Origin of the sequence: Actinomadura sp. NAK00032 (assembly GCF_013364275.1) — a bacterium.
Classification (GTDB): Bacteria; Actinomycetota; Actinomycetes; order Streptosporangiales; family Streptosporangiaceae; genus Spirillospora.
Genome location: NZ_CP054932.1, coordinates 2431460 through 2487997, shown reverse-complemented (window position 1 = coordinate 2487997; position 56538 = coordinate 2431460). Strand labels below are relative to the sequence as shown.

The 56538-nt window shown below is 73.8% G+C and carries 53 protein-coding genes (2 of these 53 only partly in view); 20 read left to right on the top strand and 33 right to left on the bottom strand.

Annotated features, from left to right (window positions below; all coding sequences use genetic code 11):
• Window positions 1-316, bottom strand: the 5' portion of a protein-coding gene (locus HUT06_RS11640) for a LacI family DNA-binding transcriptional regulator (protein WP_176195737.1). 692 nt of this gene lie to the left of the window's left edge; the window shows 316 of its 1008 coding nt (coding positions 1-316); the start codon lies at window positions 314-316; the stop codon falls past the left edge of the window.
• Between the two features lie 155 nt (window positions 317-471).
• Between HUT06_RS11640 and HUT06_RS11635 the strand changes: the two genes are divergently transcribed.
• Window positions 472-1008: a cysteine dioxygenase family protein gene (locus HUT06_RS11635; protein ID WP_176195736.1), complete on the top strand. Its 537-nt coding sequence runs from the start codon at window positions 472-474 to the stop codon at window positions 1006-1008.
• Between the two features lie 167 nt (window positions 1009-1175).
• Here the strand turns inward: HUT06_RS11635 and HUT06_RS11630 are convergent, their stop codons facing one another.
• Window positions 1176-2219 (bottom strand): hypothetical protein, encoded by a 1044-nt coding sequence (locus HUT06_RS11630; protein ID WP_176195735.1) that lies wholly within the window; start codon window positions 2217-2219, stop codon window positions 1176-1178.
• A 46-nt stretch (window positions 2220-2265) separates the two neighbouring features.
• Window positions 2266-3441, bottom strand: coding sequence for an acyltransferase (locus HUT06_RS11625; protein WP_176195734.1), 1176 nt, complete (start codon window positions 3439-3441; stop codon window positions 2266-2268).
• Window positions 3442-3606: 165 nt separating this feature from the next.
• On the opposite strand from HUT06_RS11625, the gene HUT06_RS11620 reads away from it, so the two are divergent.
• Window positions 3607-4380 (top strand): SGNH/GDSL hydrolase family protein, encoded by a 774-nt coding sequence (locus HUT06_RS11620; RefSeq protein WP_176195733.1) that lies wholly within the window; start codon window positions 3607-3609, stop codon window positions 4378-4380.
• A 46-nt stretch (window positions 4381-4426) separates the two neighbouring features.
• Here the strand turns inward: HUT06_RS11620 and egtD are convergent, their stop codons facing one another.
• Genes egtD through egtA form a run of 4 tightly spaced genes read right to left on the bottom strand, consistent with a single transcriptional unit; the run spans window position 4427 to window position 8791 of the window.
• Window positions 4427-5380, bottom strand: a complete 954-nt coding sequence (egtD, locus tag HUT06_RS11615; protein ID WP_176201301.1) for an L-histidine N(alpha)-methyltransferase — start codon at window positions 5378-5380, stop codon at window positions 4427-4429.
• Window positions 5381-5420: 40 nt separating this feature from the next.
• On the bottom strand, window positions 5421-6167 hold the full coding sequence (egtC, locus tag HUT06_RS11610; RefSeq protein ID WP_176195732.1) for an ergothioneine biosynthesis protein EgtC: 747 nt from the start codon (window positions 6165-6167) through the stop codon (window positions 5421-5423).
• A complete protein-coding gene (egtB, locus tag HUT06_RS11605; protein WP_176201300.1) occupies window positions 6168-7550 on the bottom strand; it encodes an ergothioneine biosynthesis protein EgtB in 1383 nt (460 codons plus the stop codon).
• A complete protein-coding gene (gene egtA / locus HUT06_RS11600; protein ID WP_176195731.1) occupies window positions 7547-8791 on the bottom strand; it encodes an ergothioneine biosynthesis glutamate--cysteine ligase EgtA in 1245 nt (414 codons plus the stop codon). The genes egtB and egtA overlap by 4 nt, the downstream gene beginning before the upstream one ends.
• A 264-nt stretch (window positions 8792-9055) precedes the next feature.
• On the opposite strand from egtA, the gene HUT06_RS11595 reads away from it, so the two are divergent.
• Window positions 9056-10324: an RNA polymerase sigma factor gene (locus HUT06_RS11595; RefSeq protein ID WP_176195730.1), complete on the top strand. Its 1269-nt coding sequence runs from the start codon at window positions 9056-9058 to the stop codon at window positions 10322-10324.
• Window positions 10325-10330: 6 nt separating this feature from the next.
• On the opposite strand, the gene HUT06_RS11590 is transcribed toward HUT06_RS11595, so the two are convergent.
• Window positions 10331-10990, bottom strand: coding sequence for a rhomboid-like protein (locus HUT06_RS11590; protein ID WP_368407027.1), 660 nt, complete (start codon window positions 10988-10990; stop codon window positions 10331-10333).
• Between the two features lie 26 nt (window positions 10991-11016).
• A complete protein-coding gene (locus HUT06_RS11585) occupies window positions 11017-12636 on the bottom strand; it encodes an MFS transporter (protein ID WP_176195728.1) in 1620 nt (539 codons plus the stop codon).
• Window positions 12637-12789: 153 nt separating this feature from the next.
• Here HUT06_RS11585 and HUT06_RS11580 point away from each other — a divergent pair, with 153 nt between their 5' ends.
• Together HUT06_RS11580 and HUT06_RS11575 are read left to right on the top strand one after the other, a co-directional pair.
• Window positions 12790-13476 (top strand): TetR family transcriptional regulator, encoded by a 687-nt coding sequence (locus tag HUT06_RS11580; protein WP_176195727.1) that lies wholly within the window; start codon window positions 12790-12792, stop codon window positions 13474-13476.
• A gap of 125 nt (window positions 13477-13601) precedes the next feature.
• Window positions 13602-15119, top strand: coding sequence for a glutamate decarboxylase (locus tag HUT06_RS11575; RefSeq protein WP_176195726.1), 1518 nt, complete (start codon window positions 13602-13604; stop codon window positions 15117-15119).
• A gap of 15 nt (window positions 15120-15134) precedes the next feature.
• Here the strand turns inward: HUT06_RS11575 and HUT06_RS11570 are convergent, their stop codons facing one another.
• The 3 genes from HUT06_RS11570 to HUT06_RS11560 are packed head-to-tail and all read right to left on the bottom strand — an operon-like array spanning window position 15135 to window position 19040.
• Window positions 15135-16307, bottom strand: coding sequence for an acyl-CoA dehydrogenase family protein (locus HUT06_RS11570; protein WP_176195725.1), 1173 nt, complete (start codon window positions 16305-16307; stop codon window positions 15135-15137).
• On the bottom strand, window positions 16308-17414 hold the full coding sequence (locus HUT06_RS11565; protein ID WP_176195724.1) for an acyl-CoA dehydrogenase family protein: 1107 nt from the start codon (window positions 17412-17414) through the stop codon (window positions 16308-16310). It abuts the gene before it with no gap.
• Window positions 17415-19040, bottom strand: coding sequence for an AMP-binding protein (locus tag HUT06_RS11560; RefSeq protein ID WP_254715122.1), 1626 nt, complete (start codon window positions 19038-19040; stop codon window positions 17415-17417).
• 238 nt (window positions 19041-19278) lie between these two features.
• Here HUT06_RS11560 and HUT06_RS11555 point away from each other — a divergent pair, with 238 nt between their 5' ends.
• Window positions 19279-19905, top strand: a complete 627-nt coding sequence (locus HUT06_RS11555) for a TetR family transcriptional regulator (RefSeq protein ID WP_254715121.1) — start codon at window positions 19279-19281, stop codon at window positions 19903-19905.
• Between the two features lie 85 nt (window positions 19906-19990).
• A complete protein-coding gene (locus tag HUT06_RS11550; RefSeq protein WP_176195722.1) occupies window positions 19991-20227 on the top strand; it encodes a DUF397 domain-containing protein in 237 nt (78 codons plus the stop codon).
• A gap of 71 nt (window positions 20228-20298) precedes the next feature.
• Here the strand turns inward: HUT06_RS11550 and HUT06_RS11545 are convergent, their stop codons facing one another.
• The 10 genes from HUT06_RS11545 to uraD all read right to left on the bottom strand — a co-directional run bounded on the left by HUT06_RS11545 (window position 20299) and on the right by uraD (window position 30802).
• The gene (locus HUT06_RS11545; RefSeq protein ID WP_176195721.1) at window positions 20299-21639 is read right to left on the bottom strand and encodes an alpha/beta hydrolase; all 1341 of its coding nucleotides are present in this window, start codon (window positions 21637-21639) and stop codon (window positions 20299-20301) included.
• Between the two features lie 146 nt (window positions 21640-21785).
• Window positions 21786-22772 (bottom strand): allantoicase, encoded by a 987-nt coding sequence (alc, locus tag HUT06_RS11540; protein ID WP_176195720.1) that lies wholly within the window; start codon window positions 22770-22772, stop codon window positions 21786-21788.
• Window positions 22769-24061, bottom strand: a complete 1293-nt coding sequence (allB, locus tag HUT06_RS11535; RefSeq protein ID WP_176195719.1) for an allantoinase AllB — start codon at window positions 24059-24061, stop codon at window positions 22769-22771. Before allB ends, alc begins: the two co-directional genes overlap by 4 nt.
• A 58-nt stretch (window positions 24062-24119) precedes the next feature.
• Window positions 24120-26450, bottom strand: a complete 2331-nt coding sequence (gene pucD, locus HUT06_RS11530) for a xanthine dehydrogenase subunit D (protein WP_176195718.1) — start codon at window positions 26448-26450, stop codon at window positions 24120-24122.
• The gene (locus HUT06_RS11525) at window positions 26451-27794 is read right to left on the bottom strand and encodes an 8-oxoguanine deaminase (RefSeq protein WP_176195717.1); all 1344 of its coding nucleotides are present in this window, start codon (window positions 27792-27794) and stop codon (window positions 26451-26453) included.
• On the bottom strand, window positions 27791-28273 hold the full coding sequence (locus tag HUT06_RS11520) for a (2Fe-2S)-binding protein (RefSeq protein WP_176195716.1): 483 nt from the start codon (window positions 28271-28273) through the stop codon (window positions 27791-27793). Before HUT06_RS11520 ends, HUT06_RS11525 begins: the two co-directional genes overlap by 4 nt.
• Complete coding sequence (locus tag HUT06_RS11515) at window positions 28273-29151, bottom strand: xanthine dehydrogenase family protein subunit M (RefSeq protein WP_176195715.1); 879 nt, start codon at window positions 29149-29151, stop codon at window positions 28273-28275. The genes HUT06_RS11520 and HUT06_RS11515 overlap by 1 nt, the downstream gene beginning before the upstream one ends.
• Before the next feature lie 14 nt (window positions 29152-29165).
• Window positions 29166-30029, bottom strand: coding sequence for a factor-independent urate hydroxylase (pucL, locus tag HUT06_RS11510; protein WP_176195714.1), 864 nt, complete (start codon window positions 30027-30029; stop codon window positions 29166-29168).
• A complete protein-coding gene (gene uraH / locus HUT06_RS11505) occupies window positions 30030-30341 on the bottom strand; it encodes a hydroxyisourate hydrolase (RefSeq protein WP_176195713.1) in 312 nt (103 codons plus the stop codon). It abuts the gene before it with no gap.
• Complete coding sequence (gene uraD / locus HUT06_RS11500; RefSeq protein ID WP_254715120.1) at window positions 30338-30802, bottom strand: 2-oxo-4-hydroxy-4-carboxy-5-ureidoimidazoline decarboxylase; 465 nt, start codon at window positions 30800-30802, stop codon at window positions 30338-30340. The genes uraH and uraD overlap by 4 nt, the downstream gene beginning before the upstream one ends.
• 96 nt (window positions 30803-30898) lie before the next feature.
• On the opposite strand from uraD, the gene HUT06_RS11495 reads away from it, so the two are divergent.
• Window positions 30899-32329: a PucR family transcriptional regulator ligand-binding domain-containing protein gene (locus HUT06_RS11495; RefSeq protein WP_176195711.1), complete on the top strand. Its 1431-nt coding sequence runs from the start codon at window positions 30899-30901 to the stop codon at window positions 32327-32329.
• 16 nt (window positions 32330-32345) lie between these two features.
• Here the strand turns inward: HUT06_RS11495 and HUT06_RS11490 are convergent, their stop codons facing one another.
• The 7 genes from HUT06_RS11490 to HUT06_RS11460 are packed head-to-tail and all read right to left on the bottom strand — an operon-like array spanning window position 32346 to window position 39418.
• Complete coding sequence (locus tag HUT06_RS11490; RefSeq protein ID WP_176195710.1) at window positions 32346-33206, bottom strand: alpha/beta fold hydrolase; 861 nt, start codon at window positions 33204-33206, stop codon at window positions 32346-32348.
• A 58-nt stretch (window positions 33207-33264) separates the two neighbouring features.
• On the bottom strand, window positions 33265-33993 hold the full coding sequence (locus HUT06_RS11485; protein WP_176195709.1) for a Clp protease N-terminal domain-containing protein: 729 nt from the start codon (window positions 33991-33993) through the stop codon (window positions 33265-33267).
• 50 nt (window positions 33994-34043) lie between these two features.
• Window positions 34044-34970, bottom strand: coding sequence for an NAD(P)-dependent oxidoreductase (locus HUT06_RS11480; protein ID WP_176195708.1), 927 nt, complete (start codon window positions 34968-34970; stop codon window positions 34044-34046).
• A complete protein-coding gene (locus HUT06_RS11475) occupies window positions 34967-36478 on the bottom strand; it encodes a class I adenylate-forming enzyme family protein (protein ID WP_176195707.1) in 1512 nt (503 codons plus the stop codon). Before HUT06_RS11475 ends, HUT06_RS11480 begins: the two co-directional genes overlap by 4 nt.
• A complete protein-coding gene (locus HUT06_RS11470; protein ID WP_176195706.1) occupies window positions 36475-37629 on the bottom strand; it encodes a cytochrome P450 in 1155 nt (384 codons plus the stop codon). Before HUT06_RS11470 ends, HUT06_RS11475 begins: the two co-directional genes overlap by 4 nt.
• A 32-nt stretch (window positions 37630-37661) precedes the next feature.
• On the bottom strand, window positions 37662-38414 hold the full coding sequence (locus HUT06_RS11465) for a glycosyltransferase family 2 protein (protein WP_176195705.1): 753 nt from the start codon (window positions 38412-38414) through the stop codon (window positions 37662-37664).
• 2 nt (window positions 38415-38416) lie between these two features.
• On the bottom strand, window positions 38417-39418 hold the full coding sequence (locus tag HUT06_RS11460) for a 3-oxoacyl-ACP synthase III family protein (RefSeq protein ID WP_176195704.1): 1002 nt from the start codon (window positions 39416-39418) through the stop codon (window positions 38417-38419).
• 189 nt (window positions 39419-39607) lie between these two features.
• Between HUT06_RS11460 and HUT06_RS11455 the strand changes: the two genes are divergently transcribed.
• Window positions 39608-40804 carry a cytochrome P450 gene (locus HUT06_RS11455; protein ID WP_176195703.1) on the top strand — a complete coding sequence of 399 codons (1197 nt, stop codon included), beginning with the start codon at window positions 39608-39610 and terminating at the stop codon, window positions 40802-40804.
• 15 nt (window positions 40805-40819) lie between these two features.
• Here HUT06_RS11455 and HUT06_RS11450 read toward each other — a convergent pair whose 3' ends face one another.
• Window positions 40820-41212 carry a hypothetical protein gene (locus HUT06_RS11450; protein ID WP_176195702.1) on the bottom strand — a complete coding sequence of 131 codons (393 nt, stop codon included), beginning with the start codon at window positions 41210-41212 and terminating at the stop codon, window positions 40820-40822.
• 330 nt (window positions 41213-41542) lie between these two features.
• On the opposite strand from HUT06_RS11450, the gene HUT06_RS11445 reads away from it, so the two are divergent.
• The 3 genes from HUT06_RS11445 (at window position 41543) to HUT06_RS11435 (ending at window position 45132) form a co-directional block, all read left to right on the top strand.
• Entirely contained in the window at window positions 41543-42787 is a 1245-nt protein-coding gene (locus HUT06_RS11445) for a cytochrome P450 (RefSeq protein WP_176195701.1), read from the top strand.
• A 114-nt stretch (window positions 42788-42901) separates the two neighbouring features.
• Window positions 42902-44059 (top strand): steroid 3-ketoacyl-CoA thiolase, encoded by a 1158-nt coding sequence (locus HUT06_RS11440; protein ID WP_176195700.1) that lies wholly within the window; start codon window positions 42902-42904, stop codon window positions 44057-44059.
• 41 nt (window positions 44060-44100) lie between these two features.
• Window positions 44101-45132, top strand: coding sequence for an MBL fold metallo-hydrolase (locus tag HUT06_RS11435; protein WP_176195699.1), 1032 nt, complete (start codon window positions 44101-44103; stop codon window positions 45130-45132).
• 7 nt (window positions 45133-45139) lie between these two features.
• Here the strand turns inward: HUT06_RS11435 and HUT06_RS11430 are convergent, their stop codons facing one another.
• Window positions 45140-46294 (bottom strand): erythromycin esterase family protein, encoded by a 1155-nt coding sequence (locus HUT06_RS11430; protein WP_176195698.1) that lies wholly within the window; start codon window positions 46292-46294, stop codon window positions 45140-45142.
• Between the two features lie 84 nt (window positions 46295-46378).
• The gene (locus tag HUT06_RS11425) at window positions 46379-48025 is read right to left on the bottom strand and encodes an ABC-F family ATP-binding cassette domain-containing protein (RefSeq protein ID WP_176195697.1); all 1647 of its coding nucleotides are present in this window, start codon (window positions 48023-48025) and stop codon (window positions 46379-46381) included.
• 348 nt (window positions 48026-48373) lie between these two features.
• Here HUT06_RS11425 and HUT06_RS11420 point away from each other — a divergent pair, with 348 nt between their 5' ends.
• From HUT06_RS11420 to HUT06_RS11400, 5 genes are read left to right on the top strand one after another with little or no spacing between them, the layout of a single operon-like run.
• A complete protein-coding gene (locus HUT06_RS11420; protein ID WP_176195696.1) occupies window positions 48374-49645 on the top strand; it encodes a cytochrome P450 in 1272 nt (423 codons plus the stop codon).
• A 30-nt stretch (window positions 49646-49675) separates the two neighbouring features.
• Entirely contained in the window at window positions 49676-50935 is a 1260-nt protein-coding gene (locus HUT06_RS11415) for a cytochrome P450 (protein WP_176195695.1), read from the top strand.
• Window positions 50936-50963: 28 nt separating this feature from the next.
• Window positions 50964-52259, top strand: coding sequence for a glycosyltransferase family 4 protein (locus HUT06_RS11410; protein WP_176195694.1), 1296 nt, complete (start codon window positions 50964-50966; stop codon window positions 52257-52259).
• Window positions 52260-52300: 41 nt separating this feature from the next.
• Complete coding sequence (locus tag HUT06_RS11405; RefSeq protein WP_176201299.1) at window positions 52301-53062, top strand: class I SAM-dependent methyltransferase; 762 nt, start codon at window positions 52301-52303, stop codon at window positions 53060-53062.
• Window positions 53052-54167 (top strand): prenyltransferase, encoded by a 1116-nt coding sequence (locus tag HUT06_RS11400; protein ID WP_176195693.1) that lies wholly within the window; start codon window positions 53052-53054, stop codon window positions 54165-54167. Before HUT06_RS11405 ends, HUT06_RS11400 begins: the two co-directional genes overlap by 11 nt.
• Before the next feature lie 43 nt (window positions 54168-54210).
• Here HUT06_RS11400 and HUT06_RS11395 read toward each other — a convergent pair whose 3' ends face one another.
• Window positions 54211-54924, bottom strand: a complete 714-nt coding sequence (locus tag HUT06_RS11395) for a class I SAM-dependent methyltransferase (protein ID WP_254715119.1) — start codon at window positions 54922-54924, stop codon at window positions 54211-54213.
• 161 nt (window positions 54925-55085) lie between these two features.
• On the opposite strand from HUT06_RS11395, the gene HUT06_RS11390 reads away from it, so the two are divergent.
• From HUT06_RS11390 to HUT06_RS11380, 3 genes are all read left to right on the top strand, one after another.
• A complete protein-coding gene (locus tag HUT06_RS11390; RefSeq protein ID WP_149264150.1) occupies window positions 55086-55277 on the top strand; it encodes a ferredoxin in 192 nt (63 codons plus the stop codon).
• Between the two features lie 73 nt (window positions 55278-55350).
• Entirely contained in the window at window positions 55351-56439 is a 1089-nt protein-coding gene (locus HUT06_RS11385; RefSeq protein WP_176195692.1) for an alcohol dehydrogenase catalytic domain-containing protein, read from the top strand.
• A gap of 65 nt (window positions 56440-56504) precedes the next feature.
• A protein-coding gene (locus HUT06_RS11380) for an endonuclease/exonuclease/phosphatase family protein (RefSeq protein WP_254715118.1) crosses the window boundary here: on the top strand, window positions 56505-56538 show its 5' portion. It continues 1838 nt past the right edge of the window; only the first 34 of its 1872 coding nucleotides appear in the window; its start codon is at window positions 56505-56507; its stop codon lies beyond the right edge, outside the window.

The following is a 56538-nucleotide window of genomic DNA, read 5'->3' as shown; positions in this document are numbered from 1 at the left end:
GATCGCCGCCCGCGTCCACGATGAGGGCGTAGCGGTCGCGGGCGAGCAGCGCGCGGCCGATGCCGACCGCGAGGGACTGCTGCCAGTAGTCCTCCAGGGAGCCGCACAGCAGCCCGACCTGGCCGGTGCGGCCGCTGGCCAGCGCGCGGGCGATCGGGTGGGCCTCGTAGCCGAGCTCGTCCGCCGCCGCGCGGACCCGCTCCTGCGTCTCCTCCGAGGTCTGGATGCCGCGCAGCGCGTACGACACCGCCGCAGGCGACAAACCGGTCGCCTGCGCCACTTCCCGGATGGTCGCGCGCTTGCGCTTCTCCGACATCCCTCCAACCCTAGAGGCCGCCGCCGACAGGGCAAGGAGCACGACCTTGACGGCATGGTTGCTGAAGCGGTTCACTGAAACGGTTAACTGATGCGGTTCAGTACCGCTGCTCAGCGGCTTCGCCGCGCCCTGCGTCAGTTCGGAAAGGAGTACCCGTGTCCTCGGAGGTCCTGCCCCGCGCCACCGGTCTGGAGAACCTGCCCGGCCGCCCCCTCGACAAGCGCGAGCTGCGGGAGCTGGTCGACGGCCTGGCGGAGCGGCCCGGCCTGTGGCGGCCCCGCGTCGAGTTCCCCGAGGGGCGGCGCCACTACGCCTCCCTCCACCGGGACGAGCACGTGGACGTCTGGCTGCTGTGCTGGACGCCGGAGAACGACACCGGGTGGCACGACCACGACGTGTCGTCGGGCGCCGTCCGCGTCGTCGCCGGGGCCATCGAGGAGAACAACCCGCGGATGGGCGGCGAGCCGCTGCGCACGGTGGTCCGGGAGGGCGAGTCGTTCGCCTTCGGCCCCGACCACATCCACCGGCTCACCGGCGTGGAGGAGGCCAGCGTCTCGATCCACGCCTACTCGCCGCCGCTGTGGCGGCTCGGCCAGTACTCCGTCGACGAGTCGGGGGTGATGCGCCGGCTGCCGGTCAGCTACACCGACGAGCTGCGGCCGCCGGATGACTCCCCGACCCCATCCGCCTGATAAGACCGCTCGCCTGACGGGACCGTTCCAGGGTGGAGCCCCCGGCGGGCCCGACCGGGGGATGCGGGCCCGCCGGAGGAAAGGCGTCCGGCCGAAGCCCGCTCACATCGGCCGGACGCTCATACCCGTTCAGCGCCCGCCGTCCCGGAAGTGTCACACCCCCCCGGTCACGGGGCGGCGACGGCTCCGGAGCGGCGGGCGAGCCACCGGTCGGTCGCGGCGCACACGGCGACGACCACGGCGAAGGCGATGCCTGCCGCGCGGAGGAGCCCCGCCTCGTAGTAGGTGTCGGTCACCAACTGCAGCGCCGCGTACCCGGCTGCGGCACCGGCGAGGAGCGCGGCCGCCGTTTGCGCCGCCCAGAGCGCGATGCGGGCCGTGCCGACGCCCGACAGGGTCTCTCGCCGGACGTGTACGGCGGCGGCCAGGCAGATGGCCAGCGCCGCAGCCACCGCGACCAGCGGCGTGCCGAAGTTCACGCCGTAGCGGACGGCCAGGGCCGGGACGAAGAAGAGGGCCAGCGCCCACCTCAGGCCGCTCGTCACGAACGACAGCGCCACACCGGCTTCACCGTCGCCCATCCGGGACGAGGCCAAGCGCGCGGCTACAAGAACGCACAGGGCGGCGACCGCGCCGGGCAGGCGTCCGCTCAGGTGGCCGAGGTTGTAGAGCAGGGCGGTGTCGTAGACGGTCAGTACAAGGTGCCCCAGAGCCCACACGGAGACGGCGAAGAGGAGCATCTGCGCGAACGACGATTGCTCGGGAGCGTCGTCCTCGCGGTCTGCCAGCCACCAGAGCAGCAGCGGGGTCACCACGGCGGAGCACGACCGGATCACGATGTCGTCCATCGTGTAGGGGTTGTGCAGGTCCCACTCGACCACGCAGAAGACGAACGTGTAGAAGAACGACGCCGCCCACACCAGCCATGAGCCGGCCAAGCGCCGGTACAAGCCGCGGTCCAACCACCTCAGCACCGTGGCATAGGCGAGCAGCACGAGCGGAAGCTCAAGGAACCCCTGCACCCGCAGGACGGACGGTGCCAGCAGTTCGGGCGCCGGGAAGTGCTCCGCCAGGGCGCGCATGGCCGAGCCGTCCGCCAGCGCGAACCAGCCCTCCGGCAGGTATCGCGCGACGAACGACGCGTCCCCGCCGTGGACGCGCAGCACGAACACGGTGAACAGCGCCTGGTTCAGGTAGACGAGAGCGACCACCAGGCCAAGGAACGGCTCCGGACGTGCCAGGCCGCGCGCACGTAACTCAACTCCGCGCCAGGTCCACTTCCTCCGCCCGCGCGGGCGGCATCGCATCGACCGGGGTGCGGCCAGGAGGCTCAATGCCGTTGCGAGCAGGACCGCCCCGTCCACCATGACCGACAAACTTAGACGTTTCCACCGAGCGGCGCAGGGGCTCCAGCGACGCGTACAAGCGCGCCTTCATCCATGCCGCTCCCGGCCGTTCGACCAAGCGGTGGACGGCGTACGCGCTCAGCAGGGACGCGGCCACGACGACGCACAGCGCGGGCCACTTCCCGAGGTCCGGGTACAGGGCGTCCAGCAGGGGCAGCGCGAGTTGCGAGTGGACGAGGTACAGCGGGTACGTCAGCGCCCCGAGGACGGTCAGCCGCGACCACCGCAGCCACCGGAGCCGGCGCGTCGCGACGAGGATCATCACGGCGAAGATGCCGGTGATGACCGCGCTGACCACGATCTCGTTCGCGCCCCGGAAGACGTGCTCGGCGCGCCAGGCGCCCCAGTGCAGCGCGATCAGGTAGGTCACGGCCACGTAGCCCCAGAGCAGCAGCGTCGGCCCGAACCGGTGGATCATGTAGAGCGCCATGCCGGCGATGAAGTAGCAGCTCCAGGTCGGGATGAGCATCACCTGCAGCAGGTCGTTGTCGGCCTCGTCGGCGTAGACGCCCGCGAAGAGCCAGGCCGCCATGAAGACCAGGCAGGAGCGGTAGGTGATGCCGATGCTCGCGAGGACGGCGATGAGCACGTAGAAGTGGAGCTCGACCCAGAGCGTCCAGTAGACGGCGTCCACGTTCCGCAGGCCGAGACCGCCCTGCAGCATGGTGAGGTTCGGCAGCACCAGGCCGGGGACGCCGTGGCCCTGCCGGAACACCGCGTAGACCACCGCGCCCAGCAGCACGCTCACCCAGTACGCGGGCATCAGCCTGACCAGCCGGGAGACGCCGAACTCGCCCGGCCCGCGCCCCCACGCGCTCATCAGGATCACGAACCCGCTGATCACGAAGAAGAGGTCGACGCCGAGGTACCCGAACCGCGTCACGTCCCCGAGCCCGGGGAACACCGCGGCCGACGGCTCCGGCCACGGCCCGGCGCCCCCGAAGCCCGTGAAGTGGTACAGCACCACCGCCAGCGCCGCCGCGAAGCGCAGCAGGTCGAGTTCCCTCAGCCGTTCCCGTCCAGTCACCGCGGAACCCTCCCGCCCTCCGGTGACCCGGTCCGGGCCGCGCGGTGAGCCCGGGGTGAACGGACGGTGTCGACGGCGGCACCGCGCTGCCGCGACAGGCCCCGGCAGCGGCGGCGGATCAGTAAGATGCCGCATGCATCCCCTGGAACTCTTGGGTGGTCCTCCATGACATTTCGCCGCGCCCGACGCGGCGCGGCGACGTTGCTGCTGTGCCTGAGCCTGGTGGCGGCCCTGTCGGCCACCGGCTGCTCCGTCCTCCCGGGCCCGGTCCACAAGTCGGCCGCCGCCGACGGCCCGGCGAAGGCCGAGGACGGCGGGTCCCGGAAGGCCCCGCCCGTGGTGATGTTCCTCGGCGACAGCTACACGGTCGGCGACCGCGGGGTCGAGCCGGAGACGACGTACGCGGCGGCCACGGCGCGGCTGCTCGGCTGGCAGGTCGTCATCGGCGGGCGCGCGGGCACCGGCTTCCTCGCCAAGGGGCGCGGGACGCAGGCGTTCCTCGGCCTGTTCGAGAGCCAGCTCGGCTGGCGCCCCGCCCCCGACCTGCTCGTCGTGTCCGGCGGCCACAACGACTGGCGGCTCCCGGCGCCGAAGGTGGCCGCGGCGGCGCACCTGCTGCTCCAGCGGGCCCGGCAGCGCTGGCCCGGTACCCGGGTCGTGCTGGTCGGCCCGCTGTGGGGGACGGGCGCGCCGACGCCGGGGGCGCTCGCCGTCCGGGACGCGCTGCGCGACCTCGCCCGGCAGCTCGGCGTCCCGTTCATCGACCCGATCGGCGAGAAGTGGATCACCGGTGACTGGGTGACCGGCCAGGGCAACGCGCCGCGCTACATCAAGCGCGACCGCACCCACCCGAACCAGACGGGCCACCGCTACGTGGCGACCCGCCTGGTCGCGGACCTCGACCGGCTCGGCCTCGCCCACCCGGCGCGCAAGCGCTGAGCCCAACCCGGGTGGGCGCGGCCTCAGCCGGCCGGCCCGCCCGGCCTCAGCCGGCGGGGCGGGCGAGGGTGAGCGAGAAGTCGCCGTCCGGGTCGGTCCAGAACTCGGCGATCTCCATTCCGGCCGCGCCCAGCTCGGCGTCCAGGCGCTCGCGGCGGAACTTGGCGGAGATCTCGGTGCGCATCTCCTCCCCCGCCGCGAACGACACCTCCAGGTCGAGGCCGCCGACGCGGACGCGCTGGTCGCGGACGGACCGCAGCCGCATCTCGATCCACTCCTCCGCCTCGTTCCAGACGGCGGCGTGCGCGAACGCCTCCGGGTCGAAGTCGGCGTCCAGGTCCCGGTTGATGACGTACAGGACGTTCCGGTTGAACTCGGCGGTCACCCCTGCCGCGTCGTCGTAGGCGCGGACGAGCCGCCCGGGGTCCTTGACGAGGTCGGCGCCGAGCAGCAGGAAGTCGCCGTCGGCCATGGTGGCGCGGACGCCGCCGAGGAACCCGATCCGCTCGGCGGGCGGCATGTTGCCGATCGTCCCGCCGAGGAAGGCGACGAGCCGCCGCTCGCCGCCGGGCAGCAGCGGCAGGTGCTGCTCGTAGTCGGCGACGACGGCCCGGACGGCGAGGCCCGGGTGGTCGGCGGCGATCCCGGCCGCGGCCTCCTCCAGGAAGTCGCCGCTGACGTCCACCGGCACGTAGGAGCGCAGCGTGCCGGACAGGGCGTCCAGGAGCAGCCGGGTCTTCTCCCCGGACCCGGCGCCGAGCTCCAGGAGCGTCCGGGCGCCGGTGGCGGCGGCGATCTCCGGCGCCCGCGCGGTGAGGATCTCCCGCTCGCGCCGGGTCGGGTAGTACTCCTCCAGCGCGGTGATCTCCTCGAAGAGCGCACTGCCGCGCTCGTCGTAGAACCACTTGGGCGGCAGGGTCTTGGGCGTGCCGGCGAGCCCCTCCCGGACGTCCCGGCGGAGCGTCTTGGCGAGGTCGTCGGCGGTCAGGAACCGGTCCATGCGGTCGTTCACCGGGTGGTTCTCCTTCAGGGACGTCGGGTCAGAGCGGTCGGACGCGCACACCGGCGCCGGGGGCGGCGGTGACGAGGGAGCGGTCGGGGACGGGCCGCCAGGCGGGGTCGTCGTCGAGCGGCTCGGACGCGATCCGGACCGCGTCCGCGTCCTCCCGCACGAACAGCGAGTCGCCCCAGGTGGTGGCGGCCAAAGACACTCCGTCGGAGGCGAGCAGGTTGTAGCGGCCCGGGGCCAGCGCGGTGACGGCGGCGACGGCGGCGGCGAGGCCGTCGCCGAGCGGCGCGCCGTCCCGCCAGTGCCGGACGGCGAGCGCGAACAGCGGCGCGGAGTCGACCGGCGCGCGGGCGTCGGGGACCTCGGCGACGTCGCCGGCCAGCTCGCGCAGCTCGGCCTCGACGCCGCCGTAGCCCTCGACCTTGCCGTTGTGGCTGAACAGCCACGTCCCGGCGCGGAACGGCTGGGCGCACGACTCGTCCACGGGGAACCCGACGGTCGCCGACCGGATCGCCGCGACCGCGCAGGACGCCCGGACGGCGCCGGCGACCTCGCGGAACGACTGGTCGGTCCAGAGCGGCTGGGCGCGGCGGAACCGGACGGGCTCCCCCGATCCGGCACCGTCCTGGTACCAGCCGACGCCGAACCCGTCGGCGTTCAGCAGGTTCCCCTGCGTCATGCGCGGCGCGTACGCCTGGGTCTCCAGGGAGTGCTCGCCGCCGTAGATGAGGGAATGCAGGGTCCGCTCAGGACCCAGGTAGCCGAGATGGCGGCACATTCAGCCGTCCTCCCCCGGGGTGCGGGCGCAGCGGAACCCGGAGAAGATCTGCCTGCGGACGGGGTAGTCCCAGTTGCGGAACGATCCGCGTACGGCGAGCGGGTGCGTCGCCCAGGAGCCGCCCCTCAGCACCTTGTAGTCGGGGCCGAAGAAGACTTCCGAGTACTCCTTGTAGGGGAACGAGCGGAAGCCCGGGTAGCCGTGGAAGTCCGACGACGTCCACTCCCACACGTCCCCTAGGAGGCGCCTGACTCCGTAGGCGGACGCACCCGACGCGTAGGTGCCGGTCTCGGACGGCCGTAGCGCGCGCTGCCCGAGGTTGGCGCGGCCCTCCTCGTACACGTCGCCCCATGGGTAGCGCCTGGAGCGCTGTGTGGCCGGGTCCCAGCGGGCGGCCTTCTCCCATTCGGCCTCGGTCGGGAGCCGCTTGCCGGCCCACCGCGCATAGGCGTCGGCCTCGTACCAGCACACGTGCTGGACGGGTTCGCCGGACGGGACGGGTTCCGTCCGACCGAACCGGCGCCGGACCCACTGCCCTCCTTCCCGGGTCCAGAAGGCGGGGGCGCGTTTGCCGCTGCTGTTGCGCCACTCCCATCCGGCGGGGTCCCACCAGCGCGGGTCGTCGTATCCGCCCGCCTCCATGAAGGCGAGGTAGGCGGCGTTGGTCACCGGCTCCACGTCGATGTAGTACGCGGGCAGGTCGACGAGGTGCACGGGGCGTTCGTTGTCGTACGCCCAGGGGTCGTCCGAGGTGCCCATCTGGAACGGGCCCGCCTCGATCAGCACCTCCTCGGCGCGGGTGCCCTCGGCGGGCTTCCGCAGTGGCTCGGCCAAGGGGTCGAGCAGTGCGGGGGCGCCCTTCCTGAGCTGGTGGGTGGCGAGCATGGTCTCGTCGTGCATGTGCTCGTGCTGCACCACCATCCCGTACACGAACCCGCCCGACGTCAGCGGATTCGCCGTGTCGAACCGCACGGACGAGAGCGAGTCGAGCACCTTGGACCGGACCGTGCCGATGTAGGCGCGGGCCTCCTCCGGCCGCAGGAGCGGCAGCGTCGGCCGTTCGCTGCGGGGATGCTCGAACGCGTCGTACAGGTCGTCGATCTCCGGCCGCATCGCCTCCCGGCCCGCCGCCGCGCGCAGCAGCCACAGCTCCTCGTAGTTGCCGACATGGGCGAGGTCCCACACCAGCGGCGACATCAGGGGCGACACCTGCGCGGTGAGGTCGTCCTCGGCGAGGACGTCGGTGGTGAGGCCGAGGCTGCGGTCGCGCACCGCGCCCAGCTCGGCGGCGATCAGTTCCTTCAGCGCCTCGTCATCGCGGACGCCGTCGCGGGCGCCGTCACGGGCGCCGTCGCGGGTGTCGAGCGGGCCCGGGGAGCTCATCGGGGCCATGTGGGGTCCTCCTCGGACGGAAGCCGGGACGGGATCGGGGACGGGGACGGTGTCGGGGACGGGGCGTCGTCGGCGGGGCTGCGGCCGCGCTCGACGTACCGGCGCGCGTACTCCTCGACGAGCGGGACGAGCCCCGGCGCGCCGAGCCGGGGCAGCGCGTCGAGCGCCGCCGCGAAGCAGGTCCGCGCGGCGGCGGCGAGCGGCGCGTCCGCGAGGCCGCACCGGGCCGCCGCCGCCCACCGGTCCGCGACGGGCTCGGTCGCCGCCTCGGCGGCCAGGGACGCGGCCGGGTCGTCCAGGAGCGCGGTCGCGACGGCGACCGGGACGGGCCAGTACCGGCCGGGCGGCGCGTCGATCATGCGCAGCTCCAGCCAGCCGCGCGGCCGGACCGGCGGGAACAGGGTGGACAGGTGGTAGGCCAGGTCGTCCTCGCCCGGCTCGCCCTTGTCGAGCCATTCCAGGAACGACATGCCGGGGTCGGAGACCCACTCGCCCTCGGCCGTGTGGACGAGCATGACCCGGGCGTCGAGCGCGTACCGCGTCCACGCCTCGGCGGGGTCGCCGTCCGCCCCGTCCCGCAGGACGGGCAGGGTGCGGCAGGGGTCGAGCTCGGTCCAGATGCCCTGCCGGGACGAGCGCATCCCGGTGCGGCGGCCGGCCCGCAGCGGCGAGTTGGCGAACGCGGCGACCAGCACCGGCCCGAGCGCGTGCGCGAGCCGCCAGCGGCGGGACGCGTCCGGGTCGTCGGCGCCGATGTCGAGGTTCACCTGGACGGACGCCGTGGAGCACATCATCGCCAGGCCCGCGTCCGGGAAGCCGCCCGCGCGGAAGTAGTCCCGCATGCACGCGTAGCGCGGGTGGTCGGCCTGGAAGCGGGGCCGCCGGACGGGGTCGACGCCGTGCCCGGCGAGGGCCAGCCCGTCCGCGGCGAGCGCGTCGCGGACCTGCGCGATGTCGCGGCCGAGCGCGGTGTGCAGCGGGCCGAGACCGCGGAAGGGCGCGGAGCTGAGTTCCAGCTGCCCGCCCGGCTCGTAGGTGATCTTGCTGCCGGCGGCCGGCGGGCCGGCGTCCGCGACGAGCGCGCGCACCCGCTCGGCGGGCACGTGGGCGGCGGTATCGGCGGTGTCGACGACGAACCACTCCGTCTCCGCACCGACCGTCCCGGGCGGGCCGGTCTTGAAGCAGACACCGCGAATGTGCTGGTAGACGCTGTCGACTGTCAGGCGGGTCACCGTTGACTCCTCACGTAAATCGATAACGGGTTCGAATCCTTCCCTGCTGAACCGCATCAGGAATCCGCCGATGTTCGGGAACTTCCTTAAATCTCCGTGAACATCACCGTCCGCAGCCGTCCCCGCTACCTGGGGTGCTCTTCGACGCACCGTCCGATCGCGGACTTCTCAGCGGTGGACGGGAGGCGCTAGAGTCCCGGTGATCTGCGGTATATGCGCTATTTGTCGGTCCAATGGACCAGCCGGACGGGAACGGGAGGGCACATGCGCGGGGACCTGGGCTCGCTCTACGACGCGCACGCCGACCGCCTGTACGCGTACTGCTGGTCGCTGGTGGGCGACCAGCGCGCGGCGGCGGCCCTCGGCGACACCTTCAGCGCCGCCGTGCACCAGCCGCCGCGCGGCGACCGCGTGCTCTGGCTGTACTCGCTCTCCCGGACGGCCTGCGCCGACCGCGGCGCCTTCACCGGCGAGCTCGCCACCCAGGGCGGGATGCTGTTCGCCGACCCCGACCCGCTGCTGCGCGCCGCCGCCGGGCTGCGCGCCGACCACCGCGAGGTCCTGCTGCTGTGGGCGGGCGAATGGCTCGAACCGCACGACATCGCCCGCGTCCTCGGCATCGCGCCCGACACCGTCGTGCAGCTGCTCGGCGCCTCGCGGGCCCGGCTGGAGCGGGCCGTCCTCGACCTCCTGATGCGCGGCACGACCGAGCCGCGGCTCGACCTCATCTCCGCGTTCGAGAAGGGCAGGCTGCCGCAGTTGCTGGCCCGTCGCGCGCCCGCGCGGGCGCCCGCCTGGCTGCGCGACCGGGTGCTCGCCGCCTGCGAGGAGGAGGCCACGCGGCCGCTGCCGAGCGTCGCCGCGCCGAGCCCGCTCGTGGTGATCGGCTCGGAGCGCAAGGACCGCGGGGAGCGTCCGAAGCGCGGCATCTCCGGCGGCGTCTCCAAGGGCTTCGGCGCCGCCGCCGGCGTCGCCGCGTCGGCCGCCGCCGTCATCGGCCTGCTGGTCTCCTGGCCGGCGGCCAAGGGCGGCAGCGGCGCCACCTCCCTCGTCCCGACGGCGAGCAACGGGCAGACCAACCCCGCGTCCGCCACCACGAGCGGCGTCCCGCGGCACCCGCTGCCCGGCCTCACCGGCTCGGAGCGGGCGAAGGGCGGCTCACCGACCGCGTCCGAGAACCCGGTCACCAGCGCCTACGACGGCCCGCCACGGCAGGCGGGCGGCACGACCGGCACCCCCGGCGGGCCGGCGCCCGCGCCCACCTCCCCGGCGGGGAGGCCGGCCCCGGAGAAGAAGCCGGCGACGGACACGCCGTCGCGGCCCGAGCAGCCGTCCACGCCGCCGGAAGAGCCGACCACTCCCCCGTCGACGCCGCCGACCACGCCGTCCGACCCGACGACCCCGCCGGACGACGGCTCGACGCCGCCGGCCACGCCGCCGACCGACACCCCGTCGACCCCGCCGGACGACGGCTCCGGGACGCCCGGCCCGAGCCCCACCGCGAATCCCGCCCCGGAGCCGGGGCAGGGCTGACGGCGGTCAGACCTCGGCCACGGGCCCGGCCCGCGGCACCGGGTCCGCGGGCGCGGGCACCCCGGCCCGGCGGCGTTCCAGCAGCAGGAGCAGCCAGCCGATCAGCGCGCCCGCCAGCATCGCCACCACGTGGCCGACGGCGGCGACCTCCAGGCCGAGCAGGCCGTCCAGCAGCGCGGGCGTGAGCGCGGCCCAGCCGGCGAGCGCCAGCAGCCGCCGCACCCGCCCGCGCCCGTACAGGAACGCCGCGACGAGCGCCGCGCACAGCACATAGGACGGGCCGACGTCCGGGATCGTGCGGATGGAGTCCGACAGCAGGCCCGCCTCCAGCCGCACCAGCACGATGCCCTGGCTGACGAGCGTGCCGAGGACGTGCGAGGCGGCGACGAGCACCACGGCCCGCAGGTTCCCGAACCGCCGGGTCAGCGGGAACAGCCCGATCGCCGCCGCGACCATCAGCGGGCCCTGCGCCCCCTCGGCGACGAACGCCGACGCGACCAGCGTCCCGACGGGGTTGACCGCGAGGTTCGCCAGGTTGGTGCTGGCCCAGGCGATCATCGCGTGCCGGGCGTCCGGCGGCAGGACGAGGGCCTGCACCGTCCACACCGCCGCGAACAGCCCGAGGAACGTCAGCGGCATCGGGTACCGCCGCACGAACGCGCCCATCACACCGGCAGCCTAACCCCGGCCGCTCAGACCGCCACGGCACCGTCGACCGCGGTGCTGCCGCGCCGCACGAGCAGCGCGGCGAGGGCGGCGACGAGCGCGACCGCGGCGGCGACGCTCAGCGACGTCTGGAAGCCGTCCATGAACGCCAGGTGGCTGCCGGTGGTGATGGCGTCCGCGGCCCCCTCCGGCGTGCCGGGCGGGACGGGCGCCACGCCCTGCGACACGAGCCCGCCGGCCCCTTCGAGCTGGTGCGCGGCCGGTGCGGGGACGCCGGCGTCGGTGAGCCGGCCGAACAGCACGTCGCCGACCTTGGTGGACAGCAGCACGCCCAGCACGGACGTGCCGAGGACGCCGCCGACCTGCGAGGCGGTCTGCTGGAGCCCGCCCGCGACGCCCGCGAGGTGGGCGGGGGCGTTGCCGACGATGGCCTCGGTCCCGGCGACGAGGACCATCCCGAACGCCAGCCCGATGAGGATGAACCACGGCCAGAGCTGCACGTAGGCGGCGTCCACCCCGACGCGCGACAGCCCGAACATCGCGGCCGCGGTGAACACCATCCCGAGGACGAGCGGCAGCCGCGGCCCGAACCTGCTGGTGAGCGCGCCCGCGATCGGGGACGCGACGATGAACACGGCGGTCATCGGCAGCAGCCGGACACCGGCGTCCACCGGGCTCATCCCGTGCACCTGCTGCAGGTAGAGGGTGAGGAAGAAGATCGTCCCGAACATCGCGAAGAAGCCGAGGACGATCAGCCCGGTCGCCGCCGACAGCGACACCGAGCGGAACAGGCTCAGCGGCAGCAGCGGGTTCTCCGCCCGCAGCTCGTTCCAGGCGAACACGGCGAACAGCACGGCGGACGCGGCGAACGACACCAGCGGGACGGCGTCCCCGAACCCGTGCTCGCCGGCCTTGATGAGGCCCCACACCAGCGCGAACAGCGCGCCGGTGAGCAGCGCGACGCCGGGCAGGTCGAACGAGCCGGCGGCCTCCTCGTCCCGCGACTCGCGGATCACCCAGAAGCCGACCAGCAGCGCGACCAGCCCGAGCGGGGCGTTGAGGAAGAACACCGACTCCCAGTTGACGTTCTCGACCAGCAGCCCGGCGACGATCGGGCCGCCCGCGATGGAGACGCCGAGCGTGCCGCCCCAGATGCCGATCGCGGTGTTGAGCCGCTCGGCGGGGAAGGTGTTGCGCAGGATGGCGAGGCTGGCGGGCTGCAGCAGCGCGCCGGCCAGGCCCTGCACGACGCGCCAGAAGATCACCATGCCGAGCCCGCCGGACAGCCCGATCAGCACCGAGGACACCGCGAACCCGACCACGCCGGCCAGGAACGTCCGCTTGCGCCCGAACCGGTCGGCGATCTTCCCGGCCGGGATCAGCGTGACGGCGAGCGCGAGCAGGTAGGCGTTCGTCACCCACTGCAGCCCGGACAGGCTCGCGCCGAGGTCCTTGGCGATCGCGGGGTTGGCGATGGACACGACGGTCGCGTCCAGCCCGACCATCATCACGCCGAGCGCGACGGCGAGGAGCGTGAGCCAGGGATGCCCGTGCCCCGGTCTCGCGGAGCGTGCGCGCGGCTGGTCGCGCGGCGGGACTTTGACGGCGCCGGGTTCGAGTGTCCCGGCGCTCTGGGAATGAGTCATTGAATCGACCTCCGGCTTGGGTAGGTCCTCAAAGTGTCATGCCGTGACATTTGTCGTCAAATGCCGATCGCCTATATGCGACATCAGTCACTCCGAGACAAGATTCTTCGGCTGGCGCTTGGCGCGGGTTCACCCGCTGGTTACACTTCGCCCATGACCGCGACCGCCCCCGAGACCGGCGCCGCCGAGACAGGCGCCCCCGGTCCCGGACCCCAGCCCCCGGGCCGGCGCGAACGCAAGAAGCAGCGCACCCGCGAGGCGCTCATCGACGCCGCGTTCACCCTCTTCGCCGAGAAGGGCTTCGACGCCACCACCGTCGAGGAGATCGCCGACGCCGTGGACGTCTCCGCCCGGACGTTCTTCCGCTACTTCGCCTCGAAGGAGGACGTGGCGCTCACCTTCCAGGAGGAGCAGGTCCAGGCCGTCACGGCCGCGCTCGCCGCGCGTCCCGCCGACGAGCCGATCATGACGGCGCTGCGCCGCACCGTGGTGGAGATCGCCCGCGCCTGCGAGGCCGGCGAGCTCGGCTTCGACCCCGACCGCTTCGAGTGCATGCTGACGATGGTCAGCGACAGCCCCGCCCTGCTCGCGGGCAGCCTGGAGCACGCGCAGCGCAAGCAGGCGCTGATCACCGAGATCGTCGCGCGGCGGATGGGGCTCGACCCCGCCACCGACATGCGCCCGCACGTCGTCGCCGCCGCGACGCACAGCGCGTTCCAGGCCGCCTCCGACGCCACCCGCCGCATGGGCGGCACGTTCAGCTCGCTGGCGGAGGCGGTCGACGAGGCGTTCGCCATCCTGGAGAACGGCCTCAACGAACCGCCGCGCCCGGCCGAGTAGGCGGGACGGGCGAGCCGTCCGTGCGGGCCGTCCCGCCGCGGGCCCGGTGTGGGACGGGCCGCCGGGGGTACCGCATGCGGGAGTCGGGGGACGCCGCGCCCCCGTGCGCGCGGAAGGACGGCGACATGGCCCGCAAGCACGACACGGCCCGTGAGCACGGCACGGCCCAGCACCACGACACGGCCCAGCACCATGACACGGCCCAGCACCACGACAGGGCCCGCAGGCATCCCCACACCTCCGCGAGCGGCGACCACGACCTGCGGGTCAACCCCGTCTTCAGCCGCGAGCCGCTGACGATCCCCCGCTACGCGCTGCCCGCCGGCGAGCTGGACCCCGGCACCGCGTACCAGATCGTCCACGACGAGCTGATGCTGGACGGCAACGCGCGGCTGAACCTCGCGACGTTCGTGTCGACGTGGGCGGAGCCGGAGGCGCTGCGGCTGATGGCCGAGTGCGCCGAGAAGAACATGATCGACAAGGACGAGTACCCGCGCACCGCCGAACTGGAGATGCGCTGCGTGCACATGCTCGCCCGGCTCTGGCACGCCCCCGACCCGCACCGCGCGGTGGGCTGCTCGACCACGGGGTCGAGCGAGGCGGCGATGCTCGGCGGGCTCGCGCTCAAGCGCCGCTGGCGGGAGCGGCGGCGCGCCGCCGGGCAGCCCGCCGACCGGCCGAACCTGGTCATGGGCGTCAACGTGCAGATCTGCTGGGAGAAGTTCGCGAACTACTTCGAGGTCGAGCCCCGGTACGTGCCGATGGAGGGCGACCGCTACCACCTCGGCGCGCGCGAGGCGGTGGAGCTGTGCGACGAGAACACCATCGGCGTCGTCGCCGTCCTCGGGTCCACCTTCGACGGGAGCTACGAGCCGGTCGCGGAGATCGCCGCCGCGCTCGACGACCTGGAGCGGCGCACCGGCCTGGACGTCCCGATCCATGTGGACGGCGCGTCCGGCGCGATGGTGGCGCCGTTCCTCGACGCCGGCCTGGAATGGGACTTCCGGCTGCCGCGCGTCGCGTCCATCAACACCTCGGGCCACAAGTACGGCCTGGTCATGCCGGGCGTCGGCTGGGCGCTGTGGCGGGACGAGAGCGCGCTCCCCGACGACCTGGTCTTCCACGTCAACTACCTCGGCGGGGACATGCCGACGTTCGCGCTGAACTTCTCCCGCCCCGGCGCGCAGGTCGTCGCCCAGTACTACAACTTCCTGCGGCTCGGCATCGACGGGTACCGGCGCGTCCAGCAGACGTGCCGGGACGTCGCGACGCGGCTGGCCGCCGGGATCGGCCGGCTCGGCCCGTTCGAACTGCTCACCGACGGCGGCGACATCCCGGTGTTCGCGTTCCGGGTGCGGGAGGGCGTCGACGCGTTCACGGTGTTCGACGTGTCGGCCGCGCTGCGCGAGTCGGGCTGGCTCGTGCCCGCCTACACCTTCCCGGCGAACCGCACCGACCTCGCCGTCCTGCGGGTGGTGGTGCGCCACGGGTTCGGGCACGACCTCGCCGACCTGTTCATGGACGACCTGCGCCGCGCCCTGCCCCGGCTGGAGTCCCAGCCGGGGCCGCAGCGCAGCGCCGCCGAGGCGGCCGGGTTCGCGCACGGCGCCGAGCCGAAGCCCGCGCACCCCGCGGCCGGCTGACCCCGGGCCGGCCCGTCAGCGCGGGGCGCGGGGCAGGCCGAGGCCGATCATCGCGATCAGCTCGCGCTGGATCTCGTTGACGCCGCCGCCGAACGTCAGCACCAGCGCGCCCTTGGCGAGCCGGTCGACCGCCGCCATGAAGGCCGCCGTCTCCGGGTCGCCGGGGTCGCCGTGCCGGGCGAGGACGTCGCCGACGATCCGGCCGACGTCCTGCATCCGCTCCGAGGAGTAGATCTTGGTGGCGGACGCGTCGGCGGCGCCGAGCCAGCCGAGGTCCTGGTTCGCGGCGACCTGCCAGTTCAGGATCTCGTTGACGCGCAGGTAGGCGTACACCTGGGCGAGCGCGCGGCGGACGGACGGCTCCTCGATGAGCGGCCGGCCGTCCCGTCCGGCGGTGGCGCGGGCCCAGCGCTCGAAGCGGATGTAGGTGTGCCCGATGTTCCCGGCGGGGCCGAGCGTGACCCGCTCGTGGTTGAGCTGGTTGACGATGAGGTCCCAGCCCTTGTTCTCCTCGCCGATCAGCATGTCCGCCGGGACGCGGATGTCCTGGAAGTACGTCGAGTTGGTGTGGTGCGCGCCGTCCATCGTGATGATCGGCGTCCAGGAGAAGCCCGGATCCGCGCAGTCCACGATGAACATGGAGATGCCCTTGTGCTTCTTCGCGGACGGGTCGGTCCGGGCGGCGAGCCACACGTAGTCGGCGTGGTGCGCGCCGGACGTGAAGATCTTCTGCCCGTTCACCACGTAGTGGTCGCCGTCCCGCACCGCCGTGGTGCGCAGGGCCGCGAGGTCGGTGCCGGCGCCCGGCTCGCTGTAGCCGATCGCGAAGTGGCACTCCCCCGCGAGGATGCGCGGGATGAAGAACTCCTTGTGCGCGTCCGACCCGTACTGCAGGATCGTCGGCGCCACCGAGTTCAGCGTGATCAGCGGGTAGGTGACCTCGGCGCGGGCGATCTCGTTGGCGAAGATCGTCTGCTCGACGGGGCCGTAGCCGCGGCCGCCGTACTCCTTCGGCAGCGCGACGCCGAGCATGCCGTCGCGGCCGAGCCGGCGGCAGTGCTCCATGTAGGCGTCGCCGAACGGGTCCGCCGCGATCGCGGCGCGCTGCCCGGCGGTCAGGCAGTTCTCGAAGTACTCGCGCAGCTCGGCGCGGAGCTTCTTCTGCTCGTCGGTCAGGTCGATGAACATTCAGGCCTCCTGAGCGATCAGAGCGCCGAGCGCGTCGAGCCGGTCGTCCCCGCCGCCGAGCAGGTGCGCGCAGTGCTTGCCCCACGCGAAGTAGCGGTGCAGCGGGTAGGTGATGTCCAGGCCGATGCCGCCGTGCAGGTGCTGGCAGGTGTAGAGCGCCTTGATGACGGGGTCGCCCGCGTTGTAGGCGGCGATCGTCAGCAGCTCCTCGGCGTCGGCGGCGCCCTCGGCGAGCCGCCAGACACCCGCCCAGACCGCCACGTCCAGCGCCCGCTTGGCGATGTAGACGTCGCTGATCTGCATCGTGACGGCCTGGAACTGCGCGAGCGCCCGGTCGAACTGCTCGCGGGTCTTGGTGTACTCCTTGGTCAGCTCCAGCGCGCCCTCGATGACGCCGGACGAGACGGCGACCGCGCCCGCCACGGCGGAGCGGCGGAGGGTGTCCCAGGCGGCGCCGTCGGCCGTCCCGCCGAGCAGGGCGCCCGCGGCGACCCTCGTGCCGTCCAGCACCACCCGGTACAGCGGCTCGGTCGTCGCCGACGGCTGCTCGGTGAGCGTCACGGCCGCGGGCTCGACGAGGAACACCCCGACGCCCGCGCCCTCGACGCGGGCGGGAACGAGGATCCGCGCCGCCTCCCGCGCGTACGGGACGAACGTCTTCACGCCGTCGAGGACGTAGCCGTCACCGTCCTTCCGAGCGGTCGCCGCGACCTCCCCGGCGGTGCCGACCTCGCGGTACGCACCGGTCAGGACCGCCGCGCCCTCGGTCAGCGGGGCCAGCAGGGCGCGCTGCTCCGCCGTCCCGTGCTCCGTGACCGGCACGGCCGCCAGCGCGAGCGAGGCGTACACCGGGACGGGGGCGGCGTGCACGCCGACCTCCCGCAGGATCACCGCCAGCTCGACCGGGCCGAGCCCGGCGCCGCCGGCGTCCTCGGGGAGCACGATCCCGAGCAACCCCGCCTGGGCGAGCCCCTTCCACGCCACGTCGTCGAAGGGGGCGCCGCTCTTCTCGAACTCCTCCAGGCGCTCGCGCGTGCATTCACGCCCGAGCACCTCGGCGGCGAGGCCCTTGATCTCTTGCTGGGTCTCGTCGAGGTTGAAGTCCACTCATCCGCTCCCTTCCAGGAGGTGCAGCCGGCCGCGCCGCGCGAACTCGGCCCGCAGTTCGGCCGCGTCCCGCGCGGTCATCGGCCGGTAGGCGAGGTCGCGGCCGGGCCGCCACCACACCGGGTCGTCGGTGCGCCAGCCGGCCGCGGCCAGCCGGCGCTTGAGGATCTTGTTGGAGGCGGTCGCGGGCAGCTCCCGCGCCACCCGCACGTACCGGGGCGCCCATTTCGGACTGAGGTCGGCGCGCCCGCGCAGGTAGCCGGCGAACGCCTCGGGGTCGAAGCCGTCGGCGGCGAGGGCCAGCATCACCTGGTCGCCGGACGCCGCGTCCGGCACCCCGTACACGGCGAGCTGCCGCGCGCCGGGCAGCTCCGCCAGGACCCGCTCGACCTGGACGGCGCCGAAGTTCTCGCCGTCCACCCGGAGCCGGTCGGCACTGCGCCCCGCGAAATAGGCGTATCCGTCCGCGTCGGCGTAGGCGAGGTCGCCGCTCCAGAACTTGCCGTCGCGGACGCGGTCGGGGGCGTCCTCCTTGTAGTAGCCGTCGAACAGGCCCATGTCACCGGTCTTGACCAGCTCGCCGATGGCCTCGTCGCCGTTCACCACCCGTCCGGCGGCGTCGAACACGGCGGGCGGGCACGGCTCGCCGGTCGCCGGGTGGAGGACGGCCACGTCCGCCGGCAGCTTCCCGAGCGCCCCGGACGGCCCGAACGGGTCGGGCGACAGCGAGATCGCGGTCTCGGTCGAGCCGTAGCCGTCGATGACGAAGCAGCCGAACCGCTCCCCGAACGCCTTCTGCTCCAGCGGCGCCGCCTCGTTCCCGAACGCGAACCGCAGCGGGTTGGCCGCGTCGTCCTCGCCCTTCGGCGTGGCCAGCACGTACGACAGCGCCTTGCCGACGTAGTGCAGGTAGGTGCAGCCGTGCGCGCGCACGTCGGGCAGGACGCCGGACGCCGAGAACCGGTCGCGCAGCACCAGCTCGGCACCCGCCGCGAGCGCCGGCGCGTACGCCGCCATGACCGCGCCCGAGTGGAACAGCGGCATCGGGCAGTACACGACCGACTCGGGGTCCAGCATGCGCTCGGCGAGCATCTCCCCCGGCACGACCATCTTGCGGTGGGTGACTCGCACGGCGCGCGGCCGCCCGGACGTGCCCGAGGTGAAGATCAGCATGAGCAGCGTCCCGGGGCCGACCGCCGAGGCGTCCGGAAGCGGCGCGCCCGCGAAGGGGACGAGCTCGGCCTCGAGGGCACCGGCGTCCAGCACCGGAACGCCCAGCGCGGCGGCCTTCTCCGCGTAGCGGTCCTGCGTGACGACGAGGTCGCAGTCGGCGCGCTCGGCGTCGCCGGCCAGCTCCACGGCGCTGCGGGTCGGGTTCAGCGCCACCGCCACCGCGCCCGACAGCGCGGCACCGCCGAGCAGGAACACCATCTCGGGCACGTTGTCGAGCAGCACGCCCACGTGGACCGGGCGCTCCGCGCCCCCGCGGCCCGCCATCCAGGCGGCGCGGACCGCGCACTCGGCGACGGCCTCCCGCCAGGTCCAGGCCCGGCCGCCGCCGGCGGCGCGCAGCCCGGGGCGGTCGTCGTCCGCCCGCGCCTCCAGCAGCGCCGCGATGCTCTCCACGCCCACCTCCCGGACCAGCCCACGGCGAAAAAGTAGAACAGATTCTAGTCTGTGTCCAGAGGCCGGGGCATTCCCGCTCCCGAGCCGGTTAGCCTGCCCAGTACGGCGGAAACGAGCGATCCGGAATCACCTCGACCGCACCCGCGGCCGCGTCGGCAGATAACACGTTCTCACAAGAGCGGTAGACTCGGGGGGACACACGTCGGGCGGCCGAGCCCGCACAGAAGGGAAGGCGACCGTGACCGCAGAGCCGACAGTGACCGGGGACGGTCAGCCGGCGGGGCAGCCGGCGGGGCAGGGCGTGCGTTCCCGCAGCCAGCACCAGCGGCGCAAGCGTATCGTGCAGGCCGCCGCGGCACTGGCGTCGCGCGGCGGCATCGAGGCGATGCAGATGCGCACCGTCTCCGAGCGCGCCGGGGTGGCGCTCGGCACGCTGTACCGCTACTTCCCGTCCAAGATGGACCTGGTCGTCGCCGTCGTCAGCGAGGAGCTCGACCTCCTCGAGGGCAGCATCGAGCGCCGCCCGCCCCGCGGCGGCGCCGCGCCCGAGCGCGCGGTGGAGGTGCTGATGCGCGCCACCCGCGGCCTCATGCGCGAGCCGGAGCTGGCCGAGGCACTGATCCGCTCGCTGCTGCTGTCCGACGTCAAGACCGACTTCGGCGAGCGGATGAGCGAGCTGCTGCTGCGCGCCGCGTCCGGCCCGCCGGAGGACATCCCGGCCGACGACCCCCGCCGCCTCGCCGCCCGCGCGCTGTCCGGCATCTGGACGATGGAGATGATCGAGATGCTGCGCGGCAACGCCACCGCCGAGGAGATCCAGTCCCGGCTGGAGATCACCGCCGCCCGCCTCCTCATCGACCCCTGAGCACCCGTCCGGTTACCGTGTGGCGCGGGCCCCTTCCCGACTAGCCTTGGACCCCGACAGGAGCCAGGACGAAGAAGGTGTGCCAGTGACCGAGCAGGAACCGATCCTCAGCGACGGGGTCATCATCGAGTTCATCGATGGCAAGGACGTCCCCGTCCAGCACAAGGACTTCGGTGACAGGGCCGTCGTGATGCGCGACGCCAAGAACCCCGCGGGCCCGATCCTCTACTTCACCGAGGCCGAGTGGGACGCCTTCATCGCCGGCGTCAAGGACGGCGAGTTCGACGACCTCCTCGAAGAGGACCCCACCGAAACCCCCTGACGCCCCCGGCGTTCCGCCCCCGCCCGGGGTCTCGGGCGGGGGCGGCTCCCTCGTTAGGGGTGTGACGGTTGCTAGGGGTGTGAGGGTTGTACGACGAGGGGGGTCGGGCGGTAGCCGAGGAAGGCCGCGGGGTCCAGGGTGAGGGCCTTGGCGGTCTTGTTCAGGGACTTTGCGGTCGTGCTGGGCCAGTGGCCGGTCTTCACGCGCTTCTCCAGGGTCTGGAGTGAGGCGACGTACTCGGACGCGGTGAAGTTGCAGTGGCCCGTGCGCTTGACGTACGCCTGGCGCAGGAGCGGGGTGCGGCCCGCGGCGCGGACGGTTCTGGCGTACTCGTTCTGGTGCTCGACCGGGACGAGCTGGTCGGAGATGGTGTGGATGGTCAGGGCCGGGACGGTCAGGCGGCCGGTGGGTTCGGACGTGCGGGTCAGCCAGGCGAGGGGGCCGGGCTCGACCTGCTTGGCGGCGGTCGCGGAGAGTTCGGCGAGGTCGGCGCGCAGGTTCAGGCCGGCCTCGCGGTAGAGGGCCTTGACCTGGCGGTGGTTGGCCGACGTGCGCAGGAGGCGCGCGTAGTCCAGGCCCTTGTTCCAGGCGCTGTCGCCGCCGGCGGCCTGCTCGATCGAGTAGCGGCCGCTGAAGATGAAGGTCAGGACGCCCGAGGAGAGCCACTGGTACTGCTGGAGTTCCTGGGCGGCGTAGTCCCGGCGGGGCGGCGGGGAGTCGCCGGAGAACCAGGACGACTGGTTGAGGAACGCCGAGGCCAGGGCGATGCGGGCGCGGCCGGCCGGGGTGGACTGGGCGTCCGCCACGGCCTGGGTGAGCTGGGTACCGGCGACGACGCCGTCCACGGGGGACGTGTAGCCGGTCAGCTTGATCCGCTGGGACGGGGCGAGCAGGGTCGCGATCGTGTGGCCCGCGTTGAGCTGGTAGTTGTTCAGGTCGGCGCCGCCGCCGACGATGCCGCAGGCGGTGAGGACGCCGTCCACGGCGCGGGTCTCCGCGAGCTTGGCGCTGACCAGGCCGCCCATGGACTGGCCGAGCGCGAGGGTGCGGCGGGGGCGGCCGATGAGCGCCGCGAGGGCGTCGCGGGTGGCGGTCTGGTCGCGGACGGCGCTGCCGAGGGCCCACAGGGAGCCGTCCGGGTCGTAGGACGAGCCGGCGAGCGCGTAGCCGCGGTCGAGGAGGGCCTTCCCGGCCGCCTCGCTCGGGCGGTCGGCCGGGGTGAGGGGCCCGAAGCCGTGGCTGAACAGGACGAGCGTGCCGTTCCAGTCGGCCGGGACGTCGGCGATCCAGGTGGCGCCGTCGGGGAGGGTGCCGCTGTAGTGCGCGGGGGCGGCGGCCGCGTGGGCCGCCGGGCTGAGGGCCAGGGGCGCCGCCAGGACGGCGGCGAGGGCTCCTGCCTGGAGTCGTTTCATGGGGGTTCCTCCTGGGCCGGACTCAATAAATGGATGTTGGCGTAGCGGGCGTCAGGATTTTGTCGAGTATTTGGCCGTGACGGGGATGCGGAGGTGGTGGAGTGCTCAGAATTTAGGCAGATTCCTGGCGGCCGTCAATGGTTTGCCTAATGTTTCAGGGCGGTCCAGCGGGCGTCGAGGGCGCGGGCGCCGTCCGGGGTCAGGTCGCCGAGGAGGCGGAGGCGGGCGATGCCGCCGTCCGGGTGGATGTCGAGCCGGACGTGCGTGATCTCGGGAGACGTCAGGCGGAAGCGGTGCCTGGTGTCGGGGAGCAGGCCGGTCCGGGGCAGGAGGGGGTGCCAGGTGCCGGCGGCGTCGCGGCCGTGCAGGGCGGCCGCGCCGGGGGCGTTGAACTTCAGGTTCGCGGTGTCGATCTCGGCGAGCCTGACCACGCCGGGCGCGGCGAGCCGGACCACCGCCCAGTCGTGGCCGCCGTCGCGGCGCCGGGCCGTCTCCCAGCCCTCGGCCTGGTTGCGCGCCAGGCCGGGGAACAGCATGTTGTCGGGCGAGGAGTAGAACATGTCCGAGCACTCGGTGACGCGGGCGCCGTTCTCCAGGGCGGCCAGGTCGACGGTGAGCCCGGCGAGCAGCCGGGGGTCGGGGACCACCTCGCCGTGGACGCGGAGGCGGGCGATGCCGCCATCCGGGAACATGTTCAGGCGGACGTGGGTGAACAGCCGCTCGACGCGCACGGGGAAGGCGTGCGCGGTGTCGCCCTTCAGGGGGCTCTCCGGGACGATCTCCACCCAGTCCGCGCCGGACAGGTCGGACGGGTAGCCGTCCACGGCGCACGCCTCCACGGACGCGCGGGGCGGGTAGTTGCCCTTGAACCAGGCGGTGTCGATCACGACGCCGCGGACGACGCCGGGCAGGCCGAGCCTGATCAGCGCCCAGTCGTGGCCGCCGGAGCGGCGGCGGGCCGTCTCCCAGCCGTCGTACAGCTGGCCCTTCGGGCCGAACGTCTCCGGGGAGAACGCCGGGGCCCACGGGTTGATGAGGTTCTCCTTGTCCGCGAAGGACTCGTCGCTCGCCGCCACCACCGAGCCGCCGAGCGCGCGGACGGCCAGGTCGGGAAGGGTGGTGATCGCGGTCATCGCGGCCCCCGGTGCAGCAGGCGTCCGTGACCGGCGGGCTCTCCCCGGAGCCAGGTGGTCTTGACGGCTCCGGTGAGCGTCCGGCCGGCGTAGGGGGTGACGGGGTGGCGGTGGTGGAGGGCCGCCGGGTCCACGGTGAACGTCTCGTCGGGGGCGAAGGCGACGAGGTCGGCGTCGTTGCCGGCGGCGATGCCGCCCTTGCCGGGGACGCCGGCCAGGGCGGCGGGCGCCTCGGACATCCAGCGCACGACCGAGCAGAGGTCGAGCCCGCGTTCCCGTGCGGCCGTCCAGACGACGGGCAGGCCCAGTTGGAGGGACGAGATGCCGCCCCAGGCCGTCGCGAAGTCGCCCTCTTTCAGGTCGGGCGTGCAGGGCGAGTGGTCGGTGACGACGCACGAGATGACGCCGTCCGCGAGCGCCTGCCAGAGCAGTTCGCGGTTGGCGGTGCCGCGGATGGGCGGGCAGCACTTGAAGGCGGTGACGGCCGCTTCGCCGGCGGACAGGGCCAGGTAGTGGGGGCAGGTCTCCGCGGTGACGGGAAGGCCGTCCGACCGGGCCTTGGCGAGGACGTCCAGGCAGTCGGCGGCCGACAGGTGCAGGATGTGGGCGCGCACCCCGGTCTCCTCGGCCAGCCGGACGACCCGCTCCACGGCGAGGCGCTCGGCGGACGGCGGCCGTGAGGCGAGGAACTCGGCGTAGCCGCCGCCCGACGGCGGGCCGAGTTCCGCCGGGTCCTCGGCGTGGACGATCACCAGCCCGCCGAACGCGGCGATCTCCGCGAACGCGGCCCGCATCCCGGTGGCGGAGAGCGGCGGGAACTCCGGCACGCCCGAGTCGGACGTGAAGCACTTGAACCCGAACACGCCGAGGTCGTGCAGCGGGCGCAGCGAGGCCAGGTTGCCGGGGACGGCGCCGCCCCAGAAGCCCACGTCCACGGCGCACGCGCCCTCGGCGGCGGCGCGCTTGGCGGCGAGGGCGGGCGGGTCGACGGTCGGCGGCAGCGCGTTGAGCGGCATGTCGATCAGCGTGGTGACGCCGCCCGCGGCGGCGGCCCGGGTCGCGGTGGCGAAGCCCTCCCATTCGGTGCGGCCCGGTTCGTTGATGTGGACGTGGGTGTCGACCAGGCCCGGCAGCAGCGCCACGTCGCCGAGGTCGACCGAGTCGGCGGCCGGGACGTCGGCCGTGTAGGGGGCGATCGCGGTGATCCGCCCGTCGCGGACGGCGACGGCGGCGGGGCGTTCGCCGTCCGGCAGCACGGCGCGGCGCGACCTGATCAGGAGGTCGTCCACGCGGGCTCCTCCGCCGACGGTCCCCCGGCACGTGCTTGAGCGAGATCCGGCCGCCGGGTCATGGCGCTCCTTGGACGATGTGCTCGGGGCGGACGGGGACGCGGGTGAGGGCGCGGCCGGTGGCGTCCCGGATCGCGGCGACGATGGCGGGCGTGGACGACAGCGTCGGCGGCTCGCCCGCCCCGCGCAGCCCGTACGGCGCCTCCGGGTCGGGGTACTCCAGGATGTCCAGCCGCATGGGCGGCATGTCGAGGATGGTGGGGATCAGGTAGTCGGTGAACGACGGGTTCCGGACGAGCCCGTCCGCCACGACGATCTCCTCCATCACGGCGAGGCCGAGGCCCTGCGCGGAGCCGCCGTGGATCTGGCCCTCCAGCGACAGCCGGTTGATGATCTTCCCGACGTCCTGGACGGCGGCCAGCTCGACGACCTTGACGAGGCCGAGCTCCACGTCCACGTCGACGACGGCCCGGTGCACGCACAGCGCGAGCTGGGTGTGGCTGCGGCCCTGCCCGGTGACGGGGTCCATCCGGGAGGTGGGCCGGTGGTGGTACTCGCGGGTCTCCTCGATGGCGTCGGCGCCGAGGACGTCCTCGATGGTGCCGAGCACCCCGCCGGACCGCGAGACGATCTTCCCGCCGGCGACGGCGAGGTCGGCGCGGCCGAGGCGGCCGGCGGCGAGCGCGAGCAGCCGCGCCCGGACCGCCTCGCAGGCCGCCTTCACCGCGCCGCCCGTCATGTACGACTGGCGGGAGGCGCTGGAGGAGCCCGCGTCGCCGACCCCGGTGTCGGCCGGGGCGATGGTGACCCGCTCGACGCCCAGCTCCGTCCGCGCGACCTGCGCCTGGACGGTGACGAGCCCCTGCCCGACCTCGGCCGCCGCCGTGTGGACGAGCGCGGTCGCCGCGCCGCCGATGACCTCCAGCCGGACGCGGGCCGTCGACTTGTCGTCGAAGCCCTCGGAGAAGCAGATGTTCTTGATCCCGACGCCGTAGCCGACGCCGCGCACGACGCCCTCGCCGTGCGTCGTCTGCGCGACGCCGCCCGGCAGGTTCCGCAGGTCGGACGGGTCGGCGGCGGCCGGCGGGGGCATCGCCTCCAGGCGGGTCAGCATCTCGGCGAGCGGCGCGGGCGACTCGATGACCTGGCCGGTCGCGAGCCGCGACCCCTGCGAGGCCGCGTTGCGGCGGCGGATCTCGATCGGGCCGAGGCCGCAGGCCGCGCCGAGCCGGTCCATCATCGACTCGTAGGCGAAGCACGCCTGGACGGCGCCGAACCCGCGCATCGCCCCGCACGGCGGGTTGTTGGTGTAGACGCCGTACCCGTCGATCCGGATGTTGGGGATCTCGTACGGCCCGACGCCGAGCGACGCCGCGTTGCCGACGACGTTCATCGTGGACGAGGTGTACGCGCCGCCGTCGAGGACGATCTCGACGTCCGCGTAGAGCAGCCTCCCGTCGGCGGTGGCGCCGTACTCGTAGCGCATCTGGGCGGGATGCCGGTGGACGTGCCCGAAGAACGACTCGTACCGGTCGTAGGACATCTTCACCGGCCGCCCGGTGCGCAGGGCGAGCATCCCGGCGTGGATCTGCATCGACAGGTCCTCGCGCCCGCCGAACGCGCCGCCGACGCCCGCGAGCGTCATGTGCACCTGGTCCTCGGCGAGACCGAGGCAGGGCGCGATCTGCTTGAGGTCGTTGTGGATCCACTGCGTGGAGACGTACAGGTCGATGCCGCCGTCCTCGGCCGGGATCGCCAGGCCGGACTCGGGCCCGAGGAACGCCTGGTCCTGGATGCCGACCTCGTACTCCCCCGAGACGACCACGTCGGCCTGCGCCTTCGCGGCGTCCACGTCCCCGACGCGGACCGGCTGGTGGCGGGTGATGCCGCCCCGGTCCTGCACCTTCAGCCGCTCCGGGTCGGCGATCACGGCGCGCGGATCGGTGACCGGCTCCAGCACCGCGTAGTCGACGGAGATCAGCTCCAGCGCGCGCCGCGCCGTCTCCGGGTGGTCGGCGGCGACGAGCGCGACCGGTTCGCCCTGGTGCCGGACCTGGTCGATCGCGAGGACGGGCTGGTCCTCGGTGTGGTCGATGCCGAACACCTTGCGGCCCGGCACGTCGGCGTGGGTGAGCACGGCCCGGACACCGGGCAGCGCGAGCGCCGGCCCGATGCCGATCGACCGGATCAGCGCGCGCGGGTGCGGGCTGCGGAGCGTCGCGCCCCACAGCATGCCCTCCATCCACAGGTCGGACGCGTACGCGAACTCGCCGGTGGCCTTGAGCGTCCCGTCCGGCCGCAGCGGGCTCTCCCCGACCCCGCCGATACCGGGCGCGGCGACGTGCCCGGGGCTCCTCACCGGGGACGCCTTGCCGGACGGTGATCCCATCTAGAGCACCTCCTCCGCGAGCCGCATGAGGCGGCGGTGGGCGTCGGCGCCGCGCCGTGCGGCCTCGTCCTGCGGGACGGTCACGAGGGCGTCGCCGTCCACGACGGTGCGCCCGCCGACGAGGAGGCGGTGCAGCGGCGGCACCGGGCCGAACGCGAACGCCACGACCGGGTCGTCGATGGCCGCCTGGAAGCCGTCCACCCGCCACAGCGCGATGTCGGCGAGCTTGCCGGGTTCGAGGGAGCCGATCTCGTCGTCCCGGCCGAGGCAGCGGGCGCCGCCGAGCGTCGCCATCTCCAGGGCCTGCCGGGCGGTCAGCGCGGTCGGGCCGTAGCGGGCGCGCTGCATGTAGAGGGCCTGCCGCAGCTCGCCGGCGAGCGGGACGAGCTCCGCCGACGCCGAGCCGTCCACGCCGAGCCCGACCGGCGCGCCCTCCGCGAGCAGGTGCGACACGCGGGCGATCCCGGCGCCGAGCCGCGCGTTCGAACTCGGGCAGTGCGCGGTGCCGGTGCCGGTCTCGGCGAGCCGCTTGACGTCGGTGTCGTGCAGGTGGACGCAGTGCGCGAGCCACACGTCCGGGCCGAGCCAGCCGATCGAGTCCATGTACTCGGTGGGCGTCATGCCGAACTGCTCGCGGGTGTGCTCCTCCTCGTCGACCGTCTCCGCGAGGTGGGTGTGCAGCCGGACGCCCTTGTCCCGCGCCAGCCGCGCCGACTCCACCAGCAGGTCGCGGGTGACGGAGAACGGCGAGCAGGGCGCGACGGCGACGCGCAGCATCGAGCCGGGCGACGGGTCGTGGTACCGGTCGATCGCGTCCGCGGTCGCGGCGAGGACCGTGTCGAGGTCCTCGACGACCTCGTCCGGCGGGAGGCCGCCCTGCGACTCGCCCCGGTCCATCGAGCCCCGGCACGGGTGGAACCGGACGCCGACCTCCCGGGCCGCGTCGATCTCCGCCGCGAACAGGTCGCCGCGCCCCTTGGGGAACAGGTAGTGGTGGTCGGTGGAGGTGGTGCAACCCGACTTGGCGAGCCACGCCAGCCCGGCGGTCGCCGCGCCCGCGACGACCTCGGCGTCCATCTTCGACCAGGGCTTGTAGAGGGTGCTCAGCCACTCGAACAGCGTGCCGTCGGTGACCATGCCCTGGCTCGCCCACTGGTAGAGGTGGTGGTGGGCGTTGACCAGGCCTGGGGTGGCCAGGCAGCCGCGGGCGTCGATCCGCTCCGGGTCGGCGCCGGGCGCCCTCCCGGGGCCGACGGCGGTGATGCGGTCGCCGTCGATCACGATGTGGCCGTCCGGGTACTCCTCGCCGGAGACGGTGACGACGTGCGCGTTCTCGATGATCATGCGGTGGCCCTCCGCCGCGCGGCCAGGCGCACCGCGTCCAGGATCTTCTCGTAGCCGGTGCAGCGGCACAGGTTCCCGGCGAGCGCCTCGCGGATCTCCGCGTCGCTCGGCGCCGGGTTCCGGGCGAGCAGGTCGTGCGACTGGACGATCAGCCCCGGCGTGCAGAACCCGCACTGGACGGCGCCCGTCTCCACGAACGCCTCCTGGACGGGATCCAGCCGCTCGCCGCCGGGCGGCCCCTCGGCCAGGCCCTCGACGGTCACGACCTCGCGGCCCTCGGCCTGCCCGGCCGCGACCAGGCAGGCGCACACCGGCACGCCGTCCAGGTAGACGGTGCAGGAGCCGCATTCGCCCTGCTCGCAGGCGTTCTTCGAGCCGGGCAGGCCCATCCGCTCGCGCAGCATGTAGAGGAGGCTCTCGCCCTCCCACACGTCGTCCACGGCCTCCGCCGCCCCGTTCACGGTGACGTTCACGCGCATCAGGACGCCCTCCTTCCGTTCGCTCCCGCGCGGTACTCGTCCCAGGCCCAGGTCAGGGTGCGGCGCGCCATCACCGACAGCGCGTGCCTGCGGTAGCCGCCCGTCCCCCGGACGTCGTCGATGGGGGACGCCGCGTCCCGCACCAGGTCGCCGAACCGCCGCACCGCCGACTCGGCGAGCGGGCGGCGGCCGCCCCAGTCCAACTCGTGGGAGATGAACGCCTCTGCCTCGGGGGCGGTGCGCGGGGTCGGCGCGGCGGAGCCGAGGCCGGTGCCGACGCGCCGCTCCTCCGGGTGCAGGGCCAGCGCGAACGAGCACACGGCGATCACCATCGCGTTCCGGGTGCCGATCTTGGAGAAGTACTGCGGGCCGGACGCGGGCACCGCCCAGAACGCGCGGATCAGCTCGTCCGGCTCCAGCGCGTTGCGCTTCACGCCGGTGAAGAACCGGGCGGCCGGGATCATCCGGACGCCGCGCGCCGCCGACTCGGCCTCGACCACCGCGTCCCCGGCCAGCAGCGGCGGATGGGCGTCCCCGGCGGGCGACGCCGCGCCGAGGTTGCCGCCGGCGGTGCCCCGGTTGCGGATCTGCGGCGACCCGACCGTCCGGGACGCCTGTGCCAGGCCGGGCAGCGGCCCGCCCAGCTCGGTGATCAGCCGCGCGTAGGGGACGCCTGCGCCGACGCGGAGCCGGCCGTCCGCCATGTCCCATTCGGTGAGGGCGCGGATCCGGGTCAGGTCGAGCAGCGCCTCGGGCCGGTCCCGGTCGAAGTTGATCTCGACCATGACGTCGGTGCCGCCCTGCACGGGCCGCGCGCCCGGCCGCGCCGCCTTGGCGGCCAGCGCGTCCTCCCAGGTCAGCGGTCGCAGGAAGTCCATGTCTCCAGGGTTCCTCAGTTCCAGGCGGACGGGGCGTCCCGCGCGTCATCGGTGAGCACCGTGCCTTCGATGAGTCCGTACGGGCGGTCCGCCGCGAAGTAGACCTCGTTGTCGTTGTGCAGGCCGAACGGCTCCAGGTCGACCAGGAAGTGGTGCTTGTTGGGCAGCGACAGCCTGATCTCGCAGATGCCGTCCTGGCCGTCCAGGACGGTGCGCCCCATCTGGAAGAGCGTCTGCTGGAGCGAGAGGCTGTGCGTCTCGGCGAAGGCGGTGAGCAGGGCGCCGCGGGCGGCGGCGTACGAGCCGTCCCATGCCGCGTCCGCCGTCCTGTGGCGCCATCGGGCGGTGACGGCCGTCGCCAGGACGCGGTCGTCGGTCGGTTCGAGGGTCGTGTACTCGTCCCGCGCGAACCCGTGGAACTCGCTGCCGGTCGAGTTCAGCACGACCAGGTCGGTGAGGCCGGACACGACGCTCTCGGTGCCGTCGGCGTCGTGGTGGACCAGCGCCGTCCTGACCTCGCCGCCGTCCCGGACGAACGAGTGCCCGCCCGCGATCCGGCGCCAGCCGTACTCGCGGATCTCGACCCGCGCGTGCGCGACCGCCGGCTGCGACGCCGTGAAGTGCCGCGCGAGCAGCAGGCCGAAGTCCTCGATCGCGGCGATGCCGTGCCGCTTGGCGAACGCGAACACGGTGTTCTTCTGGCTGTCGGTCGGCAGGACGGCCGCGTTGTCGCCGGTCAGGTGCACCTCGTCCATCGCGCCGGACAGCAGGACGCTGACGCTGACGTCCTTGAGCCGGTGGGCGGCGCCGTCCCGGGTCACGCGGACGACGCGGGTCTCCGCCTTCCCGTAGCGGTTCTCTCCGAGGACGACGGCCATCTAGCTCCCCCGGTAGGTCGAGTACGCGAACGGGCTGATCAGCAGCGGGACGTGGTAGTGCCGCCCCGGGTCGCCGATGGTGAACGCCACGGTGACCTCGGGGTAGAACTCCGACAGGCCGGCGGTGTCGAACGTGAGGCGGTGCACGCCATTCCCCGGCTCCGCGCCCCACTCCCGGATCCGGCCGTCGGCGTCGGTACGGGCCTCGGCCAGGACGGTCCAGCCGTCCCCGTCGCGGCGGTCGAGGCGCACGGCGACACCCGCCGCCGGCGCCCCCTTCGCCGCGTCCAGCACGTGCGTCGACAGGCTCATGCCCTCTCCTCCGCCAGCTTCACCAGCCGCAGGTCGACGATCTCGGCCAGCTCCCTCCGGACGACGGCCCGCTCGGTCGCGGCGTCGTTGCCGAGCCGCTCCCGGAGTTCGGCGAGCATCTCCAAGGCCGACCTTCCCGACGCGCGGATCAGGAACACATGCCCGAAACGCTCCTCGTAAGCCCGGTTGCCCTCGACGAGCGCGTCCCGCAGCTCGGCCGCCGCGCCGTCCATCCCGGACTGCTCGCCCCGCGACCAGCCGGCCTCCCGCCCGCCGCCGCCCGCGCGCTCCCCGATGCGCGGATGCGCCGCGAGCGCCTCCTCGACGTCGGCCCACGCCAGCTTCTCCAGGGCCCGCCGCGAGGCCGCGCGCAGCGCCGCCATGTCCCGGTGCCCCGCGACGGCCGCGACCCACCGGCGGGACGCGCAGCACGCCGCCAGCTCCGCCTCGCTCAGCTCCACGCCTGCCAGTACACACACGCCTCCGGCGGCGGGTCGAGGCACAGGACGTCCGAACTGTGCTCCCACCCGCGCGCGGCGCTTTGTATGTTCCTCCATATGAGGCTGCGTTCCCTGCTCGCGATGCCGGAGCTGCGGTTGGAGGTCGTGACCGGCGCGGACGAGCTGGACCGCGCGATCCGGTGGGTGGTCACGACCGACCTGCTCGATCCGGGCCGCTACCTGCGCGGGCGGGAGCTCGTGCTGACCGGGCTCGTCTGGCGGACCCGCCCCGCCGACTCGGAGACGTTCGTCCGGGCGCTCGCCGAGGCGGGCGTCTCGGGCCTGGCCGCCTGGGACCTCGCGCTCGGCGCCATTCCGGACGACCTCGTCGACGCCTGCCGCCGGCACCGGCTCCCGCTGTTCAAGGTGCCGGAGGACGTGGCGTTCGCGACCGTCACCGAGGAGGTCGTCCGGCACCTGTCGGCCGCCCGGGCCGCCGACCTCGCCGCCGTGCTGGACCGGCACCGCCGCCTCGTCGAGGGCACCGGCCTCGGCGCCGTCCTCGACCTGGTCGGGCACTGCCACGTGCTGGCCCCGACCGGGCGCGTCGTCGCGGGCCCCGCCCCGGCCGGCCCCGAGGCCCTCGCCCGCGCGTTCCTCGCCGCGCCCCGGCTGCCGCACCACGAGCCCGCGCTCGACGCGTCGCTGTTCCCGGTCGCCGGCGGCGGCACGCCCCGCGTCGCGGACTGGTTCCTCGTCGTCGACGGCGACTTCGCCGACTGGCCCGCCGAGCGCCGCGCCCTCACCGCCGAGCTCGCCGCGATCGTCGCGCTGGAGCGGGCCCGCCGCGACACGCCCGCCGCCGTCGACGGCGGCCTGCTCATCGCCGGGGACGCCGCCCGGCTCGGCCTGCCCGCGGACGGGACGCACGTCGCCGTGGCCGCCTCCGGGCGGGACGGTCTCCGGCCGGGCGAGGTCCGGACCGTCCTCGCCGAGATCCTGCCTATCCGGGTGGCGGCCCTGCTGGACGACGAGGTGGTCGGGCTCGTCCCGGCCGGTGGGCCCGACGTCGCCGCGGAACTCCAGGACGCTCTCGGCCTGCTGGCCCCCGGCCTCGGCGGGGGCGGCCTCGCGGCCGGTGTCAGCGGCGTGGCGGCGGCCTCCGAGCTGCGCGGCGCCGTCGAGGAGGCCCGGCACGCCCGCCGCCTCGCCGCCGCCCGCCCCGACCCCGCCTGCGTCGTCCGGCACGACGAGCTCGCCACCCACGTCCTGCTGCTGGCGAGCGTCCCGGACGACGTCCGCCGCATGTTCAAGGAGCGGCTCCTGGACCCGCTGCTCGACTACGACCGGGCCCACGGCGCCGACCTCGTCCGCACCCTGGAGACGTTCCTGCGGCACTCCGGCTCGTGGACGCGCTGCGCCGAGCAGCTCCACCTGCACGTCAACTCCGTCCGGTACCGCATCCAGCGCGTGGAGGAGCTGACCGGCCGCGACCTGTCCCGGCTGGAGGACCGGGTCGACTTCTTCCTGGCCCTCCGCCTGATGTGACCCCCTCGCCGCGCCCTCAGCTGGTGTGGCGGACGAGCGCGGGGACGACGGTGTCCCAGGTCCGGCGGGGCAGTCCCGTTCCCGTGCGCGGCAGGACGAGCAGTTCCGTGCGCGGGATCTCGGCGGCGAGGGCCTCGGCGTTGCCGACCGGGAAGAACGGGTCGTCCTCGCCGTGGACGACCAGGGTGGGCGCGGTGATCTCCGGGAGGCGCTCGCGCCAGCGGCCGCCGCAGTCGAGCGCGGCGAAGACGGTGCCCATCTGGTCGGCGCGGTGGAACTTCCCGCCCGGGTCTCCGGGGCGGGTCCGGTCGTGGACGCTTTCGATGTTCTCGCGCGCCTCGTCCTCGTCGAAGTCGCGGCCGCCCCTGTGCCGGGCGTTCTCCAGCAGGAACGCGACGACGGAGGCCCGGTCCGCCCAGTCCACCGGCGGCGGGTTCATGAGGTGCTTCATGAGCTCGGGCGCGTGCTCGGGCAGGTCGGGGTCGGCGGGGCCGGGCGCCGTGGGCCGGGTGCCGATCAGGGTGAGGGTGGCGACGCGGCCGGGGTGGTCGAGGGCGAGGAGCTGGGCGATCCACCCGCCGGGGCCGGTGCCGGCGACGTGCGCGCGCTCCAGGCCGAGCGCGTCGAGCAGGCCCGCGGCGTCCGCGACCAGGTCCCGGAGGGTGTAGGCGGGCGCCTCCGGATCGGTCGCGGCCGAGCGCCCGGTGTCGCGCAGGTCGTAGCGGACGACCAGGCGGCGCAGCGCCGCCAGCCGTTCGCACAGGGCGTCGGGCCACGTGAGCATCGTGTTCCCGATCAGCAGCACCGGCACGTCGTCCGCGCCGCCGAAGGTCTCCGTACAGAGTTCGGCGCCGTTGACGGTGATGAGCTTCTCCATGCCGGTGCAGACCCGCGCGCCCCCCGGAACTCATCGGTCGCGCCCCTCGCGCCCGGGTCTACGTGATCCGGGGCGGGGTGAGCGACTTCAGGGTCTCGGTGATCTTCTCCTCGGCGGCGGGCTTGGTGATCCCGAGGTCGGAGAGGACGCCGGAGCCGTTCTCGAACTCCAGGAGGGCGAGCAGGATGTGCTCGGTGCCGATGTAGTTGTGGCCGAGGCGCAGGGCCTCGCGGAAGGTCAGTTCGAGGGCCTTCTTGGCGTCCTGGTCGAAGGGGATCAGCGCCGGGAGCTCGGCGGACTCGGGCGGCAGCGCGGCGGTCGCGGCCTGGCGGACGGTGTCCAGCAGGACGCCCTGCGCGGTGATGGCCTTGGCCGCGAGCGCCTCGGGCTCGGAGAGCAGGCCGAGGACGAGGTGGGCGGTGGTGATCTCCGGGCTGCCGGCGGCGCGGGCCTCGGTCTGCGACCCGACGACGACGTTGCGGGCGCGGGTGGTGTACCGGGAGAAGGCCTCGGACGGGTTGAAGTCGCCCGCGCTCTTGGGGACGAAGCGCTTCTGCGCGGCCTGCTTGCTGACGCCCATGCTCTTGCCGATGTCGGTCCAGGACGCGCCGGAGCGGCGGGCCTGGTCGACGAAGTGGCCGATGAGGTGGTCGGCGACCTCGCCGAGGTGCTCGGCGGCGAGCACCGCGCTGGTGAGCTGCTCGAGCGCGTCGGGGTGGACCTCCTTGATCGAGTTGATGAGGTCGTCGAGCCGGACCTGGAGGTGGGACTGCGTGGGTTCGGTCATGCGTCAACCATAGGTTGACGATTGCTCGATCGTCAACCACTGGTTGACGATCACCAATCGGCGGCGCCCGCGAAGGACGTCGGGTGCGGGTCGTAGCCGAGGACCTTCCCGGCGGCGGTGATGTCGAGGGTCCGCTCCACGGCCAGATGGCTGATCGCGTAGCGGGTGATGCGCGGGGGCTCCGGGCGGCGGGCCAGCAGGAACGCGCCCTCGGCGAGCGCCGCCAGCGGCCGGGCGGCGCTCGCCGGGAGGTAGACCGGCCGTGCTCTGACGCCGCGCTCGCGGAGGATCTCGCGGAACGCGTCGTCGATCGTGACGGGCTCCGCGTCGGCGATGTTGAAGGCGCCGGAGTCCACCGGGCCCGTCGCGGCCAGCACGCAGCCCTGGACGAGGTTGCCGACCGAGGTCAGGCTGACGCGCTGGCGGCCGGTGCCCACGGCCGGCAGCAGCGGGCCGCGCACCGCCGACAGGACGCGCGGCAGCAGCGTCGTGTCACCGGGGCCGTAGACGGCGTGCGGGCGCAGGATGATCGCGCCGTGGTCCCGCGCCAGGCGCTCGGCGGCGGCCTTGGACGCTCCGTAGGCGTTCATGTAGCGGGACACCGGGGCCTCGTCCTCGCGCACCATGACGCTCGGCCGGAACGGGTCGTAGACACTCGCCGTGCTCACATGCACGAACCGCGCGTGCGGGAAGGACTCCAGCGCAGTGCGGGTGCCGGTGAGGTTGGCGGCGAACAGGGCCGGCGCCGGCCCCCAGTCGGTCACGCTGCCCGCGCAGTGGACGACGGCGTCCACGCGTGGCGCGTCCTGCAGCGGGCCTCGGGTGAGGTCCCATGAACGGTAGGGGGCGCTGCCCACGTGGGCTGGGGCGACGGCCGGGCGGCGGCCGAACGCGTACGTCGCGATGCCTTGGGCGGCGAGCGCCCGGCACACCGCGCCGCCCACGAAACCCGAGGCTCCGGTCACGGCGATCCTCATCGCGCCACCAGTTCGCGGAGCCGGTCCCGGTCGAGCTTGCGGGTCCGGCCGGAGCGCGGGAGGTCGTCCAGGACGACGATCCGGTCGGGCAGGGCGTCGTGGTCGATGACGTCCGGGAGGGTGCGCTGGAGCTGGGCGGGCAGATGGGGCGGGCCCACCACGGCCAGCACGACCTCCTCGTCCCCCGTCTGCGGGTCGGGGACGCCCACGATCGCGGCTTCGGCCACGTCGGGCAGGGCCGCGATCGATGGTTCGTACAGGCCGGGGTAGAGGTTGAACTTGCCTCGGATCAGCATGTCCTTCTTGCGCCCCGTAAGGACGAGGCGTCCATCGTCGATGCGGGCGAGGTCGCCGGTCGGGAGTTCGGTGATGGGGTCCGCGCCCAGGTAGCCGCAGCACAGGTTGGGGCCCGACAGGAGCAGTTCGCCGTCGTCGGCCAGGCGTGTGCCTACACCGGGCAGTGGCACGCCCAGGAGGTCGCCTGAGCCCGGCCCCGTGTGCGCGAGCTTCTCCTCCGCCGACGCGATCGCCACCGGCAGGATCTCCGTCATCGCGTACACGGACAGGACCTCGGCGGACGGCGCCGCCGCCACCGCCCTCCGCAGGATCGGCGCGGGCGCGGGCGCCGCGCCGAGCAGGACGTACCGGACGGCCGGCGGCAGCTCCCCGCAGGCGTCCAGGATCTCGGCCAGGTGGACGGGGACGCAGAACGTGTGCGTCGCGCCCCGCTCCCGCATCAGCCGGGCGAAGTCGGCGGGCGCGCAGAACAGCGGCGGCATCGACCAGCGGGCCCCCGCGATCAGCGTCGGCAGGCCGAGCATCAGCTGGTCGGTGTGCACGACGTCGCCGGGGCCGAGCGGCAGCCGGGCCCGGAACAGGTCGAGCGCCGCGGCGAGCGACGCCTGGGTGTGCACGACCGCGCGCGGGTGCGCGGTCGTCCCCGAGGTGAAGATCACGGCGGCGGGCGCGTCCGGGTCGGGGTCCGCGCCGGGCTCGGGGGCCTCCCCGCGGGCCAGCCGCGCGAACGGCACCGCGCCGCGCGGCACGCCCGGCAGGCGGCGGCCGACGTGGATGTGCCGCATCGGGCCCTCCCCCGGGACCTGGAGGTCGGCGAGGTTCGGCAGCAGCAGCCCGCGCCGCCGCGCGTAGGCCCGCACGGGCCGCAGCCGGCTGCCCGCGTACAGCACCGACTCGGCCGCCGACCAGCGCGGGCGCGCGAGCCGGAGCCGCGCGGTGAACATCTCGGGGCCGGCCCCCGGGTCGGCGAACACGACCACTCCCCCGGCCGCGACCACGCCCAGCGCGAGGACGAGCGACTCCGGCGAGGGCCGCACGGAGAACAGCACCCCGTCCCCCGCCGCGAGCCCGCCCTCCAGCAGCCCGTGCCGGACGGCGAGGACCTGCCGCCGCAGCTCGCCGTAGGTCAGCTCGGCGCCGTCCCCCGCGACGAGGGCGACGTCCGCGGGCCTGCGCGCGGCCTGGTCGAGCAACCGCCTGACGAGCGTCATGCCGCCTCCTGCGACCTGACGGCCAGGTACCGGTAGGTCGGGATCAGGACGCCGCGCGCCGCCGCCCGCCGGGTGATCCGCAGCGGCGCGGCGGCCAGCAGCGTCCGGGCCACCAGCCGGATCTGCGCCATCGCGAGCGGGTAGCCGAGGCAGAAGTGCGGCCCGGCGCCGAACCACAGGCGGCGCAGCTCGGGCGGGTGCGGGCGGTCGAGGTCGAACGGGCCGAGGGCGCGGCAGCAGTTGTGCGTGGCGATCAGCACCCGGTCGCCGGGCCGGATCGCGACGCCGCCGACCGCCGCCGGGCGGTGCACGCTGCGCAGCATCACCGGCGTCGGCGTCGTCACCCGCATGGCCTCCTCGACGGCCCGGTCCAGCAGCGCGGGGTCGGCGGCGACGCGGGCGAGCTGCCCGTGGTCGGCGAGCAGGGCGATCAGCCGGGGCAGCAGCGTCGCGACGGTCTCGGTGCCGGTCAGGAAGAACGCCCCCGCCGCGCCGCGCGCCTCGTCGGCGGACAGGCCGAGCGCCCGCATCCGGCCCATGACCGTCGACTCGTCCCCGGCCCGGTACGCCTTGGCCGCGATGTCGCCGAGCGGGTCGAGGACGTCGCGGGCGCGCCGCACCTGGGCCGGGGAGAGCCGGCGCGTGCGCAGCGACACCATGGACACGATCCGCTCGCCCTGCTCGAACAGGTCCCGGTAGACGGCCTCGCTCCCGCCCTCCAGCCCGATGACCTCGCCGATCACCGTGCCGGCCAGGACGCGGGAGGTGTCGACGAGGTCGACGGTCGCGCCGCGCCCGAGCCGGCCCGCGAGCCGCTCCAGCGGTTCGTCCAGCACCCGCGCGCACAGCGCCCCGGTGTAGGACGGCACGAACAGCTCGGTGAGCCTGCGGCGGAGCGCCCGGTGCGCCTCGCCCTCCATGTTGAGCAGGACCGACGGGCCCAGCACCGGCGTCCACAGGTCGCCGGGCGAACCGGGGCCGTCCTTGCGGAAGGTCTCCCCGTCCATCAGGACCTCGCGCGCCGCCGCCGCGTCGTTCACGACCACGCCGACGCCGGGCACGCGGACGACCGCGCCGCGCCGGGCCACCCCGCGCAGCAGCGGGTACGCGAGCGGATGCGCGGCCAGGTACAGCCGCTCCTCCCAGCTCATCGGATGCCGGCCCCTCACCGGATGCCCGCCCCTCACCGGATGTCCACGACGGGCGGGGTGTAGCGGTGGTCGGCGTACCAGCCGAGCGTCCTGACCAGGCCGAACGCGCGCAGCCTGCGCACCGATCCGTACACGGTCACGTCCTTGCGCAGCCCGTAGGCCGCGGTGACGTAGCGGACGCGGTTGACGAGCGCGCGGTCCTCGTGGACGTCCTCGATGCGGGTGCGGGGGAAGCCGCCCGACCGCTCGTACAGGTCCGCGGTGATGGCGACGTTGCAGCCCGGCATCATCACGTAGGGGCCGAGGTACAGCGGGTCCTGGTTGCCGGGCCGGAAGCGCCCGAACGCCGCGGCGACGTCGATGACGGCCGGCAGCAGGCGCCGCTCCCAGAACTTCAGCGGGAACTCGTCGGTGCGGGGCAGCAGCGGCCCGGACACCATCTCCAGCCCGTCGCCGAACGCGCGCTTCACCGCCGCGACCCAGCCGCGGGCCGGGAGGCAGTCGGCGTCGGTGCGGGCGATGTGCGTGGCGCCGGCGGCGATCGCGTGCCGGACGCCGGTGTCGGCGGCGGCGCCCGTCCCCTTCTCGGGCTCGTGGACGATCCGGACGTCCAGGCCCGGGTGCCCGGCGGCGAACTCCTTGACGACCCGCGCCGTCCCGTCGGTGCTGCCGTTGTCGACGACGACCAGCGCGAAGCCGGTGTCGGTCTGCGCGGCGAGGCGGCGCAGCGTCGCGCCGATCGACCGCTCCTCGTCGTAGGCGGGGATGACGACCCAGAGCCTCATGGTCACAGCTCCGCGAACATGACGCCGAGGCTGATGCCGCCGGCCAGGCCGACCAGCGCGACGCGGTCGCCGGGGCCGCAGCGCCCCTCGGCGCGGGCGGTGGCGAGCTGCAGCGGCAGGCTCGCGGACGCGACGTTGCCGTGCTCGGGCAGCGTCACGACGAGCCGGTCGGCGGGGACGCCGAGGATCGAGCGCAGCACCTCCAGGTAGGGCAGCGTCACCTGGTGGACGGCGACCACCGCGAAGTCGTCCCAGGTCAGCCCCGTCTTCTCCAGGGCCGTCGTGAACAGCTCCGGGCCGCCGGCGACGAACGCGTCCTTGAGTCGGCGCCCGTCGCCGCTGAAGTAGGTGTACTCGGGGTCGCGGGGGTGCATCGAGCCGCCGCCGGGCAGCGTCCCGACCCGCCACGCGCTGGAGACGGCGGCGAAGTCGCGGTAGAAGATCCCGCCGTCGGGGGCGGCCTCGACGAGCATCGCGGCGCCGCCGTCGGACAGCGTGTAGCCGGCGAACGCGTCCACGAACTGGGCGCGGTCGCGGACCTTCCAGCGGATCGCGCGGGACGGGCTCTCCCCGGTGCACACGAGCACGCGCTCGTGCTGCCCGGTGCGGATCAGCGCGTCCGCCATCTGCAGGCCGTTGAGGAAGCTGTTGCAGGCGTTCTTCACGTCGAACACCGGGCAGGTCGCGCCGAGCTTGGCGGCGACGATGTGCGCGGTCGCGGGCTCGACGAGGTCCTGCGACGCCGACCCGAAGACCAGCAGGTCCAGTCCCGCGGGGTCGGCGCCGCGCTCGGCGAGGGCGCGGCGGGCGGCGGCGACGGCCAGGTCGGAGGCCTGCTCGCCGGCGTCCATGACGTGCCGGGCGCGGATGCCGGTCATCCGCTCGACGATGGTGGGATGCGGCCGGTACCCCGCGCTCTCGGTCGCGACGCGGGCCTCGACCTCGGCGCTGGTGACGGTCCGCTCGGGCAGGTGCGCCGCGACGGCGGTGATGCGGGCTCTCATGGGCTGGGGTTCCCCCGGTTCCTCGTGCTCGGTCGCGGCAAGCCTGGCCGACCCCGGGCGCCTCCGGTGAGGGAGACCCTACGGAACCGTGGCCGGGCGTTGTACCCGGTTCGCCGTGAGTACCGCCACTTATCCGGAATGAGTAGTACCGCCATCCCGGCCGCTTTCCCAACCGGGCACAATCGCCGGATGACCAGCACGAAGACCCCCCGCCGGACCCGCGCGGCCGCGCGCCACGAGTCGCGGCTCCTGTGGGCGGCCAATCCCGGCCTGTTCGCGCTCCTGGAGGCCGCACGCCACACCGGTCCGATCGCCCGCGTCCCCCGGCTCGGGTGGATCGTGACGGACCCGGTGCTCGCCCGGCACGTCCTCAACGACCACGCCGCTTTCGGCATGAACGGCGAGGGCGGCGTCGGGCACCTGTGGACGCAGCTGTTCGGCGACGAGATGGGGCAGTTCTTCGGGGGCGCGCGGCACGCGGAGATCCGCACCCGCGCCCGGGACCTGTTCACCGAGGACGCCGCCCGCGACCTGGTGGAGCGGTCCCAGGGCCCCTCCCACGCCGCGCTCGCCCGCCGGCTCGCCGGCGGCGGCACCGTGGACGTCGCGGACGCCGCGCGCGTGCTCGGCGGGCGGATGGTCGCCGACCTGCTCGGGCTGCCCGCCGGGCGGGACGACGGCGGGTACCGGGACCTGTTCGCCGCCGGGGAGCGGCTCGCCCGGCTGGCGCTCGGCACCACCGCGTCCACCGAGCTCGACCCGGCCGTCCTCGCGCGGGCCCGGACCATCGTCGACGAGATCACCGCCGGCGTCCCGGAGGCCTACCGGACGGCCGGGACGGGCACCCTCCTCGGCCGCTGCCGCGAGCTGGACCTCGGCCTCCCGCTCGCCCGCGGCCTGGCGACCCTGCTGGTGATCGCCGGGACCGAGACGGGCGCGTCCGGGACCGTCCGCACGGTGGCGCTGCTGCACGACACCGGGCAGCAGCGGGCGCTGCTGGACGACCCGTCCCTGATGGGCAACGCGGTGCGCGAGGGCCTGCGCGTCGCGACCCCGGCCCCGGTGATCGGGCGGCACGTGACCCGGGACGCGGCGGTCGGCGGGCGGCGGCTCCGCGCGGGCGAGCGGGTCCTGCTGCTGACCTACCGGGCGACGAACGGCGCGGGGCCGTTCGACGTCCGCCGCGAGTACGTCCCGGAGACGCGGCAGCTGTGGTTCGGCGGGGGCCGCCACCTGTGCCTGGGCGCGGCCGTCGCGCGCACGCAGGTGGCGCGGATGCTGGCGACACTGCTGTCGGGCGGCGGGCCGTACCGGGTGGTGTCGCGGCGCGCGGCCCGCGGCGTCCTCGTCCCGGCGTACGCCGAGCTGCGGGTGCGGCTCGGCTAGACCCGTGCTGCTCGGTTAGACCTCGGGGATCTCCATCGTCGGCGGCGCCGTCGTCGCGGGGGCGGTCGGGGTGGGCGCGGGCGCCGGGGAGTGCGTGATCGTCGGGCTGACCGGGCGGACCGGCTCGGGGTCGCGGGGCGCGGAGTTCCACCACCACAGCCCGAACGAGATCGCGAACAGCACGAGCACGCCGCCGATGAGCTGGAGCACCGCGCGGCGGTGGCTCGGCTCGCTCCGGCGGCGGCGCCGGAACCGGCCGGCCCCGGCGGCTCGCCGCGCGGACCGCCGGGCGCGCCGCCGCTCCCGGCGGCTCGGGGGGCGGGCGCGCTCGCTCGCCGACGGCTCGGTGAACGCGGCGCTCCGCACGAATTCCTCGTCGAAGACGGGCTCGTCGAAATCTGCGGCCATGGGGGCTCTCCGGCACGGGGGAGGTCGGACGCCCAGGCTAGTCGACCCACCCGACACCCACTCCGGCCCGTTTCTAGAACAGGTTCTAGCTAAACCCCGTCACCCGGGTGAGGAAGCTCACCGGCCGCCCCCTTGATGCGGAGCCACGCTTGTGGCACGCGCGAGCACACCGCGCGTCAGGCCAGTTGGCGCCGAACATGACTACCCGGTCACCAATCAAACAGTTGATGGAGACAGAAGTTCAGACTTGAGTCTCATTTGCTCTTGAATCGGCCCTGAAACGGGTTCTACGGTGGGCGCAAGCGCCGTCCTATCGGGAGGAACCGCCGCATGACCGCCACCGTCTCGGAGACCGCCGCCGTCCCCGCCGGCTTCGACTTCGCCGCCCCGGACCTGATGGCCGAGCGCATCCCCCTCGCCGAGTTCGCGCTGCTGCGCCGGACCGGCGCGCCCTGGTGGAACGCGCAGCCGCGCGGCGCGACCGGCTTCGACGACGACGGCTTCTGGGTGATCAGCAGGCACGCCCACATCAAGGAGATCTCCCGCGACCACGAGCAGTGGTCGTCCAACGCCAACGGCGCGGTGATCCGGTTCAACGAGCGGTTCAGCCCGGAGGAGCTGGACGTCCAGCGGGAGAACCTGCTGCTGCACCTGGACCCGCCGCAGCACGCCAAGCTGCGCAAGATCGTGTCGCGCGGCTTCACCCCGCGCGTGATCAACGGCCTGCACGACGCGCTCCAGGACCGCGCCGAGCGGATCGTGGCCGAGGCCCGCCGGCGCGGCGGCGAGGGCGACTTCGTCACCGAGATCGCGGCCGAGCTGCCGCTGCAGGCGATCGCCGAGCTGATGGGCGTCCCGCAGGAGGACCGGCGCCGGCTGTTCGACTGGTCCAACAAGATGCTCGGCTACGACGACCCCGAGTACAACGACGACCCGGCCTGCGCCGCCGCCGAGATCATCGGCTATTCGATGGGGCTCGCCGAGCAGCGCCGCGGCTGCCCCGCCCACGACATCGTGACCAAGCTCGTCCAGGCCGACGTGGACGGGCAGGGCCTGTCCGACGACGAGTTCGGCTACTTCATGATCCTGCTCGCCGTCGCGGGCAACGAGACGACCCGCAACGCCATCACGCACGGGATGATGGCGTTCATGGACAGCCCCGAGCAGTGGGAGCTGTTCAAGGCCGAGCGCCCGGAGACCATGGCGGACGAGGTCGTCCGGTGGTCGACGCCCGTCACCGCGTTCCAGCGGACGGCCGTCCGCGACGCCGAGCTGGGCGGCGTCGAGATCAAGGCGGGCGACCGCGTCGCGATGTACTACAGCTCCGCCAACTTCGACGAGGAGGTCTTCGCCGACCCGACGGCCTTCGACGTCACCCGCTCCCCCAACCCGCACCTCGGGTTCGGCGGCACCGGCGCGCACTACTGCATCGGCGCGAACCTGGCCCGCCTGGAGATCGGGCTGATGTTCGCCGCGATCGCCGACCAGATGCCGGGCATCGCGCGCGTCGGCGAGCCGCGCCGGCTCCGCTCGGCCTGGCTGAACGGCATCAAGGAGCTGCGCGTCCGGTACTGAGCGACCGGCGGACGAGCGGGAGCGCGCCGATCCCTCTCACCGGGACCCGCCCTGGCCGGAGAAAGTTAGAACACGTTACATTCGAAGCTGAATCGTGTTCTAGAAGGAGACCGCATGGGTACCCCGGTGATCGTCGAGGCGGTGCGCACGCCGCTCGGAAAGCGCAACGGCTGGCTCGCGGGCATGAAGCCGATGGCCGTCCTCGCGCACGCGCTGAACGCGCTGGTCGAGCGGTCCGGCATCGACGCCGCCGAGGTGGAGCAGGTCTTCGCCGGCTGCGTCACGCAGGCGGGCGAGCAGGGCGGGCACATCGGCCGCTACTCCTGGCTGTACGCGGGGCTGCCCTGGCAGACCGGCGTGACCACGATCGACGCGCAGTGCGGCTCCTCGCAGCAGGGCGTCCACCTCGCCGCGTCGCAGATCGCGGCGGGCGTGGTGGACGTCGCGATCGGCTGCGGCGTCGAGGTGATGAGCCGCGCCCCGCTCGGCACCAACGTGATGCCCGCGAACCCGCGCCCGGACGACTGGTCGCTCGACATGCCGAACCAGTTCGAGGCGGCCGAGCGGATCGCCGCCCGGCGCGGCATCACCCGCGCCGACCTGGACGCGTTCGGCGTCCGCTCGCAGCAGCTCGCCGCCAAGGCGTGGGCGGACGGCCGCTTCGACCGCGAGGTCGCGCCCGTCACGGCGCCCGTGCTGGACGCCGACGGAAACCCCACCGGGGAGACCCGCGAGGTCACCCGCGACCAGGGCCTGCGCGAGACGACCGCCGACGGCCTCGGCAAGCTGCGGCCGGTCATGCCGGACGCGCTGCACACGGCGGGCACCTCCTCCCAGATCTCCGACGGCGCCGCCGCCGTGCTGCTGATGTCGGAGGAGAAGGCCAAGGCCCTCGGCCTGCGCCCCCGCGCCAGGATCCGGACGCAGGCGCTCGTCGGCGGCGAGCCGTACTACCACCTGGACGGCCCGGTGCAGGCGACCGAGCGCGTGCTCCAGCGGTCCGGGATGACGATGAACGACATCGACATCACCGAGATCAACGAGGCGTTCGCGTCGGTCGTGCTGTCGTGGGCGTCGGTCCACAAGCCCGACATGGACAGGGTCAACGTCAACGGCGGCGCCATCGCGATCGGCCACCCGGTCGGCGCCACCGGCGCGCGGCTCATCACGACCGCCCTCCACGAGCTGGAGCGCCGCGACGCCGGCACCGCCCTCATCACCATGTGCGCGGGCGGCGCGCTGTCCACGGCCACCATCCTCGACCGGATCTGATCCCGTCCGTCCGCCCCGGCTACCGTGGCCGGGGCGTACCCATGCTTCACCATGCTTCGGAAAAGGCGCGAAAGGCGGTCTCGGTGCAGCCGGAACCTGAGGACCTCGGCGGCGGGCTGTGGAGCGTTCCCGTCCCTATCCCGGACAACCCGCTCGCGTACACCCTCGTGTACGCGGTGGAAAGCCCGAAGGGGCCCGTCCTGATCGACGCGGGCTGGCAGCACGAGGACGCCTGGGCGGCCCTGCGCGACGGCCTCGGCACGTTCGGGATCCAGATGTCGGACGTCCACGGCGTGGTCGTCACGCACTTCCACCCCGACCACTCGGGGCTCGCGGGCCGCGTCCGCGAGACGTCCGGCGCCTGGATCGCCATGCACCACGCGGACGCCGACGTCGTCCGCCTCTTCCACGCCGCCGGCCGGGGCGACCGCCGCCAGTTCGAGCTGACCGCGCTGCGCCGCGCCGGCGCCGCCGAGTCCGAGCTGACCGGCCCGAGCGGGCAGGTGTCGGTGTCGCCGCCGGCGATCCCCGACCGGGAGCTGTCGGACGGCGACCTGGCCGACGTCCCGGGCCGCCGGCTGCGGGCCATCTGGACGCCGGGCCACTCCCCCGGCCACATCTGCCTCCACCTGGAGGACGGCGACCGCATCTTCACCGGCGACCACGTCCTGCCGCGCATCACCCCGCACATCGGCCTCTACCCCTACGACACCCCGGACGTGGACCCGCTGAGCGACTTCCTCGGCTCGCTCGACAAGGTCTCGGCCATGGGCGTGCAGGAGGTCCTGCCCGCCCACCAGTACCGCTTCAACGGCCTGTCCGAGCGCGCCCGCGAGATCATCGGCCACCACGAGGAGCGCCTCGCCGAGGTGACCGCCCTGCTGTCCCCGTCCGCCACCACCCTGTGGGACCTGACGGCGGGCCTCAAGTGGCGGCACGCCTGGGCCGACATGTCCCAGCAGGCGCGCCGCATGGCCGCGGCCGAGGCGGCCGCCCACCTCCGCACCCTCGAAACGCGGGGAGTCGCCCGCCGCGAAGGCGCCGACGACCCCCTGCGCTACGTCCTGCGCTGACCGTCCGCTAGCCGTCCGCGGCCCGCGCTCCGGCGATGCCGAGGTGCAGGACCGCGTCGGCCGCGGCGACGGCCTCCCGGGTGAGGGCGGCGTAGTGGCGTCCCGGCGCCAGGTCGGTGCGTGTGCGCGCGGGAGGGATCGCGGCGCTCGTCAGGCTCCAGGTAGTGGTGCGGCGTTGCAGGAAGCCCTCGTAGGTGTCGGGTTCGGGTTCTCCCAGGCCGAGGGCTTCACTGCGTCCCATGCTGCCGATGATGACGGTGTACCGGCCGCCCAGCAGGGAGCCGGCGATGGCTCCGGCGGAGGACCAGCCGATCTGCATCCCCGCCATGCTGATGCTGCTCGGGTTGCGCTGCAGGTGGCTGTTGTGGGCGAAGGCCAGGGTCGGGCCGCGTTCCGCTTCGATCGCGCGGACGTCCAGAAGGTTCTGCGCCATGAGCGCGTCCCGGGTGGCCATGAGGCCGGAGATCCGCGCGCCCTCCTCGATCCGCCGGGCGGCCTGCGCGTGGTAGCGGAGCAGGCCGATGCCCGCGGTGAGGTGCGTGCGGGCGCGGAACCAGGCGGCGCGCGAGGTCGTCGCGACCAGTTCCGGAGCGCGCGCGTAGAGCGAGGTGAGCATGTCGTCGGCGATCGCCCGTGACCGCGCCGCCTCGGAGCCGTCGCCGACCGACTCCGCCGGGTCCAGGATCGCCTCCTGGCGGCTCCATCTCTCGTCGGGGCCGAGCAGGTCCGCGAGGTCGAGGTCGAGGCCCAGGTAGTCGCGCGCGTACTCCAGATGGCGCCGGGGGCTGGGGGCGCTGGTGTTCTCGGCCGGGACGTCGAAGCCGTGGAAGGCCAGCCGTTCCCCGGCGGTACGGCCCTCGTTGTACTCGCGCATCCAGGCGACGAGCCGGCGGTTGGCGTCCAGGCCGCCGAAGCCGTGCGAGAAGCCGTCCGTCATCGCCGCGTCGAGGGTGCCCGTCCCGTGCTGGACGTGGTCGTCCACCGCGAGCGCGGCCACGCGGTCGGTCTCCAGGGCGATGGAGCGGAACCCCCGGTCCGCGAGTGCGGCGAACAGCTCGTTGCGGACGTCCCCGAACGCCGGTTCCTGGGACGGGTGGGCCGGTTCCCCGAGCGCCAGCAGCTCGCACGACGCGGGCACGAAGTCTCGAATCTCTTGACTCATGTGCCTGAATCGTATCTTTAAAAGAACGGGTGAAGCTTCCGAGCGATGCCACCAGATGACAGCAGGTGGCAGCGCCCGGAAGTCTCAAACGAGGGAGACGTTCCCTTCGCCGATGGGGAGGCTCGGCCAGTCCGCGGTGTCCCGCAGCAGCTGTCGGTCGTGGCTGGCGACCACGACCGCGGCCTGCGTGGCTTGGAGGGCCTCGGTCAGCTCGTCCACCAGGGCGATCGACAGGTGGTTCGTCGGCTCGTCCAGCAGCAGGACGTGCGGGCGCGCCGCCAGGGCCATCGCCAGGTCGAGCCTGCGCTGCCGTCCCATCGACAGCTCCCGCACCGGCCTGCCCGCGTCCGCGGACGACAGCAGGCCGAGGGCCGAGAGGGAGACCGCCTCGCCCTCGGCGAGCACCCCCGTGGTGATCAGGCGGCCGACGTGGGCGGCGAACACCTCGTGGGCACGCCCGGTCTCCGCGTGCGGCGACTCCTGGGCGAGCAGTCGCACGCGCGCGTCCGGGGCGCGCCGGATGGTTCCGCCGGTGGGCGCGAGCCGTCCCGCCAGCACGGCGAGGAGGGTCGACTTGCCCGCCCCGTTGGGGCCGGTGACGACCGTGCGCGCCCCCGACTCCAGCGCGAGCGTGACCTCGTGCGGCAGCCGGGCGGCCACGCGCACGCCCTCCGCGCTGAGCAGCGTCGTACCCGGCCGCGCGGGCAGGTCCGGCATGCGGAACCGCTGCGGCGGCTCCGGCGCGGTCACGGCGTGCCGCTCCAGGTCGTCCCGCCGCCGGTGGACGGCGCGGACGAGCGCCGGCGCGCGGGTGGCGCGCTGGTGCTTGCCCGTGCCCTTGTCCGGCCGCCACCCGGTGACCAGGCGGTCGCGGGCCGCCGCGAGGTCGCGGGTGAGGCGCGCGTGCTCGCCGCGCTGCCGCTCGTACTCCTCCTCCCACCGGCGCAGCTCCGCCTCGCGGCCCTCCCGGTATCCGGCGAACCCGTCCCCGTAGACGGCCGGGCGGCCGTCCCGGCTCGGGTCGAGGTCGAGGACCGTCGTCGCGGCGTCCGACAGCAGCGCGCGGTCGTGGCTGACGAGCACGACCCCGCCGGGGTGGGCGCGCAGCCGCGCGGTGAGGAAGGCGAGGCCGGCCGCGTCCAGGTGGTTGGTCGGCTCGTCCAGGAGCAGGAAGTCGTGCTCGGCGCCGAGCAGGCACGCGAGCCGCACCCGGTAGCGCTGCCCGACCGACAGCTCCGACAGCCGCCGCCCCCGGTCGGTGACCGCGCCGAGGGCCTCCAGGGCGAGGTCGACGCGCCGGTCGGCGTCCCAGGCGTCGAGCGCTTCGGCGGCGTCCAGCGCCGCCGCGTAGGCTTCGTCGGCGCCGGGGCGCCCTCCGGCCATGGCCCGGGTCGCCTCGTCGAACGCCCGCAGCGCCGCGCGGGCGTCCGCGAGCTCCCGGTCGACCGCGTCGCCGACGGTGGCGTCGCCGTCGATGGACATGGCCTGCTCGGCGATCCCGAACGTGCCGACGCGCTTGACGGTGCCCTCGTCGGGGACCAGCGCGCCGCTGAGCACGTGCAGCAGGGTCGTCTTGCCCCGCCCGTTCTCGCCGACGACGCCCCAGCGGGCTCCCGGCGAGACGGACAGGTGCACGTCGCGCAGGACGGTCCGCCCGCCGCGCACGACGCGGATCCCCTCGGCGGAGAGCTGGGCGCGGGCGCGCGCGGGCACGGTGATGGTGGTGTTCATGCTTCCTCCGGACGGAGGCACACCTGTCCCGGGAAAGGGAGAAGTGGGTGTGCCTTCGAACTGACAGCCCCGCAAGAGGGGGCCGATGGCGAGCGTCAGACCGCCCGCGGCTCGGTCAACGCGAGCGGCGGGCCGTCCGGAGGCCTGTCAGAGGTACAGGAGCTGCTGAAGCACGGATCCACGCTATCAGCCGGAACGGGACGGAAGGGGCAGGTGCGAGCCAGGTCACCTTTGCCCGTCGGCCCCTTGATGAGACTCCAGTCTCATGTTAGAACCTGTTCTAGGTCTGCGGCCAAGCAAGCGCTCAGTCGAGCGATCTCGGCACCGTCCCGGCACGAAGGGTCTTCCATGGCACTCGCGACGTCCATCGCCCCGCACGATCGGGTGTTCCGCGCCCCCGAGATCGACGTCATCGATCCGGGCGTGTACGAGCGCGGGGGCATCCCGCACCGGCAGTTCCAGTGGCTGCGCGACAACGACCCCGTGCACTGGCACCAGGACCCCAACGAGGGCGTCCCCGGGTTCTGGGCCGTGACGCGGCACGAGGACGTGGTGTCGGTGTCGCGGCGCGCCAACCCGTACTCCTCGCACGAGCGCACGGCGATGTTCGAGGAGTTCTCCTCCGACGACATCGCCATGTACGGGCAGATGATGCTGTTCCAGGACCCGCCGGACCACACCCGGCTGCGGTCCATGGTGAACAAGGGCTTCACGCCGCGGATGATCGGCCGGCTGGAGGACCACATCCGGCGGATCTGCAACGAGCTGATCGACGAGGCCGCGCCGCTCGGCGAGTGCGACTTCGTGGAGCGGTTCGCCGCGCCGCTGCCGCTCTACACGATCTGCGAGCTGCTCGGCGCGCCGCTGGCGGACCGGGAGAAGATCTTCCACTGGTCGAACAAGCTGGTCGCGTTCAACGACCCCGAGTTCATCGGGGGCCGCGAGGAGTCGACGCTGTGCGCGGCCGAGTTCGCCGAGTGGGGCGGGCAGCTCGCGGCGGCCCGGGAGTCCACCCCGCGCGACGACATCGTGACCAAGCTGCTCGCGCCCGACGCGGACGGCAGCAAGATCACGCTGGAGGAGTTCCAGCTGTTCGTGATCATGCTGTCGATCGCCGGCAACGAGACGACCCGGACCGCGACCGCGGGCGGCATGCTGGCCTTCTTCGAGCGCCCCGACCAGTGGGAGCGGCTGCGCGCCGACCGGAGCCTGCTGCCGAAGGCCGTCGAGGAGATCGTCCGCTGGGTGAGCCCGATCAACCAGTTCCGCCGCACCGCCCTCGTCGACACCGAGCTCGGCGGCAAGCAGATCAAGGCCGGCGACAAGGTCGTGCTGTTCTACGGCTCGGCCAACCGCGACGAGCGGGTCTTCGACGACCCGTCCTCCTTCGACGTGGGCCGCGACCCGAACCCGCACATCGGCTTCGGCGGCGGCGGCCCGCACTACTGCCTCGGCACCCACCTGGCGCGGCTGAACCTGCGCATCATCTTTGAGACGATCCTTGAGCGGATGCCCGACATCCGGCTCGCCGGCGAGCCCCGCCGGCTCCGCTCCAACTTCGTCAACGGCTACAAGGAGATCCCGGTGAGCTTCACACCGTCCGCCCCGCTCGGGGGCTGACGGCGTCTGCGGACGAGGAGGTTCGAGGCGATGACCAGCACCCCCGGCACCACTCCCGAGACCACTCCCGACATCGAACTGGCCGACCCGGGCGCCTACGAGCGCGGCGGCATCCCGCACGAGCAGCTGACCTGGCTGCGCGAGCACGATCCCGTCCACCGGCACCACGGCGACCCGGAGCGGGACTACCCCCCGTTCTGGGCCGTCACCCGGCACGAGGACGTCGTGCACGTGTCGCGGCACCCGGAGGTGTTCTCCTCCTGGCGGCGGCTCGCGCTGTTCGACGAGCCGCCCGAGGAGCACCTCGTCCTGCAGCGGATGATGATGCTCAACCAGGACCCGCCGGAGCACTCGCGCAAGCGGAGCATCGTCAACCGCGGGTTCACGCCGCGCGCGATCGGCGCGCTGGAGCAGCACATCCGGGACATCTGCCGGCGGCTCGTCCAGGAGACGGTGGAGCGCGGGGAGGAGGCCGACTTCGTCCGGGACCTGGCGGCGCCGCTGCCGCTGTACGTGATCTGCGAGCTGCTGGGCGCCCCGCCGGAGGACCGGGAGAAGATCTTCACCTGGTCCAACACCCTGATCGGCGGGGACGACCCGGAGTTCCAGCGGACGCCGGAGGAGGGCCAGGCGGCGGCGACCGAGCTGTACGCCTACGCCAACGTGCTGGCCGCCGACCGGCGGGAGAACCCGCGCGACGACATCGTCACGAAGCTGCTCCAGCCGGACGCCGGCGGCGAGGTCCTCAGCGGCGACGAGTTCGAGCTGTTCGTGATGCTGCTGTCGGTCGCCGGGAACGAGACGACCCGCAACGCGGCGACCGGCGGCATGCTCGCGCTGCTGGAGCACCCGGAGCAGTGGAAGCGGCTGCGGGCCGACCGGTCGCTGGTGCGGACGGCGGCGGACGAGATCGTCCGCTGGGTCACGCCGGTCAACCTGTTCCGGCGGACCGCCGTCCGGGACACCGAGCTGCGCGGCAAGAAGATCGAGGAGGGCGACAAGGTCGTCGTCTTCTACTCCTCGGCGAACCGCGACGAGGCCGTGTTCGGCGACCCCTGGGCCTTCGACGTGGGCCGCGACCCGAACCCCCACCTCGGGTTCGGCGGCGGCGGGCCGCACTTCTGCCTGGGCTCCCATCTCGCCCGACTCGAGCTGAGTGTGCTCTTCGAAACACTTTTGGACGCCGTGCCCAATATTGAACTCAGCGGTAACGTTCGCAGGCTAAGGTCTAGTTTCATCAACGGCATAAAGGAGATGCCGGTGCGTGTGCGTCCGGCGTCCCTCGACTGACGGGAGTGGTGCGTGGGCAGGGGCTGGCGTGGGTGAAGCAGGCGAGGCGGGCGGTCAAGGCCAGGACGGACCGCTGCGGGTCGCCCTGCTCTCGTACCGGAGCAAGCCGCACTGCGGCGGCCAGGGGGTCTACCTCCGGCATCTGAGCCGGGAACTGGTCGATCTCGGGCACTCGGTCGAGGTGGTCTCCGGCCAGCCGTACCCCGAGCTGGACCGGGAGGAGATCGTCCTCACCAAGCTCCCGAGCCTGGACCTGTACCGGGACGAGGACCCCTTCCGCACCCCGGCCCTCGGCGAGTTCCGCGACTGGGTCGACGTCCTGGAGTTCGCGCACATGAAGACGGGCGGCTTCCCCGAGCCGCTGACGTTCTCGCTGCGCGCGCTGCGGCTGCTGAAGCGGCGCCGCCGCGACTTCGACGTGGTGCACGACAACCAGGTCCTCGGGCTCGGCAACCTCGGCATCGGCGGGCTCGGGCTGCCGCTGGTGACGAGCATCCACCACCCGATCAGCGTCGACCGGCGGATCGAGCTGGAGGCCGCGCGCGGCGTCAAGCAGAAGCTCGGCAAGCGCCGCTGGTACGGGTTCGTCGCGATGCAGGCCCAGGTGTCGCGGCGGATCGGCCCGGTGCTGACGGTGTCGGAGTCGTCCAAGGTCGACATCGTCAAGGACTTCAAGGTCGACCCGCGCGACATCGAGATCCTGCCGCTCGGCGTCGACACCCGCGTCTTCCACCCGCGCGGCGAGCGCGTCCCCGGCCGGATCGTGGCGATGGCCAGCGCGGACGCGCCGATCAAGGGCGTGGACGTGCTGCTGCGCGCGGTCGCCAAGCTCGCCACCGAGCGGGACGTCCACGTGGTGGTCGTCAGCAAGCCGCAGAAGGACGGCCCGACCGACAAGCTCGTGCGCGACCTCGCCCTCGGCGACCGCGTGAAGTTCGTCAGCGGCATCAGCGACGACGAGCTGGGCGAGCTGCTGGCATCGGCGGAGATCGCCGTCGTCCCGTCCCGGTACGAGGGGTTCTCGCTGCCCGCCGTGGAGCACATGGCCTCCGGGACGCCGCTGGTCGCGAGCCGCGCCGGCGCGCTGCCCGAGGTCGTCGGCGACGCGGGCGTGCTGGTCGCGCCCGGGGACGTCGAGGAGCTGGCCGCGACCCTGCACCGCCTGCACGACTCCGCCGAGGAGCGGGCGAAGGCCGGTGCCGCGGGGCTCGCGCGCGTCCAGCGGCGTTTCGCCTGGCCGGCCGTGGCACAGGCCACCGTCGAGCACTACCGGGCGGCCATCGCCCAGCAGAACTACCTGCGGCTGGCCGCGAAGGGCAAGTAGGGGACGCCCGCCGGGCGCCCCTGTACGGAAGGAGCACGACCCTGCTGACCGTGGATTTCCAGCGGTTCCGCGTCACCCCCGGAGACCGCGTCCTCGACATGGGATGCGGTGCCGGACGGCACGCTTTCGAGCTGTACCGCCGGGGTGCGCACGTCGTGGCCTTCGACATGGACGCCGATGAGCTGGCGGGCGTCGAGAAGATGTTCGGGGCCATGCGCCTGGCGGACGAGGTGCCCGCCGGCGCGGCCGCCGAGACCGTCCAGGGTGACGCGCTCGACCTGCCGTTCCCCGACGACCACTTCGACGCGGTCATCGCGTCCGAGGTGCTGGAGCACATCCCCGACGACATGCGGGCGATGCGGGAGCTGCTGCGCGTGCTGAAGCCGGGCGGCAAGCTCGCGGTGACGGTGCCGAGCTGGCTGCCCGAGCGGGTGTGCTGGGCCCTGTCGGAGGACTACCACACCGCCCCCGGCGGGCACGTGCGGATCTACACCCGCGCCGAGCTGGAGGCCAAGCTGAAGTCGATCGGCTTCAGGGTCGGCGGCCACCACCACGCGCACGGCCTGCACGCCCCGTACTGGTGGATCAAGTGCGCGGTCGGCGTGGACAACGACGGCAACCCGCTCGCCAAGGCCTACCACCAGGTCCTGGTGTGGGACATCATGAAGCGGCCGCTGGCGACGCGGCTCGCCGAGCGGGTGATGAACCCGCTGATCGGCAAGAGCGTCGTCGTGTACTTCGCCAAGCCCGCGGCGCCGGGCACGCCCACGTCCCCGGCCAAGGAGACGGCGGATGCGGTCTGAGACCGTCCCGCCCTCGGTTCCCGGCGTCCTGACCGCAGACGACATCGTCGCCACGGCGCGCAGCATCGCGGCGCAGCAGGAGGCGTCCGGCGCCATCCCGTGGTTCTCGCCGACCGGCGGCGTGCCCGGCCACGTGGACGCCTGGAACCACGTCGAGGCGGCGATGGCGCTGACCGTCGCCGGGTTCGGCGCGGAGGCGCGGCGCGCCTACGAGTGGCTGCGGGGCGTCCAGCGGCCGGACGGGTCCTGGCCCGCCAAGTGGGTGCTGGGCGAGGTCACCGAGCCGGGCGGGGAGTCCAACCACGCCGCCTACCTCGCCGTCGGCGTCTGGCACGAGCTGCTGTCCACCGGCGACGAGGGCTTCGCGCGGCACCTGTGGCCGGCGGTCCGGCGGGCGATCGACTTCACGCTGGACCTGCGCACCCGGCGCGGGGAGATCATCTGGATCCGGCACGAGAACGGCGAGCCGTCCGACCACGCGCTGCTGACCGGCTGCTCGTCGATCTACCAGTCGCTGCGCTGCGCGGTCGCGCTGGCCGAGCACCTCGGCGAGCCGCAGCCGGAGTGGGAGCTCGCCGCCGACCAGCTCGGGCACGTGGTGGCCGCGCACCCGGAGGCGTTCGCCGACAAGAGCCGCTGGTCGATGGACTGGTACTACCCGGTGCTGGGCGGCCCGGTCCGCGGCGCGGACGCGGCGCGCCGGTTCGCCGAGCAGTGGGACACGTTCGTCGTGCCGGGCCTCGGCTGCCGGTGCGTGTCGGACCAGCCGTGGGTGACGGCGGCGGAGAGCTGCGAGCTGGTGCTGGCGCTGGACGCGGCGGGCGACCGCGACCAGGCGCTGGAGCTGTTCACCACGATCCAGCACCTGCGGCACGAGGACGGCTCGTACTGGACGGGCTGGCAGTTCGAGAACGAGCGGCACTTCCCCGGGGACCGCTCCACCTACACGGCGGCCGCGGTGATCCTCGCGGCCGACGCGCTGGCGGACGCCACCCCCGGCTCCCGGATCTTCAAGGAGGTCGCGGGACGGCCGCTCGGGCCCTCGCAGGCGTCCGATCCGCTGGCGTGCGGGTGCGCGCTCGTGCCCGCGGCCGGCCGCGGCTGACGCGGCCGACCGGGACTGACACCGCCGGCCGGGGCCCGACCGGCTAGCGGGCGCCGAGGGGGTCGGCGTCGCCGACGCGTTCCAGGACGCGCAGCGAACCGACCTCCCGGCGCTCCTCGAAGGCCCCGCTCTCCAGGGCGCGCAGGTACAGGTGGTAGGGCGCCTGCCCGCCGTCCTTCGGGTCGGCGAAGACGTCGTGGATGACGAGGGCTCCGCCGACGGCGACGTGCGGCGCCCAGCCCTCGTAGTCGCCCCGCGCGTGCTCCTCGGCGTGCCCGCCGTCGATGAACAGCAGCGCCAGGGGCGTCCGCCAGAAGGCCGACACGGTGCGCGACTGCCCGACGATCGCGACGACCTCGTCCTCCAGGCCGGCGGCGCCGATCGTCTTGCGGAAGGCGGGCAGCGTGTCCATGCGGCCGGTGCTGGGGTCGACCAGGGACGGGTCGTGGTACTCCCAGCCCGCCTGGTTCTCCTCCGAGCCGTGGTGGTGGTCGACGGTGACCAGGACCGTTCCCGCCGCCCGCGCCGCGGCGCCCAGGTAGACGGCGGACTTGCCGCAGTAGGTGCCGACTTCGAGCATGGGGCCGGCCGCCGCGAGGCGCGCCCCGTAGCCGAGGGCCGTCTCGTAGAGCGCGCGGCCCTCGTCGTCCGGCATGAAGCCCTTGGCCGTGCGCGCGGCGCGCAGCAGCTCCGAGGGCATCTCACGGCCGGCGTGGGGGGTCGTCCCCGGGTCGGTGGACGCCTTGCTGTGGGTCATCGATCTCCTCCGTCGGGGCACCCTACTATCCGTCCCCGGCACCGCGAGACGCCAGTCTTGCCCAGCCAGACTGGAACGTGTTCTACTTTCGGGGTGGGCGCCCTTTTCCGAACCTGGTTCGGTAGGTTGGCGGTCACGGCGAACCCTGGAACGGAGAAACGATGAGAGTACGAGTCGACCCGCTGGTGTGCGAGGCGAACGCCGTGTGCGTCGGGCTCGCACCCGAGGTCTTCGACCTGAACGACGACGACGAGCTCCAGATCCTCCAGCCGGACGTCCCGGCCGAGGAGCAGGACCGCGTCCGGCACGCGGTGCGGTCGTGCCCCAAGGCCGCGCTGACGCTGGAGGAGTAGCCGAGGAGCAGCCGCCCCCCGCCCCGTCCCCCGTCCCCTCACCCCCTTTCCTCTCCTCGATGTGGAGGCAGCCATGGCACGTGCCGCGGTCCTGCATGCGGTCGGCGACAAGGAACTCGACCTGCGCGACGACGTCTCGACGATCGATCCGGGCCCCGACCAGGTCAAGGTCAAGATCAGGGCGACGGGGGTCTGCCACTCGGACCTGTCCACCATGAGCGGCGTGCTGCCGTCGGCGCTGCCGACCGTCATCGGGCACGAGGGCGCCGGCGTCGTCGCCGAGGTCGGTGACCGGGTGACCGGCGTCCGGCCCGGCGACCACGTCGTCGTCAACTGGACGCCGGACTGCGGCGAGTGCGCCGAGTGCCTGCGCGGCGAGCCGTACCTGTGCATGACCTACCTCGCGCAGTCGTTCAGCGAGCCGGCCTTCCGGCTCGGCGACGGCAGCCCGGCGTTCGGCATGGCGGGCACCGGCACCTGGGCCGAGGAGATCGTGCTTCCCCGGCGCGGCGTCGTCAAGATCGCCGAGGACATCCCGTTCGAGTACGCGGCCCTGCTCGGCTGCGGCATCCCGACCGGCGTCGGCGCCGTGTTCAACACCGCGAAGGTCGCGCCGGGCAGCACGGTCGCGGTCGTCGGCGCGGGCGGCGTCGGGCTCTCGGTGATCCAGGGCGCCAGGATCGCCGGCGCGTCCGCGATCCTGGCGATCGACCCGAACGAGGCCAAGCACCCGGTCGCCGAGCGGTTCGGCGCCACCCACACCGCGACGCTGGACGGCCTTGACGAGGCCAAGGGGCTGCTCACCGGCGGCGCCGGCTTCGACTACGTCTTCGAGGTCGTCGGCAATTCCGCGGCGATCACCACGGCGTGGAACGCCACCCGGCGCGGCGGCGACGTCATCGTGGTCGGCGCGGGCGCCGCCGACGACAGCTGGAGCCAGACCGCGTTCGCGCTGCTGTTCGACGGCAAGAGCCTCAAGGCGTCGCTGTACGGCGGCTGCGACCTCAAGCGCGACATCCCGATGTTCGTCGACCTGTGGCGCGCCGGGAAGCTCGACATCGACGGCCTCATCACCCGCCGGATCGGCTTCGGCGACCTCAACGACGCCGTCCGGGCGCTCGCCGACGGCGACGTGATCCGCCAGGTCGTCCTGTTCGACTGAGAACGGCTCGCGCGGAGACCGCGACGAGGCGCGGCCGGGGCCGTCCCGCCCGTATCATCCTTCGGGTGATCCACGGTTTGGGGACGGTCCTGGCCGCGG

Coding starts and splice junctions, on each gene's coding strand:
- HUT06_RS11580 (WP_176195727.1), top strand. CDS start 12,790: ATGACCGCGACCGCCCCCGAGACCGGCGCCGCCGAGACAGGCGCCCCC.
- pucL (WP_176195714.1), bottom strand. CDS start 30,029: ATGGCCGTCGTCCTCGGAGAGAACCGCTACGGGAAGGCGGAGACCCGC.
- HUT06_RS11515 (WP_176195715.1), bottom strand. CDS start 29,151: ATGGACTTCCTGCGACCGCTGACCTGGGAGGACGCGCTGGCCGCCAAG.
- HUT06_RS11545 (WP_176195721.1), bottom strand. CDS start 21,639: ATGAAACGACTCCAGGCAGGAGCCCTCGCCGCCGTCCTGGCGGCGCCC.
- HUT06_RS11395 (WP_254715119.1), bottom strand. CDS start 54,924: ATGACCCACAGCAAGGCGTCCACCGACCCGGGGACGACCCCCCACGCC.
- egtC (WP_176195732.1), bottom strand. CDS start 6,167: ATGTGCCGCCATCTCGGCTACCTGGGTCCTGAGCGGACCCTGCATTCC.
- HUT06_RS11590 (WP_368407027.1), bottom strand. CDS start 10,990: ATGGGCGCGTTCGTGCGGCGGTACCCGATGCCGCTGACGTTCCTCGGG.
- HUT06_RS11435 (WP_176195699.1), top strand. CDS start 44,101: ATGCTTCACCATGCTTCGGAAAAGGCGCGAAAGGCGGTCTCGGTGCAG.
- HUT06_RS11465 (WP_176195705.1), bottom strand. CDS start 38,414: ATGAGGCTCTGGGTCGTCATCCCCGCCTACGACGAGGAGCGGTCGATC.
- HUT06_RS11420 (WP_176195696.1), top strand. CDS start 48,374: ATGGCACTCGCGACGTCCATCGCCCCGCACGATCGGGTGTTCCGCGCC.
- HUT06_RS11620 (WP_176195733.1), top strand. CDS start 3,607: ATGACATTTCGCCGCGCCCGACGCGGCGCGGCGACGTTGCTGCTGTGC.
- HUT06_RS11425 (WP_176195697.1), bottom strand. CDS start 48,025: ATGAACACCACCATCACCGTGCCCGCGCGCGCCCGCGCCCAGCTCTCC.
- egtD (WP_176201301.1), bottom strand. CDS start 5,380: ATGGACCGGTTCCTGACCGCCGACGACCTCGCCAAGACGCTCCGCCGG.
- HUT06_RS11585 (WP_176195728.1), bottom strand. CDS start 12,636: ATGACTCATTCCCAGAGCGCCGGGACACTCGAACCCGGCGCCGTCAAA.
- HUT06_RS11575 (WP_176195726.1), top strand. CDS start 13,602: ATGGCCCGCAAGCACGACACGGCCCGTGAGCACGGCACGGCCCAGCAC.
- HUT06_RS11440 (WP_176195700.1), top strand. CDS start 42,902: ATGGGTACCCCGGTGATCGTCGAGGCGGTGCGCACGCCGCTCGGAAAG.
- HUT06_RS11495 (WP_176195711.1), top strand. CDS start 30,899: ATGAGGCTGCGTTCCCTGCTCGCGATGCCGGAGCTGCGGTTGGAGGTC.
- HUT06_RS11400 (WP_176195693.1), top strand. CDS start 53,052: ATGCGGTCTGAGACCGTCCCGCCCTCGGTTCCCGGCGTCCTGACCGCA.
- HUT06_RS11460 (WP_176195704.1), bottom strand. CDS start 39,418: ATGAGAGCCCGCATCACCGCCGTCGCGGCGCACCTGCCCGAGCGGACC.
- HUT06_RS11485 (WP_176195709.1), bottom strand. CDS start 33,993: ATGACCGAACCCACGCAGTCCCACCTCCAGGTCCGGCTCGACGACCTC.
- pucD (WP_176195718.1), bottom strand. CDS start 26,450: ATGGGATCACCGTCCGGCAAGGCGTCCCCGGTGAGGAGCCCCGGGCAC.
- HUT06_RS11475 (WP_176195707.1), bottom strand. CDS start 36,478: ATGACGCTCGTCAGGCGGTTGCTCGACCAGGCCGCGCGCAGGCCCGCG.
- HUT06_RS11415 (WP_176195695.1), top strand. CDS start 49,676: ATGACCAGCACCCCCGGCACCACTCCCGAGACCACTCCCGACATCGAA.
- HUT06_RS11470 (WP_176195706.1), bottom strand. CDS start 37,629: ATGAGCTGGGAGGAGCGGCTGTACCTGGCCGCGCATCCGCTCGCGTAC.
- HUT06_RS11430 (WP_176195698.1), bottom strand. CDS start 46,294: ATGAGTCAAGAGATTCGAGACTTCGTGCCCGCGTCGTGCGAGCTGCTG.
- HUT06_RS11450 (WP_176195702.1), bottom strand. CDS start 41,212: ATGGCCGCAGATTTCGACGAGCCCGTCTTCGACGAGGAATTCGTGCGG.
- HUT06_RS11525 (WP_176195717.1), bottom strand. CDS start 27,794: ATGATCATCGAGAACGCGCACGTCGTCACCGTCTCCGGCGAGGAGTAC.
- uraH (WP_176195713.1), bottom strand. CDS start 30,341: ATGAGCCTGTCGACGCACGTGCTGGACGCGGCGAAGGGGGCGCCGGCG.
- HUT06_RS11570 (WP_176195725.1), bottom strand. CDS start 16,307: ATGTTCATCGACCTGACCGACGAGCAGAAGAAGCTCCGCGCCGAGCTG.
- egtB (WP_176201300.1), bottom strand. CDS start 7,550: ATGAGCTCCCCGGGCCCGCTCGACACCCGCGACGGCGCCCGTGACGGC.
- HUT06_RS11490 (WP_176195710.1), bottom strand. CDS start 33,206: ATGGAGAAGCTCATCACCGTCAACGGCGCCGAACTCTGTACGGAGACC.
- HUT06_RS11455 (WP_176195703.1), top strand. CDS start 39,608: ATGACCAGCACGAAGACCCCCCGCCGGACCCGCGCGGCCGCGCGCCAC.
- HUT06_RS11385 (WP_176195692.1), top strand. CDS start 55,351: ATGGCACGTGCCGCGGTCCTGCATGCGGTCGGCGACAAGGAACTCGAC.
- HUT06_RS11595 (WP_176195730.1), top strand. CDS start 9,056: ATGCGCGGGGACCTGGGCTCGCTCTACGACGCGCACGCCGACCGCCTG.
- HUT06_RS11520 (WP_176195716.1), bottom strand. CDS start 28,273: ATGCGCGTGAACGTCACCGTGAACGGGGCGGCGGAGGCCGTGGACGAC.
- HUT06_RS11480 (WP_176195708.1), bottom strand. CDS start 34,970: ATGAGGATCGCCGTGACCGGAGCCTCGGGTTTCGTGGGCGGCGCGGTG.
- HUT06_RS11445 (WP_176195701.1), top strand. CDS start 41,543: ATGACCGCCACCGTCTCGGAGACCGCCGCCGTCCCCGCCGGCTTCGAC.
- alc (WP_176195720.1), bottom strand. CDS start 22,772: ATGACCGCGATCACCACCCTTCCCGACCTGGCCGTCCGCGCGCTCGGC.
- HUT06_RS11390 (WP_149264150.1), top strand. CDS start 55,086: ATGAGAGTACGAGTCGACCCGCTGGTGTGCGAGGCGAACGCCGTGTGC.